The organism is Pseudovibrio sp. SCP20, from assembly GCF_057774105.1.
In genome coordinates this window covers 1-57418 of the sequence record NZ_JBYMDH010000006.1, presented here as the reverse complement: position 1 = coordinate 57418, position 57418 = coordinate 1, and the positions used below count along the sequence as shown (strand labels likewise).

Here is a 57418-nt window from a genome sequence, read left to right as displayed (position 1 = left end):
AAAGACAAAGAAAAACTGGCTGAGATTATCGGTCAGTATGATGGTTTAGCGATCCGTTCTGCAACCAAAGCCACCGAGAAGATTATCAAAGCAGCGACCAACCTGAAGGTGATCGGTCGCGCTGGTATCGGTGTCGACAACGTTGATATTCCGGCAGCGACTGCCAAGGGCATCGTTGTCATGAACACTCCGTTCGGCAACGCGATTACGACTGCTGAACACGCTATTGCAATGATGTTTGCTGTGACCCGTCAGATCCCTGCTGCGGATGTTTCCACACAAGCTGGCAAGTGGGAGAAGTCCCGCTTTATGGGTAACGAAGTCACCTCCAAGACGCTTGGTCTGGTTGGCTGCGGTAACATCGGCTCTATCGTTGCAGACCGTGCTATCGGTTTGAAAATGAAGGTGATTGCGTTCGATCCATTCCTCTCTCATGAGCGTGCGATTGATCTGGGTGTTGAGAAAGTTGAGCTGGAAGATCTCTTTAAGCGTGCAGACTTCATCACACTGCATACGCCTCTGACTGACCGTACTCGCAACATCATCGATGCGGATGCAATCGACATGATGAAAGAGGGTGTTTACCTCATCAACTGTGCTCGTGGTGGTCTGGTTGATGAAGTGGCTCTGCGTGCTGCACTGGATAGCGGCAAAGTTGCTGGTGCTGCGGTGGATGTGTTCACGGAAGAGCCAGCAAAAGAGAACGTTCTGTTTGGTGCGCCAAATCTGGTTTGTACACCTCACCTTGGTGCATCCACTTCTGAAGCTCAGGAAAATGTTGCGCTTCAGGTGGCTGAGCAGATGTCTGACTATCTGGTCAACGGTGCTGTTTCCAACGCACTGAATATGCCATCCATCACTGCTGAAGAAGCTCCGCGTCTGGCGCCATTTGTTAAGCTTGCAGAACAGCTTGGCTCCTTTGCAGGTCAGGCAACCGAGACAGGTATCAAGGCTGTTCGTATTGAGTACGAAGGTGATGTTGCCGAGATGAACGTGAAGGCGATGACCGCTGCAGCGCTCACCGGTGTTCTTCGCCCACTGCTGCAGACCGTGAACATGGTTTCTGCGCCAGAAGTTGCAAAAGAGCGCGGCATCGTGATTGAAGATGTTCGCCGTGAGCAGCATGGTGCTTATGAGAACTACATCCGCCTGACTGTTATTACAGAGCGTCAGGAGCGTTCTGTTGCTGGGACTGTCTTTGGTGATCAGAAGCCGCGTATCATCCAGATCAAAGGCATCAACATGGAAGCAGAGCTTGGTGAGAACATGCTCTACGTGACCAACCAGGATAAGCCGGGCTTCATCGGTCAGCTGGGTTCCATCCTTGGTGATGCGAAGATCAACATCGCAACGTTTAACCTTGGCCGTAAGGTTGAGGGTGAGGAAGCGATCTGTCTTGTTGAGATTGATGGTGAAATCGCTGAAGCGACTGTGAATGAGATTGCTGCGATTGAGCAGGTGAACCAAGCGAAGCTGTTGCACTTCCCTCAACAGGGCTAAGCAATTCAGCTGGAATAGATTAGCAAAAGGCGGTCTTCGGGCCGCCTTTTCTTTTTCCGGTGGTCAGAGGCTCCGTGGAATTGCTTATCTGAGCACTTAGGCTCATGATGCGGGCTGGTTCCATTGTTGAGTTGAAAGTTACCATGAATATTGATCTGCTGCGCCGCCTCTGCGAAACCCCAGGTGTTCCTGGGCATGAGCATCGAGTGCGCGACCTTATCCTGAAGGAAATTGAGGGCCTGTTTGATGATGTTCAAACGGATGCAATGGGCTCTCTGATCTGCCGACGTGATGCGCGCAAACCTGCGAAGAAAGGCGAGAAGCCGAAAAAGGTTATGCTGCTCTGTCATATGGATGAGATCGGTTTCCTTGTCTCTCATATCACCGATAAAGGCTTCATTTATGTGCATCCGGTTGGCGGCTTTGATGCGCGTAACTTGTTCTCGCGCCGCGTGCTGGTTTCAACGGATGAGGGCGATCTGAAAGGGGTTATGAATGCGGCTGGCCGGCCTATTCATATTGCCTCTCCTGAAGAGCGCAAAAAGACACCGGAAGTAACTGACTTCGTTATTGATCTTGGTCTTGGAGAGAAGACCAAAGAGGTGGTCAAAGTGGGTGACATGGTGACCCTCGATGAGCCGCTGATTGAGATCGGTGAGAAGGTGGTTTCCAAGGCGCTGGATAACCGTGTGGCGTGCTGGCTTGGTATTGAGGCTTTGCGTGCGCTCGGTGATGCGAAGCATGCCTGTGAAATCTATGTTGCGTTCACCTGTCAGGAGGAAGTTGGTCTGCGTGGTGCGAAGACAGCTGCTTATGCGATCCAGCCTGATATTGGGCTTGGTGTTGATATTACGCTGGCTTGTGACACGCCGGGTGTTTCTGAACAGGATCGGACGACTGTACAGGGCGCGGGGTTTGGTCTTCATGTGAAAGACAGCTCCTTCATTGCTGATTTGCAGCTTGTGAAGGACATTGAGGAGCTGGCTAAAGAAGAAGAGATCCCATATCAGCGCACTATGTTGAGGATTGGTGGTCAGGATGGTGCCGCTGCTCAGCAGGCTGCAGCTGGTGCGAAAGCTGTCGGTATCGTGGTTGGAACGCGGTATGTGCACACTGTTACGGAGATGATCCATAAGAGTGATTTGCTGGCCGCGCGAGATATTCTGGCGGCTTATCTGAAGTGCAACTGATCTATCTCGCTTCGCTATAGAGAAACATCGCCTCCGGTTCGTCAGAGCCGGAGGCTTTTTGTTAGGCGGTGGCTTGTTGTTTGTTGGTCCAGCGGCTGGTGAGGCGACCGTCGATGAGCAGGAGCGCGATGAAAATTGCGGCCATACCGAGCCAGTGGTTTGGTTCCAGACGTTCATTCAGGAAGATTGCACCGAGGATGATCGCACTGACCGGGATCAGAAGCGTGACGGATGCTGCGTTGGTGGCGCCTGCTAATTTGAAGAGCTGGAAGTACAGGATGTAGGCGAAGGCTGTGCATGCCAGAGCGAGAACCAGAACGCTTGACCATGTGAGAGCGGAAGCTGCCATAAGCTGCTGTGTTGGGGCCATATAGATGAGGGCCGGGATAAGCAGAATGGTTGAGGCGGTTAACTGGCCTGTTGCCAGGGCTGCCGGGGGTAGCTTTTTGAGGCGCATGATTATAAAGGCGCCGAAGGCATAAGAGAGCGCGGCTCCCAACACTGCGAGCTGCGGCAGGACCTGATTGCTGGCTCCGCTCAATGCGTCGCTGCCTACCATGATTGCCACACCAATGATGCCAATGATTGCAGCGATCAGCTTGGTGACGGTCAGCTTCTCCTCATTGCTGAGTATCTGCATGATGATCATCGTGAAGATGGGGGTGAATGCATTGAGGACAGAGGCCAGTCCAGAGGCAATGTATTGCTGGCCCCAGAAGATGAGAGAGAAGGGGACCACGTTGTTCATGAAACCGAGCAGCAGGAAACTGCCGATCCACTTTGCCGTGAGTGGAATGGATTGACGGGTCACAAGAAGAAAGCACCACATGGCGGTCGCTGCGATGGCTACTCTCAGGAAAACCAATGTGACGGGATCCAGCTCAGCCACTGCGATCTTGGCGAAAAAGAAAGCGCCGCCCCACAAGGTGCCCAATAAGAGAAGAATAGACCAGGCGAGCCAGTCAAGTTTTTGTGCGTTCATAAAGCGTATTCAACTTGGTGAAATTTCTTGCAGGAATTGCAAAAAATGTGGAATTGGAATTAGGACTAGTAATATCACTCGGTCTTACGGCTGTACCACCCGATTTGCGAGTAAAACAATCAACAGAGGTTCACTCTGATCGCAAAAATTACAGTCTTCAGCCTCATTTTGAAGGAAAAGGGCTCGTATTTAAGTGAGTGACAGATTATAAGGCGCTGTAACTGCGCCCCGGCTTTTACGCCGGGGTTTCTTATGTTGTCTCTCATGATTTGCATTCTGAGGTGACAAACCACTTTATACAGACAAGCAAATCATATGACGGCGTCTTTGAGACAAGACGCTGGCAGCCGCAGGAGGGCTGAAAAACCATGGCCAACGTTGTCGTAGTTGGGTCACAATGGGGTGACGAAGGTAAGGGTAAACTTGTCGACTGGCTCTCTGAGCAAGCCGATGTTGTTGTACGCTTCCAAGGCGGACACAATGCAGGTCATACGCTTGTTATTGACGGCACGAGCTACAAGCTGGCACTGCTGCCATCTGGTGTTGTTCGTGGCAAACTTTCCGTCATCGGCAATGGCGTTGTGATTGACCCTCATGCACTGGTCGCTGAAATCGAGCGCCTTGAAGCTCAGGGTGTGAAAATCTCTCCGGAAATCCTGCGTGTTGCTGACAATGCTACTCTTATTCTGAGCCTGCACCGCGAGCTTGATGCTCTGCGTGAAGATGCAAGCCCAGCAGGCACCAAAATCGGCACCACCAAACGTGGTATCGGCCCTGCTTATGAAGATAAAGTCGGTCGTCGCGCAATCCGCGTGATGGATCTGGCAAACATGAGCACGCTGCCAGCGAAGATTGACCGTCTGCTGACACACCACAACGCAATTCTGCGTGGTCTGGGTCGCGATGAAATCTCTCCTGAAACCATCTATCAGGAGCTGGAAAGTGTTGCAGACAAGATCCTGCCTTACATGGATAAAGCATGGTACATGCTGGATAAAGCGCGCCGTGAAGGTAAGCGTTTGTTGTTTGAAGGTGCGCAAGGCGCGCTGCTGGACAACGACCACGGCACTTATCCGTTTGTAACTTCATCCAATACAGTTGCAGGTCAGGCTGCTGCTGGTAGTGGTCTTGGTCCAAACTCCATCGATTACGTGCTTGGCATCACCAAAGCTTACACCACCCGTGTTGGTGAAGGCCCGTTCCCGACAGAACAGCAGAACGAAGTTGGTGAGTTCCTCGGTACCCGTGGTCATGAGTTCGGAACAAACACCGGTCGTCGTCGTCGCTGTGGCTGGTTTGATGCAGTGATTGTCCGTCAAACCGTTTGCACCAGCGGAATCAATGGGATTGCATTGACAAAGCTTGACGTTTTGGACGGACTGGATGAAATTAAGATTTGTGTTGGTTATGAGCTAGATGGTGAGCGAATCGATTACCTTCCGGCATCTCAAGGTGCTCAGGCGCGGGTTGTTCCCATTTATGAGACCCTGCCTGGTTGGAAGGAATCAACCAAAGGCGCGCGCACCTGGGCTGAATTACCTGCACAAGCTGTGAAATACGTTCGGCATGTTGAAGAGCTGATTGGTGCTCCGGTCGCTCTGTTATCAACAAGCCCAGAACGTGATGACACAATCCTGGTTCAGAATCCATTCCAGGATTAAGTCGTGAAGTGAAGCTCTGGGGGCAATGGGCAGTTAAATGGCGGACTATAATTCCGTTCTGAAAAAAGCGGTAGCTGGTTTACAAGAGAACACTGGTTCGGCACGGCGGGCAGTTTATCAACGCGCGCGAAATGCAATTGTAAAGCAACTTAAAAGTTACGACCCACCACTGTCTCCCTCCCAGATCACTGAGGAGCAGCTGAAGCTTGAAGAGGCCATTCGTAAGGTCGAAGCGGAAGCTGCTCGCGAGTCTCTCGGGTTGGGGCGGTCCAAAACCACCCCAGCTCCAAGTGCTCCACAGCCGACAGCTCCTCCTGTTTCTGCGGCACCAACTCCTCCACCAGCTGACGACAAGCCAAAGGTTGAGGCAAAGCCTGAAGAGCCTGCACGCGAAGAGCCAAAAGCACCTGCTGCCAAAGCGGATGTGTTTAAAGAAGCTGTTCGTGCGGCACAGGATCTTGGCAATGCTGCACACCAAGCCAATCAGATGGCGCGTGACCAGCTGCCTGAAGCTTCTAAAGAGCGCAAAGAGCCTGATCTTGGTTCTATGGGCGAGAGCGAGCCGAAAGAGCCTGCTGCCTCCCTGCCAACCAAAGGGGCTGTTGAGACCAGCGCTGAAGAGCGCGCCTGGGTTCCTGGCGAAGCTCGTCGCTCCAAGCTGGAGACCAAAGACAAGACCGCTCGCCGCGAGATTGACGAGCCTGCAAAGGTTAAGCCAAAGACAAGCCGTAAACCTGCTTCCTCCCGCAAGCCTGTGGTTGCACAGCGCGTAGGGGACGCGATTGAGCAGGAGGAAGGTCTGAAGCCTTCCAATACATCCGGCATTGTCGGCATGATTGTTATCATCCTGATCATTCTGGGTGTGACTGCAGGCGTTTACAGCCAGCGCGAGGCCATTCTCTCTCTGATCCTGCCAGCTGAAACCAGCGAGACCGGAGAGCCAGAGAGCGCACCAACGGGTGAAGATGAACCACTTCGGGTTCAGCCAGAGCGTGCACCTAAGAAGAACACTGACCGTCTGTTGCCATCTGATGAAGGAGCTAAAGTTTCTCCAGATGCAACACCGGTGACGACAACACGGATTACCCGGAACTCTTCCAGCGCGGCACCAGCAGAAATTGCACCTGCACCAACTGTTGTTCGCAGTGTTGATCCGGCTCCTTCCGCATCCACTGATGATAGTGCTGCACCTCAGGTGCTGCCGGCTAAGGAGCCTGAGCCGCAGACAGCAGGCGTCGAGACAAACTCAGTTCCACCTGCAGAGACTATCGGCACCGAGTCCGAGATTTCTCCAGTGGCACAGCAGAGCATTCTTTACGAAGAAGCTTTGACACCGGGTGCAGCTGGTTCTGCGTCTCGCGGTAACGTGGTTTGGACGCTGGATGAGGTCAATGGCATTTCTGTCATCAAGGCTGTTGCGACACTTCCATCCCGCAATCTCTCTGTTGAGATGACGTTGAAGCCGAACAGCGACCAGTCCCTGCCTGCGAGCCATCTGTTGGAGCTGAACTTCATCTTCCCGGAAGGGTTTGACGGTAAGGGCGTTGAGAAAGTGCCTGGTCTGATCCTGAAGAAGACTGAGTCTGAAGCTGGTGATCCGCTTGATGGGGCTGCTGTGAAGGTTTCTGACACGCTCTTCTGGATTGCTCTTTCTGACAGCAATGAAGAGAAGGCGAAGAACTTGCAGCGTCTTGCTGAGCGCGAATGGATTGATGTTCCGCTGCTGTACAACAGCGGTCGCCGTGCAATGCTGACCTTTGAAAAAGGGACAACTGGCAATAAGGTTGTCGCACAGGCAATCAAGAGCTGGAAGTAATCTGATTTCAGCAAGTTAGATTGATTTTAGAAGGCCTTGGCTCTGTTCGAGCTGAGGCCTTTTTTCATGGCGTTGTCCCCCGGCCTTGGAAAATCTGCTTGCAAACTCCCGTAGAAACGCGCATGGTCCATGCCATTCCGAGGGGTGCTTTTCTTGACGAAAAGCTGAGATTGCCACGAGCTAAACCCTTTGAACCTGATCCGGGTAATGCCGGCGAAGGGACGGGACCTGAGCCATTCTTCCCGGATCTCCATATCTGCAGTTTGTAGTTGGAGGTCCTGTGTCGAAAATTCCTAGAGAGCCAATCTGAGCTCCGTTCTTCCGCCTGTTTGTGATGCCCAATACCATTGTTGGGAAATGACATGCTGAAGCGAGCTTTAATACGAATTCTGCGAAGTCTTTTCGGGATTTTGCTGTTTGTCGCCATTTGGGAAATTGTGGTTCGGATTGGAGAGTTTCCTCCGTTTCTATTGCCAGGTCCGGCGGCGGTGCTTACCGCTTTTCTCAATCAGGGTGCTTTCCTGCTGCATCATGCAGGCATTACCGCCTATGAGACCGTTCTCGGCTTTCTCTTTGGCGTGAGTGCCGGGGCTTCGCTTGCTATCTTGCTGTCGATGTCTCGCCGGGTGCGCCTGTTTTTGCTGCCTCCGATTGCAGCAACTCAATCTCTTCCTGTGTTTGCGATTGCGCCGCTTCTGGTGCTCTGGTTCGGCTTTGGGCTTGCTTCCAAGGTGGTGATGGCGGTGATTGTGATCTTCTTTTCCGTGACCTCAACGTTTTTTGACGGGTTGCGGAGGACGGATCAGTCCTTGCTTGACCTTGGTAAGCTGCACGGTCTCAACCGCTGGCAAATGCTCCGTTACATCCGTATTCCTGCTGCGATGCCGTCTCTGGCGTCAGGCATGCGGATTGCGGCGGTGTTCGCGCCGATTGGTGCAGTGGTTGGAGAATGGGTTGGTGCAAAAGGAGGGCTGGCTTTCATCATGTTGCAATCCAACGCACGCATGCAAACAGCGACCATGTTTGCAGCGCTGATCTTGCTTGCGGTGATGGTGTTGAGCCTGAGGGCAGTTGTTGAGTTCGCCACTTCTCGGATGATCTATTGGCAGAAAGAGATCTAGATCTCAGAGTATGAGGACGTAACCTTATGAAAAAATTAGGTATGCTGTTTGGCGCAGCGATGCTTGCGAGCACACTTCAGGTGCAGGCTGCGGACAAGCTGACGGTGCTGCTCGATTGGTTTGCGAACCCGGACCATGCTCCGATTGTGGTTGCGAAGGCACGGGGCTTCTTTGAGAAGGAAGGGCTTGATGTTGAGCTGATTGAACCAGCTGATCCTTCCATGCCACCAAAGTTGGTTGCTGCCGGGCAGGGGGATATTGCAATCTCCTATCAGCAAACGCTGCATCCGCAGATCGATGAAGGCATGCCGCTGATGCGCATCGGCACGCTGGTTTCCACGCCGCTGAACACGCTGATCGTGTTGGAAGATGGACCGATCAAGGAGATTGCAGACCTGAAGGGCAAGCGTATCGGCTACTCCACGTCCGGCTTTGAAAGCGCGATGCTGGGTAAGATGCTCTCCAATGCTGGCTTGAGTTCTGATGACGTTGAGCTGATCAACGTGAACTTTTCGCTCTCTCCTTCCTTGATTGCGGGACAGGTTGATGCGGTGATTGGTGGTTACCGTAACTTTGAGCTGAACCAGATGGAAATTGAAGGCGCGAAAGGTCGTGCGTTCTATCCGGAAGAGAATGGTGTGCCGGTTTATGATGAGCTGATCTATGTTGCTCACAAGGACAAGCTGGATGATCCACGCCTGAAGAAGTTCATCAGTGCGATTGAGGCGGCAACTGTTTATCTGCTGAACAACCCTCAGGACTCCTGGAAGAGCTTTCTTGAGGTCTACCCAAACCTTGATGATGAGCTGAATAAACGCGCCTGGGCAGACACCCTGCCACGCTTTGCGAGCCGTCCAGCTGCTTTGGATATTGGCCGCTACGAGCGCTTTGCGAACTTCCTGATTGAGCAGGGGCTCATTAAAACAGCGCCTCCAGTGGAAACCTACGCGGTTGAACTGCGCTAACCGTTATAGGTCTAAACCAATTATTGAGCCTCCGAGTTTCGGGGGCTCTTTTTATTTGTAGGCCAAATGCTGTTATTGCGCTGCATCCTTCACCGCTTCGTGCTGCGCCAGATCGCTGAGGATGTACTTCTCGAAAGCCGCATAGATGGCGTTGTACTCGCCGTCAGAGAGGGCCTTGCATTCGTCCAGCAGAGTGAGTGCTTTTTTCTTGTCGTTCTCCTCAAAGAGCGCGAAGACCATGTTGCAGTGGGTGTTCTTGAGTTTGAGGAAGTTTTCCGAAAAAGCGAGGGATGGATCACCGAGTAACGCAAACGAACGCATTAAATAACGGCTGGTTTTGACAGGGATCGTCTCCAGCGTCGCGAGCTCTTGCATCTGGCCGCGGGTGGTTTCGCAGATGAGGAGACTGTGGCCTGCCTCCTTACAATGACGGGCTAAATCATCAGCTAAATCAACGGGTTTGCCCAGTGGGGCATATCTGAAGTGGCGTCTAGTGCCGGTTTCTCCCAGTGTTGCCAGACCTGTTGAGATGCCGATATCCAGCGTGACTGCGTGATCCGTCATGTTTTTCTGATTGAAGTTGAAGCGATCTTTGACATTAAAACGCTTCATCTGCTTCTGCATTTCAATCGCCGTCCGACACGCATGTGCTGCATGGAACGGATCATCCAAAGGGGCGTTCCAGTAGGCGCTTAGGCCCGATGTATTCAGCGTATTCAGTGTTCCATCGTGGATATGGACTTCATCCAAATGTGCGGTTTGGAAGCTGTTAGAAAAGCTTGCGAGATCCTGAGGGGAGAGACCCTCATAATATCGATGAAAATGCCTCAGGCGGGTTGAGAGGCTCGTGATCTCACGTTGTTGACCTTCCAATGGCAGTTGCTCTGATTTTGTAAGCAACTTCTGCATCTGTTTGGGTGCAAGGATACCTGCAAATCGCTCAGTCGTTTTGCTGCGGTGGCTTTTGAAGGTCACTCTTCTGATGGTGCAGGAGATAGCGAATATCAGCAGAATGATGAGCGATGGAAAGAATGGCTCCAGTGCTATGTTGTTAAGAGCAAACTGGTGAAATGCGACGCCATTCATCGCTAGTACGGCGATGACCGCTATGGTCAGGCTAAGCCAGAAGCCTTGTGTTGCTGAAGCGAGCACGACAGCGCCACCGAAAATGATTAGTGCAGCAATCTCAGTGTATTGGCTCCACGTGGGAATGGTGATGAAATTATTAGATTGCAGCGTTTGGAGGGCCTGTGCATGCCGTTCTGACACTCTCGACTGTGTGCCCAGAACAAAAGTGCTGTTTGGTGCTGGCGGCCAAAGTTTAGAGGAGACTTTATCTCGCAGGACGTCGTTTGCCGCAAAAATATAGGCACTGGCTGAACCACTGTTGTAAATCAGCATCTCACCCTTTGAGGTGACGGGAACTTGAAGTTCTGCACTTTCTAACGAGGAGCCTTGCTCTGTTTGAATCAACTGAAAATCATCGGCTTTAGCTGAATTTAAGAGCTTCCAGGCTTGCAGTGTGAGTGAGGGTGCCGGGTTGGCTTTGCTCTCATATTGGAGCTCGTAGAGCAGGGCAGACGCCCCCTTTGCATAGTGTTCATCGCCTTGGAAGCCGACAGCTTCTGAGAACCTTATGTAATTGGAAAGTGGAGGTTTTTCTGCTGTTGCCTGGGTCAAAGGACTGTTGAGCAACACAGGGTAATGGGAGATGATGGTTTGCAGCAGAAGGTCGTGGTTTGGGTATGTCGCTCGTAAGGATGGCTGCAAGGTATCATAGGTTCTGCTTCTCAGTGTTGGTGAAGCAGGATCAGCCTTTCGGAAGTCTGCGTCGATGACCAGTAACTCAGGATTATACTCCCCCAGCTTTTGAAGGATTTGCGCCAGCTCGAGACGCTGATACACCGGCTCCTGCGTTTGCTGGGATGATTCTGGTGTCAAATGGATCGTGTAAACCGGCGGCGCCGATGCTGTGTTTGGCCAAGCCAATTGCAGCGCGTTTTGGCTGAGGTATCCGACGTTTTCCAATACCTGCGGGTATAGGATGCGGAGCAGTATAGCTATAGCTATGATTAAGCAGGATACGACCGCAGCGAGTGCGCGGTTGGTTTGCGACAGCCAGCCAGAGCCGAACATTGTATTTCCCTCCAAGAGGGGAAGCGACCCAACTCACATAAAATCCCCTCATCATTAACCTTAGGAGAGCACCTGAGGGACGACAAGTTTGGCTGTTTATTTAAAAGGATGTTCCTACAGATGATTTGTATTTTAAGTTAATTCAGCTCAAATTGTGTGCATGTAAGCGTTACAATGCAGACAGCATCCATCGTGGCTGTGCAATCAGCGTCCATTTTCATCTGGCTGGGAAACGTACCCCCTGAGCGGGAGTACGTGTTATGCACTTGCGTGTTGGGCAGCCATTGCCATTGCGCTTTCTTGAACGGCCTTCTGGACCTTTTCAAAAGCACGCACTTCAATCTGGCGAACACGTTCGCGGCTGACACCAAACTCGGTGGAAAGCTCTTCCAGAGTGATTGGGTTCTCTGACAGACGACGGGCTTCAAAAATGCGGGTTTCACGTTCGTTGAGAACGCTCATCGCATTTTTCAGCATGTCACGGCGCACGTCATACTCTTCCTGCTCAGCAAGCACAGCTTCCTGACTTTCGGAGTCGTCGACGAGCCAATCCTGCCATTCGCTGGATTCACCTTCGCTGGAGCGCAGTGGAGCGTTCAGAGAAGAGTCGCCACCCAAACGGCGGTTCATGGAAACAACTTCGTTTTCCGTTACGCCGAGCGTTGTTGCAATCTGCTGGACCTGTTCCGGACGCAGATCACCGTCTTCAAATGCCTGAATTTTGCCTTTGACGCGGCGCAGGTTGAAGAATAGGCGTTTCTGGTTTGCGGTGGTGCCCATTTTAACCAGCGACCAAGTGCGCAGGATATACTCCTGAATGGACGCTTTAATCCACCACATCGCATAGGTTGCCAGTCGGAAGCCTTTGTCCGGCTCAAATCGTTTTACAGCCTGCATCAGGCCTACGTTACCTTCGGAGATGACTTCGCCCAGAGGCAAGCCATAGCCACGGTAACCCATTGCGATCTTTGCAACGAGGCGCAGGTGAGAATTTACAAGTTTTTCGGCAGCTTTAGGTTCGTCGTGTTCCCGGTAGCGCTTGGCGAGCATGTACTCTTCCTGCGGCTGAAGCATCGGGAATTTTCTAATCTCATCTAAATAGCGGCTTAAGCCGCCTTCGCCACCCGTGAGGGCTGGTAGGTTACGGGCCATAAAGCACCCCTCCTTGCTTAGTGTTCCCGCCTGATCGAGGGATCAGGCTTTTCGGCAAACACACATTGGTGCCTCCAGATGAAGCGCACCTGAAGTTTCTATATGGGAACATTGTGGCCAAAACGCTACCAGATCGGCAATTTTTTTGGCCTAAATTTTTCGTAATGATTGAAGAATACCAGCAAAATCAGCGGGTAACTCCGATTCAAACTTCATGAATTCCTGAGTTCTTGGGTGCGCAAACGCCAAAAGTCCTGCATGAAGAGCTTGTCGTTTGAATTCCGCCAACTGGGTTTTCAGTGGTTCGTGGAATTTATTGTATTTAGTTCTAAAGCCAGAACCGTAATCCATATCACCTATTAGCGGATTTCCGATGTGGGACATGTGTACGCGGATTTGGTGGGTACGGCCTGTTTCCAGACGACATTCAATGAGGCTTGCTACGGCAGCTTCATCCTGCGGGCCAAAACGCTCCTGAACCTGCCAATGGGTAATTGCATGGCGACCACCAGTTTTTAGCACTGAGATCTTCTGGCGGTTGGCGGTTGAGCGAGCGAGGTTGGCGTCTACGGTTCCCTTAGCAGCTGTGGGAGCGCCCCAGACAAGAGCTTTATAGGCACGTTCGAGTGGGCCGGTTCTGCCGTGGTCGGCAAACTGAGCTGCGAGGCCTTGGTGTGCCATGTCATTTTTAGCGATGACGAGCAGGCCTGTGGTGTCTTTATCAATGCGATGAACGATGCCAGGGCGCTTGACGCCGCCGATGCCGGAAAGGGAAGAGCCGCAATGGTGGATCAGTGCGTTGACTAGTGTGCCAGTAGGATTGCCGGCACCAGGATGCACGACAAGGCCTGCTGGTTTATCGATGACGATCAGATCTTCGTCCTCATAAACAATCGTCAGAGGGATGTCTTCTGGCTGAGGTTCAGCTGCTTCTGGCTCAGGGACAATAAGAGTGATTGTATCTCCGGCACAGACTCTATATTTAGGCTCCAACACCGTGCGCTGGCCAATTTGAACCTGACCAGCCCGGATCAAGGCTTGAAGTCGGTTGCGACTGAAGTCATCTATATGCGCAGCGAGCACAGCATCCAGACGGCGACCGGTGTCTTCCGGCTCTGGCGTGATGACTGTTGGTTGCTGCTCATTGGCAATTACAGAGTTTGTGAGTGGCTGGGTGCCCTCAGGAGATTTATCGTTCATGCGTGATCCTAATACTGACAGCGACGAGACTGTACAGGACGAACTTGATCCAGCAGCTTTGAGGCTTCAAGCGAAGCTCCGCCGCCTCTTGATGGGGTCAAGCCTTGTCATGGTGCTCGGCTTATTAGCTGTCTTTGCGGCCATCTTCTATAAGATTAACGCCAATAATTCCAATGTTAGCGCAGATAATATTGCTGCAACAATTGCGATTGGCGCTGAAGCACAGGTTATCTCCGTGACCCAGATGGACGGAAATCTGGTTGTGCTGGTGAAAGAAGGTGCGTCACAAGCACTTGTCTATATCGACCCTGTGACGGGCCGAAAAATCGCACGCACTGATTTTGTTGCGAGATAGGTGGATAAACCCCCTTTTCTTTTGAGGAGGGGGCTTGCCAAGCGGGGAATTAGCCAATATACCCCCGTCCATCGCGAGAGCGAAGCTTAGGCGCCCATCGTCTAGCGGTTAGGACGCCGCCCTTTCACGGCGGAAACAGGGGTTCGATTCCCCTTGGGCGTACCAAAAGCTTCATCAGCGATACCAAGCAGTTATCTGCTTGAAGACAGGACTTTGTAAAAGTCTTCTCACTATGTGAGCGCCCATCGTCTAGCGGTTAGGACGCCGCCCTTTCACGGCGGAAACAGGGGTTCGATTCCCCTTGGGCGTACCATAGTTGTCTTCGAATTACCGGGTAGTTATCTGCTCGAAGACAGAGCTTTTTAAAAGTTCTCTCACTCACGTGAGCGCCCATCGTCTAGCGGTTAGGACGCCGCCCTTTCACGGCGGAAACAGGGGTTCGATTCCCCTTGGGCGTGCCACTACTTTTCTTCCCAATACATCGTTACTGAGCCAGTAAGCAGTATTGAGCTTGCGTGCATCTTTTGCTTAAGGCAAGGCGCAAGTTAGCAATGGTATGTGGTGTTTGCTTGGATGTTGGTTGAGGATGGTTCCCCTAGATGGGGGGATGCAGCACTTCAAGGATAGACGTGTTTGCAGCAGGAAAGCCCAAAGGTGCGGTTTAGAACCAGCGACCGTTTAATCCTGCGCCGAGGTGGTGGTCTTCTTTATCGCCGTCAACTTCATTCCAGAGCTTTTCGTCACTCTGAGTTTCGTTGCTGACGGTCTTTGCCAGACTTTCACTGAGCTGAGCATTCATTTCTTTCAAGTCATCGATGTTGTCGAGAACTTCGATGCGGGCCTCAGCAGTCTGGAGTTTGCTTTTCAGTGCAGCTGGTTTCTTTGCAGAATACCGATTGGCACTGTATTGCCGTTCCATTACGCGGGTCACAGTTCGTCCCTCTTAGATTTTCTAGCTGAACTTTGATAAGACAGTGTATTGATCCGCGTGAGCTTTAACGGACTTCTTTGGGCGGTATCATGACAAAGATGGAAAAAGTTGCAGCTTGTCCCCTTTTTGTGACGTATTAATACTAAGAGTAGGGGAGCAGAGGCAAGAGGACTTTTGTTTTGAACTCATCTAATAGTCGTCTGGATGCTTCTGTGCTTTTGGCTATAGTACTGTGAAACATCGCAGATTATAGACTGGTGGCAATGTACAAAAAAATTATCGGACTTGATTCATGATGCTGGTTTCGCGCCACAACTCTATTCTTGATATTGCCCGAGAGACCGGGAAGGTGGAAGTTGATGAACTTGCCACGCGCTTTTCTGTGTCTCCTCAGACAATCCGCAAAGACCTGAAAGAGTTGAGCGACCAAGGGCTGCTGACCCGCGTACATGGTGGGGCGCTGCTGGCGTTTGGCGTTGAGAACCTGGGCTATTCCGCACGTAAAGATCTGGCAGGCAAAGAGAAGGAAGCCATCGGGCAAGCCGCTGCTGACCTGATCCCGGATCGTGCATCGCTCTTTGTGAACATCGGGACGACCACTGAGGCGGTGGCGCGGGCTTTGATCCAGCGTACCGGCCTTATGATCATCACCAACAACCTCAATGTGGCAAGCACATTGCGCCCATTCTCAGAGAATGAAGTGATCATCTCTGGCGGGTTGGTGCGTGCAACAGATGGCGGCATTGTGGGTGAGGCTGCTGCGGACTTCATCAGGCAGTTCAAGGTGGATTACGCTGTGATTGGTGTGTCTGCGCTGGATCGCGATGGAGCGCTGCTGGACTACGATTACCGCGAAGTGCGGGTTGCGCAGGCGATTATCGAGAATGCACGGCATGTTATACTGGTCGCTGACCAGACCAAGTTTGAGCGTTCTGCTCCGGTACGGATTGGCCATATTGCACAAGTGGATACGTTTGTGACGGATACGCTGGTTTCGCAGGATTACCGGCAGTTGCTGGCGGACAATGAAGTGCGGCTGGTGGAAGTAGCTGGTAAGTCGCAACAGGATGCGAGTGGAGGCTCCAAGAGCCCGACAGACGCCTGAGCCGGCTAACGCAGCAATCCGATAGAAGATACGAAAAAGGCGCCGTTTAAGGCGCCTTTTGTTTGAAATGTATGAAGCCGAAGGTTAGCCGCGGGAGCTGCTGGTCTTTCTTGCGTCTGCTATGCGTTCAGCAAGGTTCTTGTCTGGCTCTGGTGCAGGTGTCGCTTTGTCAGCTTTTGCCGCTGGAGCACTCTTTGCTGCTGCTGGCTTACGGGTGCGCGGCTTTGTGGTTTTCGCCGGAGCACGCCGGGTGCGCGTGGTTTTGGGCTTTGCTGCCTCAGCCTTCGGTGTGCTTGAGGCGATTGTGCTGAGGTCTTTCAGGACTTCATCGTACTTTTCTGCGAGCGGAGGATTTTCTGCAATTGCCTTTGCTGTGATCTGGGCAGCAAGATCTTTCAGCTCATTGCGCAGATCAATGGCTTCCTCGATTTTGGAGGTGCTGTTGGCGCGTTCCTCGAGTTGCTTGGTCAGCTTCTCGATTGTTTTCTTTGCTTCTTCCAGATCGGTTTCGAGAGTTTTCATATGCTCAGGCGTTTTAATATTCGGATTTCTGGTTGTGCGCTTGGCAGCTTTTTCTTTGGCTGCCTTCTCTTGCTGGAGGGCGTGTTTCAAGTCATCACGCTCGCGCTCCAGTGAGCTGTAGCGGCTTTTAAGTTTAGTAAAAGACTGTGAGGCCAGTTCCGCCGCCTCTGCCGGAGAGGTTGGCTGATGCTTGGTTTCAGCTTCTGCTGTCATCTCTGAAACCTGCTGAGAGATCTGAGTTGCGAGCTCTGCAAGCGGGTTGTCCATATCCTGAAGTTCTGACGTGTCGATTGGCCCAACTGGTTTGGTCGCACCTTCTTCGTCCTTCAGTTCAGCATCAAGCTCGCGGGTCTTTTCTGCGGCGGCCTGTTTGTTGAGCTGGATAATCTCAGCGGATGCCTTCTGGTCGGCTGTCTGTTCAGCACCTGCAGTTTCCAACTCTGCTTCAGGCTCGGTCGTGATGCGGTCATCAGCGGAGAAGGGAATCGGTTCAGATGGATTTCTGCGGCGCAGGAAGCGTGTGGCCTTCTGAGCCATGTTTTTGCGCTCTCGGGCGGACTTGAGTTGCACGACGCTCAGCTCTTCCTTTAGCTCAGCGAGTTGTGCCTCGGCAGTTGCGCGGGCAGATGCATTTTCAGCAAGCTTTTCCGTCATGCCTTCCAGGCGAACTTCCATCTGACGGATCGCGATGGCGTGCTGCGCGCGCAGCGCATCTTTTGCCATGGTGGCACGGGCATAGCTTATCGGGTTGGACGTCTCAATCGCTTTGCGCGTGAGGCGTACAGCACGGCCCCAAATAAAGGGGAGGGCAGCGAGCGCTAGAATGCTCGCGAGGAAGAAACCCAGTGCAATGTATAGTGCAATTTCAATCACAAACTATGCCTGATCTGTTTAACGGGTGTGAGGGTCTGCAGCAGACTTAAGCGCATTCTCTCACACACTAACTTGCCAAAATATAACTAACGCAGGGTTAGTTATATCAGAAAGGATTCCATGTTGGCTTCCTAGTAAATTTCAAATAGCCCATGTTGAGGCCAAGGCGAGCACCAACGCCTGCACGAACCGGTACAACGAAGATGTCGTTGTTGGACAGAACCTGCATGCCGAAGCCGCCTACGAGGTAAGCAGAACCCTTTGCACCAACATAGCGGCGATAGATGGCATCGACACTTGGCAGATCGTAGACCAGCATCATCACGCGTGCGCCGTCACCGCCAACGTCAAAGCCCAGAGATGGACCCTGCCAGAAAATCTGGTGGTTGCCTGCGTTGCGGGTGTAGAGCGTGCCTTCACCATAAGCAGCGCCTGCGAAGAAAGCAGCGGAGCCTTCCTGGCCCAGAATATAGCCGTTTGGCTCACCGTATTGCTGAACTGCACGTTCCACGACCTGTGCCAGACCGGTGGAGATTGAACCAAAGAAGTCATGACCTGCGGAGAGGATGTCTTGCTCGTGGTAGCGTGACTGATCAACAGCCGCTTGTGCATATGAATGTGTGTTGAGCGCCAGCAGAGCGAAAATGGCGCAAAGGACGATTGCAGCTTTGTTGCGCAGATTGGCGAACAGGCTCGTCATCATGCCAACGTCTCCTTCCAAGAAACCCGAGAATTTGGATTGTTCAGAGCAAATCCAATGTTAAGGGCATAGTGCAACTTTTAGGTACAACAAGTTATAGTGCCTTACATCTACCTAGTGGTTAATCACGGTATAGCTGGGTAAATGATGTGCATCCCGTTGGCCAGGCGTCGCGAATTTTGTATCTCTGTCAAACTTGCTGGTTTAGTTAATGCAGGTGATTCGGACTCTGGATGGACATTCTCATGATTTCTGATGTTTTCTACAGAAAATTTATGCGTACAGGCCGAATTGCGTGGTGTTCTCTCCTTTTTTTGTGTGCTGCCTCAGCATTCGCCTATGCGCAGGAACGGTTCACCTACACGCTGTCCATGTGCGATCCAGTGTCCTATCAAGTCTCGGAAACTCCGGAAAAGGGGCGTGAAGACCTGTCGCTCTCATGGGGCGGTCGGGTTTGGGCGTTTGCCAATGAAGGTAACCGGGAAGCGTTCAAGCACGATCCAGAGGTCTATGCCCCATTATTTCAGGGATGCGATGCCCTCTCACTTGCGCAAGGCTACCGAGCTGAGGGATTGGCGAAAATCTACCTTGTCTATAACCAGCGGTTATTGCTGTTTCAGAGCCGTGAACACCGGGCTTTGTTTCTGACGGCGCCGGACATTTTGCTCGCAAAGGCACAAAGTCGTGCACGCGATGTAAAATGCGGTCCATATCAATGATGTCCAGCTTGGAATTAAACCAGCAGGCTTGTACCTTTTTCGCCACATCACGAATCAATCATAGGGCCAGTTGGCCAAAGTTCTGGAGCGGTTATGTCAGTATTTAAGGAATTGTCTTCTCTTGATCTTGCCGCACTCGTCGCAAGCCGTGTGTGCCACGACATTATCTCACCTGTCGGGGCAATCACAAACGGTCTGGAAGTGCTGGATGAAGAAGGCAATGAGGACATGGCAGACTTTGCGATGGACCTTATTCGTAAATCAGCCCGCCAAGCTTCTGCGAAACTTCAGTTTGCGCGCCTCGCATTTGGTGCTGCCGGATCTGCCGGTGCTTCCATTGATCTGGGTGATGCGCAGGAAGTTGCTGTTGGATACATGAGCAATGAGAAGGCAAATCTTGAGTGGACTATGCCGCGTCTGCTGTTGCCTAAGAATCAGGTGAAGCTGATCCTGAACCTACTTTTGCTCATGAATCAGTGTGTTCCACGGGGTGGTACCATTACTATCAGTATGGAAGGGGATGAGAGCGCTCCGAACTTTCTCCTTAAAGCTGAAGGAACGAATGCGCGAATCCCTCAGGTTGTAAGTGAGATTCTTTCCGGTCAGGAGCCAGAACGGGTAGATGCCCACACTGTTCAACCGATCTATGCGGTTTTGTTGGCAGGTGAAGCTGGCTTAAATATTGAGCTGGAGAAAGACGGTGACGCCGTCATATGCAAGGCAAATACTCAGGTTTCTGAGTCTGCCTGATCAACTGTCAAAAACAACCATTTATTGTAGGTTGGATGAATCTTACAATCTTTCAACCTATGTTAACCGTTTGGCTTAACACTCAACCTTAGTGAAATTTAGGAGTCTCGTTTTGAGGCTCCCCTAAGCATTGAGTGGGTGCGGGCCATGGACGATCTTCTCAGAGAGTTTCTCACTGAGACCAATGAAAGCCTGGATGTTGTAGACGTTGAGTTGGTGAAGTTTGAGCAAGAGCCAAACAACGCCACCATTCTGGATAACATTTTCAGGTTAGTGCATACAATCAAAGGCACTTGTGGGTTCTTGGGCCTGCCGCGTCTGGAAGCGATTGCTCATGCTGCTGAAACTCTTATGGGCAAGTTCCGCGATGGTGTTCCAGTAACACACGAAGCGGTTACGCTTGTTCTTGCTTCAATCGATCGCATTAAAGATATTCTTGCTGATCTTGAAGCTGCAAACGGTACTGAGCCAGAAGGCGCGGACCGTGATCTCATTGATGAGTTGGAACGACTTTCCCTAAGCGCTGACAACGATGACATGGCTGACGAAATGGCGGCAGCTATGGCAGAGGAAAAAGCTGCTGAGGAAGAAGTTGGCACCGATATCTATCAGGTTCTGGAGCGGCCATTGCGCCCTGGCGAAGTATCGCTGGATGAGTTGGAGCGCGCCTTCCAGGAAGCTGAAGTCGAAATCGAAATGCCTGATCCTGCGGAAGATGCAGAGGACGAAGCGGAAGCAATGGATGCCGCTCCTGAAGCTGCGCCTCAGGCAGAAGCTCCGGTTGCGAAGAAGGCTGAAGCTAAGCCGAAAAACCCAAGTGCTAAGGGTAAGGCCTCCAGTCAGGGTGTTTCCAATCAGTCCATTCGTGTGAATGTTGAGACACTTGAACACCTGATGACCATGGTGTCCGAGCTGGTGCTGACACGTAACCAGCTGCTGGAGATCGTTCGTCGTCATGAAGACAGCGAGTTCAAGGTTCCTCTGCAGCGTCTGTCCAATGTAACCGGTGAGTTGCAGGAAGGGGTCATGAAGACCCGCATGCAGCCAATCGGCAACGCATGGCAGAAGCTTCCGCGTATTGTTCGCGATCTTTCTCAGGAACTTGATAAGCCAATCGGCCTTGAGATGATTGGTGCGGAGACAGAACTTGATCGTCAGGTTCTGGAGCTCATCAAAGATCCGCTGACCCACATGATCCGCAACTCTGCAGACCACGGTCTGGAAGAGCCTGCTGACCGTGTTGCTGCTGGTAAGCCAGAGAAGGGTAACATCACCCTTTCCGCTTATCACGAAGGCGGTCATATCATCATCGAAGTGAAGGATGATGGTCGTGGTCTGAACCTTGAGAAGATCAAGGAAAAAGCGCTTAAGAACGGTGTGACCACCGAAGCCGAACTGGAAAAGATGGCAGATCAGCAGATCTACAAGTTCATCTTTGCAGCAGGCTTCTCGACAGCGACCAACGTGACCAGTGTTTCTGGTCGTGGTGTTGGCATGGACGTTGTGCGCAACAACGTTGAGCTGATTGGTGGTTCTATCGACCTTCGCTCCACTCCGGGCAAGGGTTCCAGCTTCATCATCAAGATCCCGCTGACGCTGGCGATTGTGTCTACACTGATCGTTGAAGCTGGTGGTGATCGCTACGCTATTCCGCAGCTCTCTGTTGTTGAGCTGGTGCGTGTTCAGTCCAACTCCGAGCACCGCATCGAGCGCCTGAAGGATCGTCCGGTTCTGCGTCTGCGTAACAAGTTGCTGCCTCTGGTTCACATGTCTCAGTTGCTTGGTCAGACTGAGGAAGCTGATCTGGATGAAGATAACGGCTTCATTGTTGTTATGCAGGTTGGCAGCCAGACCTTCGGTGTTGTGGTGGACGGCGTGTTCCATACCGAAGAGATTGTTGTGAAACCGATGTCTTCCATGCTGCGCAACATCAACATGTTCTCAGGCAACACCATCTTGGGTGATGGCTCTGTGATCATGATTATCGATCCGAACGGTGTCGCAAGCGCGATGGCAAGCCATGCTTCCGGTACGCTGACTGATACCTTCGAAGATGAGCAGGATAACGAGGAAGCTCGTGTGATTGATGCGGATGCTCCAATTTCACTGCTGCTGTTCCGTGCCGGTTCTGAAGAGCCTAAGGCTGTTCCGCTGTCACTGGTGACACGCCTTGAAGAGTTTGATGTCTCCAAGATCGAGCACTCCAATGGCCGTGATCTGGTTCAGTACCGTGGCTCTCTGATGCCGCTGGTTTACGTGAACGAAGGTGATCGTCATAAGCCTGAGGGTACTCAGCCAATGCTGGTGTTCTCCGACAATGGTCGTTCCATGGGTCTGGTTGTAGATCAGATTGTCGACATTGTTGAAGACCGGATGACCATTGAGGTGGTGTCTGAGCGTCAGGGCGTGCTTGGTTCCGCGATTATTCGCGAGCGTGCAACTGAAGTTATCGACCTTGGTTATTATCTGCCGCTGGCATTTGATGACTGGTTCATGCGCAAAGAGATCGACACAACCACCAAGGTGAGAAAGCTTCTCTTCCTCGATGACAGTGCGTTCTTCCGCAACATGCTGACACCGGTTCTGAAAGCGGCTGGTTATGATGTCACCGTTTGCTCCAGTGCTCAGAGCGCATACGAGCTGATGGAAAAAGGCACCGACTTTGCTGCGATCGTAACCGACATCGAAATGCCAGATATCAGCGGCTACGAGTTCTGTGAGAGCCTGCGTCGTGATACGCGCTTCCGCCATCTGCCGATCATCGCACTGTCTGCTGTTGTGACACCAGCTTCTATCGAAAAAGGCCGTCAGGCTGGCTTTGATGACTATGTCGCCAAGTTTGACCGTCCTGGTCTGCTGGCAGCGCTCAAAGATGTTTTGACCAGTGAAATGGGAGTTGCAGCATGACAACTCATAAACTCTCCGCCGTTGAAGACGAAGACAACCGTCAGGGAAGTGCCGATCACATCCAGTATGTGACTGTGGTGATTGGCAGCCAGCTGTTCGGTCTGCCTATCTCTCAGGTTCATGACGTGTTTGTTCCTGAAAAAGTTACACAGGTTCCGCTGGCACCGCCTGAAGTGGAAGGCGTGCTGAACCTGCGCGGACGCATCGTGACTGCCATCAATATGCGTCGCAAGCTTCATCTCAAGCCAAATGATGCTGATCAGGGCATGATGGCTGTTGGTATTGAGTACAAAGGGGAGTCCTATGGCCTTGTTATTGATGCCGTAGGAGAGGTACTCAACTTGCCGAGAAATGAGATGGAAGCAAACCCATCCAACCTTGATTTCCGTTGGGCTGAGATTTCCGGCGGGGTTCATCGTCTGGACGGGCGACTGATGGTGGTACTGGATGTAGACCGTCTGTTGAGCTCCCTTATTGAACCTAAAGCTGCGTAAGCGCACCTTCGAAGCGAGAGAGCCGATTTAATGAAAAAGTGTCTGGTTGTTGATGATTCCAGCGTAATCCGCAAAGTGGCCCGCCGCATTCTGGAGGACATTGGATTTGAGATCACCGAGGCTGAGGACGGACAGAAGGCACTGGATGCTTGTAAAGCTTCAATGCCGGATGCGGTTCTGTTGGACTGGAATATGCCTGTAATGGACGGGCTGGAGTTTTTGGCCAAGCTGCGTGAGGAAGATGGCGGTGAGGAGCCGGTTGTTGTGTTCTGTACGACAGAAAACGACGTTGCTCACATTACCAAAGCGATCCGCGCTGGTGCGAACGAATACATCATGAAACCGTTTGATCGGGAGATTCTTTCAGCGAAATTTCAGGAAGTTGGATTGGTCTAAGTAATGGATATGGGCCGGCTGGGCATGTATGCAAAAGTTGAGGAGCCAAAGACGGAGAGATCCGGTCATGCGGCACCTATCCGGGTCATGGTCGTAGACGATTCCGTTGTCATTCGTGGGTTGTTCAGTAGATGGATTGAGGCAGATCCTGAACTGGAAGTTGTTGCAACTCACAGAAATGGTGAGCTGGCAGTAAAAGACATTGAACGCAGCAACCCGGACGTTGTTGTGCTCGACGTTGAAATGCCTGTGATGGATGGCCTGACAGCTCTTCCGAAGCTTCTAGAAAAGAAACGCGATCTCATCATCGTGATGGCTTCCACGCTGACGCGCCGGAACGCCGAAGTAAGTTTGAAGGCTCTTTCTCTTGGTGCCACTGATTATGTCGCCAAGCCGGAAACAACTGGTCAGACGGCCAGTGCTACCGAGTTTCAGAGAGAGCTGCTGGAGAAACTGCGCTTGCTTGGACGTGGGGGAAAACGTCTTAAGCGCACGACCATTAAGCCAGCAGCTGAGCCTGTACGCAGAATGCGTGCGGAGATTGTCAATGATCCGCACAAACGACGGACTGAAACCTCTGTTGACCGGGCAGAGACGCGTGCAGCATTGCGCCGTCCACGGACAATGGGGCTTCAATCAGCTGCAAAGCAAGAGATTACGCTACGGCCATATTCTTCGGTCGTGCCGAGGGCTCTTGTGATTGGTAGCTCCACGGGAGGGCCGCAAGCGCTTCAGCGTGTGCTGACTGATGCACGCGATGGTTTGCTTAAGGTTCCCGTTGTGATCACGCAGCATATGCCGCGGACGTTCACGACAATTCTTGCGGAGCATTTGCATAAGCAACTTCAGCTTCCTTCAAAAGAAGCTGAGCACATGGATGTATTGAAACCTGGGCACGTGTACATCGCGCCAGGCGGAATTCATTTGAAAATCGGTAAGCAGAACGGGCAGGCGGTTTCGCTGCTTGAAGACGGAGCTCCCGTCAACTTCTGTAAGCCATCTGTGGATCCACTTTTTGAAAGTGCAGCCGAAGTATTCGGTACCGCGTGTTTGGCACTCGTTTTGACCGGCATGGGCAGTGATGGCGCAAATGGCGTCAATGTAATTGCCGGTAAAGGCGGAAGCGTCATCGCGCAGGATGAGGCCTCCAGTGTTGTCTGGGGAATGCCAGGAGCTGCTGCCCGTACTGGGAACTGCAGCGGCATCGTGCCTCTTGATCAGATTGGTGCACAAGTCAAGCGTATCTTAAAAGGAGCCGCGCGATGATGACTTCTGAATATGATTTCTTGAAGAAATTTTTGAAATCCCGTAGCGGCCTCGTTCTTTCCGATGAAAAGCAGTATCTGGTCGAAAGCCGACTGATGCCTGTAGCTCGTCGTCATAATCTCAATGGATTGAGTGAGCTTATTCTTGCGATCAGCAAGCCGGGCTCCATGTCCCTGCAGAATGACGTTGTTGAAGCGATGACGACGAACGAGTCATTCTTCTTCCGTGACAAGAGCCCTTTCGAGAACTTCCGGAATGTGATGCTTCCTCATTTGCTTGAGGCACGTAAGTCACGCCGGAGTGCGCGCATCTGGTGTGCGGCTGCTTCGACTGGTCAGGAGCCTTATTCCCTCAGCATGTATCTGAAGGAAGACAAGGCGAAGGTTGGCTCATTCCGCTTTGAGATTCTGGGTACCGACATTTCGACCGAAGTGCTGGAGAAAGCTCGCACTGGCATTTACAGCCAGTTCGAAGTTCAGCGTGGCCTGCCTATTCAGATGCTGCTGAAGTACTTCTCTCAGCAGGGTGAACTTTGGCAGATGGCTCCAGAAATCCGGGCAATGGTGCAGTGGCGCAAGCTGAACCTGCTGGAGAACTTCAGCCATCTGGGTGAGTTTGACATCATCTTCTGTCGTAACGTGCTGATCTACTTCGACCAGCAGACCAAGATCGATGTGCTGAACCGCATCTATCGTCAGTTGCCGGATGATGGCTTCCTGGTGCTTGGTGCTGCAGAAACTGTTGTTGGTTTGACTGATGGCTTTGAGCCTTATCCGAACCTTCGCGGTGTTTACCGCAAGAAGCAGGCTGCAAGTCGCCCGGCTGGTTCGACAAGCTTTACGCGGTCTACGGCAACTTCGCCTAGTACACCGGGTACGACCCGGCCAACTATTCAGGCTTTGGCGGGCGGGTCTCGCTTCTCAGCTTAAGATCAAGAAATGGGCCAGCGTTCAGCTGGCCTTTTTTATTGCGCATCGCTTCATTCGCTCGCAATTCAAATTCAATATGAGCGAATTCCTCCAAAAGATCCTCAGAGTTTCCCGCTAGTTTGACGCCGCTGAATGCCTGCTATCCCGGCATCGGGCTGATGGAGTTTGAGTGATGAGTTCTCGTGATTTCTTTAAGCTGAGCAGACGGTCTGCCCTTGCTTTAGGCGCTGGCGGTTTGCTTGCGACAGGGATGAGGAGTACTGAGGTGGCCGCGGAAATTCCGATTGAAAGATCCAATCAACACGCCCCAGCCACCGAGTTTCAGCTGGGTGAGTTCAAAGTCTACGCGCTTTTGGATGGCACCTTTGTTGCAGAGCATCCGCAGGATACGTTTGGTATGGACCAGACGAGTGAGGTGTTTGACAAGGCCAGTCACGACCACTTCATCTCCTCTACCAAGTTCAGAGGCTTTTTCACTCCAGTTCTGGTGAATACTGGCAATGGGCTGGTACTGTTTGATACGGGAAGAGGTGTTCTTTCTCAGCCACAAAGCGGGAACTTGCTGAAAGCGCTTGCGACGGCGGGGATACGCTCCGGTGATATCGATGTTGTGGTGCTGACGCACATGCATGCGGATCATACGGGCGGCCTGATGCAAAACGGCATTCCTACTTTTGCCAACGCGACGTATGTGACGAACCCGATTGAGTTCAACTACTGGGAAAAGCTTGGTCCTGCAGCGAACCAGAGTGCGCGGGTGTTTGCGGAGAATGTTCTGCCGCTCAAAGACAAGTTTGACTTCATCAATCCGGGTGATCAGGTGGTGCCTGGTATTACGGCAATTGAGGCATACGGCCATACGCCGGGGCATACGGTGTATTCGGTGGAAGCCAATGGGCGAAAGCTCATGCTGACGGCTGACACTGCGAACCACTTTGTGTGGTCCTTAGCCTATCCGGATTGGCGCGTTGTGTTTGATATCGACAAAGCACGGGCTGCAGAGACGCGTCGACGTATCTTTGGGATGATTGCTGAAGAGCGCATTCCTTTCATCGGCTATCACATGCCATTCCCTGCCTTGGGGTTTGTTGAGGCTGTCGGAGATGGGTTCCGGTTCGTCCCCGGAACTTATCAGTTGCAGCTTGGCAATGAGGATGAGCAGGACCGGCCTGAGTAACCTACCGAGGTTTCCTTTGATAGGCTGAAACGGCGACACCGCAGAGCACCATGGCGGTCGCTATGATGAAGCGCAGGTCGATGGCTTCAGCGAGGAACACAATCCCACCAGCAGTGGCTATGATTGGCACAGTGAGCTGAGCAACGGCAGCCGTGCTTGTTTGAAGCTGCGGAATAATTGCATACCAGAGGGCGTAGCCAAGACCTGAGGTGATTGCGCCGGAGATGACGGCTAAGACCACGCCTGCCGAGGTGATTTCACTGTTATCGGGAAACAACAGAAGTGCCAAAGCAACCAATGGGATGGCATAGAGGAAGTTCATTCCCGTGTCTTTTAGCGGGTTTGCTGCGCCTCTGCCGATGATGGAGTAAATGCCCCAGCCGACAGCAGCAAAGGTCATGAGACCTGCTCCGAGTGGATTTATGCCTGCATTTGCCGGGGAGAGCAGGTACACGAGGCCTGAGAAGGCTAGGCCTGCACCGATCCATTTCTGCAAACCCAGTTTTTCACGCTGAAGGAATGCGCCAGCGAACATGGTGATTTGCACCGCCCCAAAGAGCAGGAGTGCTCCAAAGCCGGCATCCAGAGAGATGTATGCGTGTGAGAAGCCGAGAATATATGCGCAGAGTGCGAGCACTGCAGGATAGTTTGGCTTTGAGAACTGAAGCTTCTGGCTTCTGACGAAGATGAGGGCGAGGAGCATAACGGCTCCGGCAATGACCCTGATGGTTGCGAACGTGGATGGTCCAATCTCACCATCTGCGAGTGCTAAGCGGTTCAAAACGGAGTTGGCAGCAAAAGCGACCATGACAATAGATGTAAGAATAAAAAGCCTCATGGGTGCACAATGGCAATAAAGCCTTATGATTGGCAAAACACTTAGGCGTTATTGGAGGTGTTTTCTCGATTAGCCTCCACGAGAAACGCAGAGGTTAACCGGTCTCTTATTTATGCGAATTCAGCTGTCCAGTCGAAATCAGCTGATGCTTCATAGGATTGAGGCCAATGTTTGCACCATTCTGGTCCATGGCACTGCTCTACCCGATCTGAGGCCGGGAAGTAGGGTTTGATGTCCAGCATGGGGGTGCCGGGTTCTGCATCAATGTAAGGGACGGTGATGAGGCCGTGCTCTACATCGACATTCAGCAATGACACCGTTGAAAGGCCGATTGGGTTCGGACGGGCAGGGGACCTTGACGCGAACGTGCCGATCTCATGATCTGCCTTGGCGTATGGAGCTGGGAACTGTAGCGTATTCCGGTCCTGCTCTGTTGCTACCTGATCTGCCCACCACAGGATAAGGGCGTGGCTGAAGTCTGATAGGTGCAGCAGAGCTGGTCTGTAATCTGACTGGATGTTGAGCTGGAACAGCCCATCGGTTGCTGTGATGGTCCCGATGAATCTCAGGTCTGCAAAGGATTGCATCTTCGTTTCCTCATATGTGTTTCGGAAGTCATCAAGCTTGATGCAGCTACCCTCCGCTTACTTTCACCAAAGTGCAAGCTTTAGCAGTTTTGAGGATGAAATGCTTTTGATTACCGGTAGTTAGGCGAGAATCAGAAAAGCCCTGCGTGGTGTTGACCATGCAGGGCTTCTACTGAAACTCTTTGAAAGTTTGCTTTGGAAGAGCGGTGGGCTCTTAAGCTGCTTTCTCTTCTGGTTCGCGCAGCACGTAGCCGCGGCCCCATACTGTTTCGATGTAGTTTTTGCCAGCAGTTGCAGAAGCGAGCTTCTTGCGGAGCTTACAAATGAACACATCGATGATCTTCAGCTCAGGCTCGTCCATGCCACCATAGAGGTGGTTGAGGAACATTTCCTTGGTGAGGGTGGTGCCCTTACGAAGGGAGAGTAGCTCGAGCATCTGGTATTCTTTACCAGTCAGATGTACGCGTTGACCTGCAACTTCAACAGTCTTGGTGTCGAGGTTTACAGTGAGGTCACCGGTAACAATCACGGACTGAGCATGACCTTTAGAACGACGTACAATTGCATGAATACGTGCAATCAGCTCATCCTTGTGGAATGGCTTTGTCATGTAATCGTCAGCGCCGAAACCAAGGCCACGGACCTTGTCTTCAATGCCAGCCAGACCGGACAGAATAAGAATAGGTGTCTTCACCTTGGATACGCGCAGTGTACGCAGTACCTCATAACCGGACATGTCCGGCAGGTTCAGATCCAGCATGATAATATCATAATCATACAGTTTGCCGAGGTCGATGCCTTCTTCGCCGAGATCTGTCGTGTAGACATTAAAGTTCTCGGATTTGAGCATCAGTTCAATGCTTTGTGCAGTAGCACTATCGTCCTCGATCAACAATACACGCATGTTAATCCCCTCGTGTTGCCTTTCCTGGGCAGTCGCGCCGGCCCAAAAACACAAACCGTTGCGAAGGAATACTATAAACCCGACTCAATTGAATGAGTTTATGGTTAACAGAACTCGAATCGCTACCGCAAGCGTTTTACTCTGACGTGGAACAGTTCTCTGGGTACAACCTAGAATTCAGGGGTGTAACCTTTCCTGTTCAACATTTTGAGACCGGTTGGCTTTCAATCGAATCAAGTGCTACTGAAAGCCATGTTTAGACGCTTCGTTTCCTTGAAAGGGCTATACGCCATTCAAAGTCTCCCCAATAACATTAAGCAGAAGCGTAAACGATCGGTTACCATCGACGAAAATGATTAATAGGGAATCTGTTTTGGACTCGCTTTTTGCAGAAATCGAATCATGCCTCCCAACCGAAATTTACGGGAGAGTAGAAGCAGTTAAGGGACTTCTGATCGAGGTCGCAGGCCCTGTTTACGCCATGAGCGTCGGGGCGCGTCTACTAATAGAAATAGGGGAGAACGCGGCGTCAATTCAAGCTGAAGTCGTCGGATTTCGAGACGGAAGAGCACTTTGTATGCCGTTTGGCGAGCTCGATGGTGTGCGTCATGGTAGCAAGGCGAAGCTGATTTCTCGCGAGAGTATCGTGCATCCATCGAGTGGTTGGCTGGGGCGTGTTGTTAACGCTTTGGGTGAGCCAATTGATGGAAAAGGACCGCTTCCATTCGGATCAATTCCGAGAAAGTTGCGTGATTCACCACCTCCGGCTGCAGAAAGAGCGCGTGTTGGAGGCCCGATTGACTTGGGTGTGAGATCTCTTAACAGTTTTGTAACGTGTTGTCAGGGACAGCGCCTCGGTATTTTTGCCGGGTCTGGCGTGGGTAAATCCGTCCTTATGTCTATGCTTGCGCGCAACGCGGAAACTGAGGTGTCTGTCATTGGCCTGATTGGTGAACGTGGACGCGAGGTTCAGGAGTTCATTGAGGACGATCTGGGCGAAGAAGGTTTGGCGAAGTCTGTTGTGGTGGTTGCAACCTCTGACGAGAGCGTTCTCATGCGCCGGGAAGCTGCCTACCTTACACTGACGCTCTCTGAGTACTTTCGTGACGAAGGCAAGAACGTTCTTTGTATGATGGACTCGGTGACACGCTTTGCCATGGCGCAGCGTGAGATTGGCCTTTCTGTTGGTGAGCCGCCGACATCTAAAGGTTATACGCCGACTGTCTTTACTGAACTGCCGAAGTTGCTGGAGCGTGCAGGGCCAGGTGCGGTGGGCAAAGGCTCAGTGACTGCACTCTTTACTGTGCTGGTTGAAGGTGACAACCATAATGAGCCTGTAGCGGATGCGGTGCGCGGTATCCTTGATGGGCACATTGTTATGGAGCGGCAAATTGCCGAACGTGGTCGCTACCCAGCTATTAACGTGCTAAAATCTGTCAGTCGAACTATGCCGCGTTGCGTGCCTGAAGAAGCCTTGCCGATTCTCCGGCGTGCCAAGCAGTTGATGTCTGCTTATGCGGATATGGAGGAACTGATCCGTCTGGGTGCATATAAAGAAGGTGCTGACCCCCTCGTAGATGAAGCTATTGCTAAATATGACGCCCTCGAAGCGTATCTTGGGCAAATGAAGGGGGAAAAAACTACAATTGAAGAGGGATATTTCCAACTTGCTCACCTTTTGGAAATGACTCAGGCGTAAGCTCACTCTCCGGTAAAGGGAGTATTGCGTATGAAGAATCGTGAAGGCCTTTTGAAGCTGAAGAAGTTCAATGTTGATGAGAAGCGCCGTCAGGTGACTCAGATTGAAACGATGTTGAGCGATTTTGATCGAATGGCTGAAGATCTGGAGAACCAGATTGTTCAGGAGCAAAAACGTGTTGGCATTGATGATGTCACTCATTTTGCTTATCCGACTTTCGCTCGTGCAGCTGCACAGCGCCGAGATAACCTGAAGCACTCAACGGAAGAGCTTAAAGCTCAGCTTGAGAAAGCTCAGGATGAATTGACGGAAGCTGTTTCCGAGTTGAAGAAGATCGAGTTGATGGACGAACGCGACCAGATGCGCCAGCGTGCGGCTATGGAAGCGATTGAACAAGACGGAATGGACGACATCGCCGGGCGGATGGCTCGTCGCTAATCTTCCCCGGGGCTGAGAGTTCGTGGTCATTCCGTATGAATGACCTGACACTCTTGCGACCCCAGACTGGTCTTACCTCTTCAATATCCTTTATTGATCGCACTGCGCCCGTTCGCGGTGCGATACCTCGTGATTGCTTTCATTTCACCAATGTTTATCTATAGGCTGTTGCGCCGTGATCCGGTTGCCGGGTCAAAGCACTATCCATTTTTCGGGAAGACGCTTCTGGAGCCTATATGCCTGTTTTACTTGGTTTCTTAATTCCAATTGCTGCGTTTTCGTTCGGCCTCGGCCTTACGCTTCCCTTATTGAGCATGGAACGTCTCTACTTTTTGCAGGATACGCCAAGTCTGCTGCAGGTGATTGGCGGGCTTTATGAGGATGGTGAGGTTTCCATCGCTGGTCTTGTGTTTGTGTTCTCCGTCTTCCTGCCTGCTCTTAAAATTCTCGTTCTTGGTATCTCTGCTTTGCATCGGTCTTCCAGCAAATGGCTCGCTACGCTGAGCTATCTCGGGAAGTGGTCCATGATGGATGTGATGCTGGTGGCGCTGGTGATTTTTGCGGCCAAGACCAGTGGGCTTGCCAGTGCTCAGGTTTTGCCGGGTTTGTGGTTCTATGCCGGTGCTACGCTTTCAACCGCGGTTGCTGCATTTATGGTTGGGCGACGCGCCAAATAACCTCTGCATGCTTTGATCTGTCAAAAACCCTGTTTGCGCAGGGTTATTTTGTCGGTTTGTCTTCACCGGATCTTCTCGTTTATGGTGTAAAGCGGTAATGTTCGCTTGATTTTTGCACGCTTCCATTCTGGGTGATCCATGCTTTTCCGGTTTATTCTTGCAGCGTTTGCTGCAATCTTTCTTAGTTTTGCCAGTGTCGCGCAGGCTCAAGATTCCTCAGCTTCGGCAGAGGGAGGGGCAGATGTTCAGCAGGCCAAGCAAGCTCTGATCAAGGTGCTTGAAGACCCGAAAGGTCGTGAAGCGCTCATCAAGATATTGCAGGAAGAGCAGGCGAAAAGTGCTTCCGGATCCGAGGCGTCTGGCACCCCGGTGAATCCGGAAGCGAAAGCAACGATTGCTGCGCAGATCGGGTCTTATGTTCAGGAAGGCGTTACGAGCTTCTATGATTTTGGCGCGCTCATTATCTCAGGTCTTTCCGGTTATGAAGACCTGATTGATGGGCAGTCGCAGGTGGATCATTCGCGGCTGTGGGATGGCATTTTCAGTATTATTCGCGTGTTGCTGCCAGCCTATCTGGTGCTGATTATTTTACACCGTGCTTCAACGACTTACATGCGTCGTCATGAGAAAGGGCCGGATCGTCATTCGCTGTTCTTCCGCGTTGGCTTGCTGGCGATTACCTCGGTGTTTGATGCTGCGTTTGTGGGCATTGCATCGGGTGTCGGCTATCTGTCTGCTTATATCTTCTCATCTGATCCGACGGTGCAGAGCATCAACAACGTTGAGCTGTTCGCGATCAATGCCTTCTTCCTGATTGAGATGTCGCGTGTTGTGATCCGCTTTGTGTTTGCGCCGCACCGCTCTGCTTTCCGACTTCTGCCATTCTCAGATAGTGAGGCGGTTTACTGGGCGCGTCATCTGATCCTGATCGTCGGTATTCTTGGTTTCGGTGTGCGTTTGGCTGTGCCTATGGTGGGCGTGAACTTCTCAGCTCAGTTGGCTGGCAGTGTTCGTGTCACAGTGGTGCTGCTCTGTATTGTCTATCTGACGACTATTATCCTGCGGTCCCGGTTGCGGGTGCGGGATGCTATTCGTGTTTATGCGGATAGCTTCAAAGGTTCCAATTTCTCGGTTCAGCTGTTTAAGGGGCTGGGTTTCGTCTGGCATCTGCTGGCGCTGCTATATGTGTTTGCGATCATGGTCGCGTGGTTGCGTACGCCGCTCGATGCGATCAACTATATTGCCCAAACCAGTGCGACTTCCTTGCTCGTTATCTTTATCGGGTTGGGTATCATGATCTTGCTGACGCGGGTTATCCGTAAAGGTGTCGATCTTCATGATGCGCTGGACCATGTTCTGCCGACTTTTGAAGACAGGCTGAACTCGTTCCTTCCTGCCGTTTGTGCCGTGCTGCGCGTGATCGTTGGTATCTGCGTGGTTATTGGTGTTCTGGAAGTCTGGGGTGTTGGCAGTTTCTGGCAGTGGATCTGGACAGGTGATGGCATTGCTTTTGCGAACGCCGTGATGTCCGCGGTCATTGTTATTCTTATCGGCTTTGCTCTGTGGCTGACGATCATGTCCTGGATCGACCTGCGTATTCTGGAGCGGGAAGGCAAGACTGTTTCCAGCCGTACCAAGACGCTGTTCCAGTTGTTCAGCAACGCACTTTCAATCCTGATGATTGTGATGTTTACGCTTCTGGCTCTGTCGGAACTTGGCATTCAGATTGCGCCACTGATTGCAGGTGCTGGTGTTGTTGGTCTGGCGGTTTCGTTTGGTTCGCAGAAGCTGGTGCAGGATGTGATCACCGGTGCTTTCATTCAGCTGGAAAACGCTATGAACGAAGGGGACTTCGTGGAGGTTGGCGGTATCAGTGGTACGGTTGAGCGCTTGAGCATTCGCAGTGTGAGACTGCGCGATCTGAATGGTACCTCTCACATTATTCCATTCTCCTCTGTGACCAGTGTTTCCAACTCCACGCGTGACTTTGCCTATGCTGTTTCCGTGATGGGTGTTGGGTATGACACCGACATTGAAGTGGCCAAGGAAGCCATGCACGAAGCGTTCCGCCGGTTGGAGGAAACGCCGCACAATGTTGCGATCCTTGGTGAGTTGGAGATGCATGGTGTGACCGCGTTTGGTGACTCTGCCATCAACATCCGCGCTCGTATCAAAACCCTGCCGGGCAGCCAGTGGGCGATTGGCCGTGCTTATAATGAGTATCTGAAGGTCGTGTTTGATGAGCGCGGCATCGATATTCCGTTCCCACAAGTTACCTACCATGTGGCCAGTGACAGCAGTCCGGAGGAGGTTCCTCAGGTTGAGCAGAAAAAGCCTGCTCCGGCCAAGGGACGTAGCTCCAAAGCTGGAGGGAATGAAGGTGATAACACCTCTGAGGAGGATGGTCAGAGCTGATGTAACCCTAGGTGAATCAGTTTCCTGAAACCTGCCAGTTTCAGTTTCGTATGAAAAAAGCGCGCTCGTGTTCGAAACGAGCGCGCTTTTTTATTGTTGCCCAGTGTTAAACAAATTGACGAGAGAAATCGGGCAATCGAGCGATTTTTTCTCTTGCTTGTGGGAGTTTCGTTTTAATACATATATATGATAATAGGTTTCGTTGACTTTCGAAAATATTCGAATAGGTTCGGCGTAACGAATATGCGTGCTATCACGGATTCATTGGCTAGAACCGTGGAATTGAGGGGCCAACCATGAGTAAGAGCTATGATCTATTTGTCATAGGGGGCGGGATTAACGGCTGCGGTATTGCACGTGATGCCTCTGGTCGCGGACTTTCAGTTTTTCTGGCGGAGAAAACTGACTTTGCAAGCGCGACCTCTTCGGCCTCGACCAAGCTGATCCACGGTGGATTGCGTTATCTGGAATACTATGAGTTCCGTTTGGTTCGTGAAGCGCTGAAGGAACGTGAAGTTCTGCTGAACATGGCGCCGCATATTATCTGGCCTCTGCGCTTTATTCTTCCACACCACAAGGGCCTGCGTCCGGCATGGTTCCTGCGTCTTGGCCTGTTTATGTATGACCATCTGGGTGGTCGCAAGCTGTTGCCAGCCACGAAGACTGTGCCGCTTGATCGCGCTCCGTTCAATGATGGGCTGAAGTCTCTGTTCACACGCGGTTTTGAATACTCCGACTGCTGGGTGGATGACGCGCGCATGGTGGTGCTGAACGCGCGTGATGCTGCGGCACGTGGTGCTGAGATCCGCCGTAATACGGAAGTTGTTCGCGCTTCCCGTACTGACAGCGGTTGGGAAGTTGAAATTCGTGACAGCGTGAGTGGCAAGAGCGAGCTGGTTCAGGCGAAGGCGCTGGTGAACGCGGCTGGTCCTTGGGTGTCCAACGTTCTAAAGGGTGCGATCGGGCTCAACAGTCAGGCGAATGTGCGTCTGGTGAAGGGCAGCCACATCATCGTGCCGAAGATGTTTGAGCATGATCGCAGCTTCATCTTCCAGAACGCGGACGGTCGTATTGTCTTTGCGATCCCTTATGAGAATGATTTCACGTTGATCGGCACCACGGATGTTGATTATCAGGATGATCCTGCTGGCGTTTCCTGCTCTGACGATGAGATTGCCTATCTGTGCAGCGCTGTGAGCGAGTACTTCTCCAAAGAAGTAACGCCGGACATGGTTGTGCGCACGTACTCAGGTGTTCGTCCACTTTATGATGATGGCGCGAGTGAAGCACGTGCTGCGACACGTGACTACGTTCTGGAGATGGACGAAGGTGAGAACAAGGCTCCGCTGCTGAGCGTGTTTGGTGGGAAGATCACCACCTACCGTCGTTTGGCAGAGCATGCGCTTGAGAAACTGGCGGTTTATCTGCCGCAAGCTGCGAAGAAGAATGCATGGACGAAGGACAGCGTTCTGCCGGGTGGTGATTTCGAGCCGGGTGACTTTGGGGCCAAGGTTGCTGCGCTGAAATCAGCTTATCCGTTCCTTGAGCATGACCACGCTTATCGTCTGGTGCGCTCCTATGGTTCTGATGCCATGAGGATCCTCGGGTATGCGAAGACCACAGCTGAGCTTGGTGCGCATATTGGTGGTGACCTTTATGCCTGTGAAGTGAACTGGCTGGTTGAGCAGGAGTGGGCTGTGACTGCGGAAGACATTCTGTGGCGGCGCTCCAAGCTGGGTCTGCATCTGCCGAAAGAGGCTGCTGGTGTGCTGGAGCATTATCTGGCGAGCTACTTCGAAGCGAACCGCATGGCGGGTTAAGTTACAAGGCTCTGTTTTTCTTTTTGTGCGTATTCTTATCCGAAAACCGGAACCACTTTTCGGGAATACGCTTTGTCAGAAAGGCAGAGCCTGTTTTATGTCATGGCGCCTTGTATGGGATGGTATACACAAAGGTTGGCCTTTATCTTGGTGTTTTGACCTTGGTATTTTGGTAAGTGACATTCTAGGTTCATCATCAGATTGTTTCGGCGTCTCAGAAAAGATACTGGCGCCAAATTGGATTTTCGAAGAGGGAAAACCTCTTCCGGGGAGGAATATATGACTGGGTGGGTGCTCTCCATTGATCAGGGGACGACGTCAACGCGTGCGATCGTTTTTAATGACAGCTTCGAAAGTGTGGGTGTTGGGCAGCGTGAGTTTCCGCAGCACTTTCCGCATGAAGGTTGGGTAGAGCACGATCCTGAAGACCTCTGGAATACGACTGTCGAGACATGCCGCGAAGCGCTGTCTGAAGCAGGTCTTGCCGCTGAAAAGATCATCGGCGTAGGCATCACCAACCAGCGTGAGACGACGCTGATCTGGGATCGCAAAACTGGTGAGCCGGTTTACAACGCGATTGTCTGGCAGGACCGCCGCACCTCAGCTTTCTGCAGCACGCTGAAGGCTGCTGGTCATGAGGAAATGTTCACCCGCAAGACTGGGCTGTTGCTTGATCCATATTTTTCCGGCACCAAAGTGGCCTGGATTTTGGACAACGTGGATGGTGTACGCGAGCGGGCGGAAGCTGGTGAGCTGGCATTTGGTACCGTTGATACCTGGCTGATCTGGCGTTTGACTGGCGGGAAGTCTCATGTGACTGACGCGACCAATGCATCCCGTACGCTTCTTTACAATATTGGCGAGAACCGCTGGGATGAAGAGCTGCTGGCGCTGCTGAACATTCCGATGAGCCTTCTGCCAGAAGTGAAAGATTGTGCTGATGATTTCGGCACGATCACTGCGGATCTTCTGGGTGCTGAGCTGCCGATTTATGGTGTGGCGGGTGACCAGCAGGCCGCAACCGTTGGGCAGGCTTGCTTTAAGCAGGGCATGGTGAAGTCCACATATGGCACCGGCTGTTTTGCATTGCTGAACACTGGTGAAGAGCTGGTTTACTCCAAGAACCGTCTGCTCTCCACGATTGCCTATCGTCTGAATGGCAAGACCACTTATGCGCTGGAAGGCTCCATCTTTATTGCGGGTGCTGCTGTGCAGTGGCTGCGGGATGGGCTGAAGATCATCGACAATGCTGCGCAGACCCAGCTGATGGCTGAAAATGCCGATCCGGAAAGCCATGTTTATCTGGTTCCGGCGTTTGTTGGTCTGGGGGCTCCTTATTGGGATCCTGAAGCACGTGCTGCGATTTTCGGTATGACCCGTTCCACCGGTCAGGATGAAATTGCGCGGGCGGCACTGGAAAGCGTTGGCTACCAGACTGTTGATCTGATCAACTCCAAGTCTTCCGACATGGGCTCACCGCTGAATGGTGACACCGTGCTGCGCGTTGACGGCGGTATGGTTGCGTCTGACTGGACCATGCAGTTCCTTGCGGACATTCTTGGCCGTCCGGTGGATCGTCCTGTTGTTCAGGAAACCACTGCACTTGGCGTTGCATGGCTTGCGGGCATGAAGGCTGGTGTGTGGCCAACCATGGAAGAGTTCTCCGAGCGGTGGAATCTGGATCGCCGCTTTGAGCCGAACATGGAAGCGGCAGAGCGTGAGAAGCGACTCTCCGGTTGGCACGATGCGGTCTCCCGCACACGATCTCAGGCGTCCTAAGTCTGTGTGAAATTGGCTGCGGAAGGTGCCGGATTGCCGGTTACACACTTTCCGCAGCGTCATTAACTCACTGAATTTATTGCTTTTCCACTGTGGTTCTGGATTAATTTGCTTTCAGATATATCACAGTATTGACCTTTGAGGGTTTGGGGGTCATATTGCCTGTAATATATCACAGGTGAGGATGATCAAAATGTGGACTGGTGTTTACCCGGCTGTCACAACTAAATTTACAGAGAACGATGAGCTTGATTTTGTAGAGATGGAGCGTTGCTTCCAGCTGCAGATGGATGCGGGCTGCGACGGCATCATTGTATGCGGTTCTCTTGGTGAAGCGATGGCGCTGGAGCCAGAAGAGAAAATCGAAATTCTCAAGATTGCCAAGAAGGTATGTGGTTCCAAGCACGTCATCATGACTGTGTGCGAAAGCTCCACCCGCCGCGCGGAAAAAGCTGCAGCAGATGCAGCCGCTGCTGGGGCCAATGGCCTGATGGTTCTGCCGGGCGTTCCATACCGTTCTGCACCGCATGAGACTGTGGCTCACATTAAAGCTGTTGCCAAAGCTGGCGGCATTCCGGTCATGGTCTACAACAACCCAGTTGCTTACGGCGTTGATGTTACTCTGGACATGTTTGCTGAGCTGGCAGATGAGCCGCTTATCGTTGCGATGAAAGAATCCACCGACGACATTCGCCGCGCGACTGAAGTGATCAACCGCTTTGGTGACCGCTTCAAGGTGCTGACTGGTGTAGACAACCTTGCGCTTGAAAGCCTGATGATGGGCGTTGATGGCTGGGTTGCTGGCCTTGTTGTGGCGTTCCCGCGCGAAACTGTTGCGATTTATCAGCTGACGAAGGCTGGTCGCTATCAGGAAGCGCTTGAGATTTACCGCTGGTTCCGTCCGCTTCTCGATCTGGATGTCTCCACCAATCTAGTCCAAAATATCAAGTTGGCAGAGATGGTTGCGATCGGTTCTAATGACCGTGTCCGTGCGCCGCGTCTGGCATTGTCCGGTGCTGAGCGTGCACGCGTCATCAAGGTGGTGGAAGATGCTATTGCATGCCGCCCGGAACTGCCGGAGCTTAAAGAGCTATGCGACACATCCATGTAATCGGAGCCGGGGTTGTTGGATTGGCAACAGCCCTGCGCCTTCAGCAAGAAGGCCATAAGGTTGCTCTGATTGACCGCAATGGTCCGGGTGAAATGGCCAGCCGTGGGAACGCGGCTGGCATTGCATGGACTGATGTTGCGCCTTTGGCTTCTAAAGGAATTTGGCGGAAGATACCCGGTTGGTTGCTTGACCCACTGGGACCGCTGGCTGTGCGCCCGGCATATGCACTTAAAATTCTGCCATGGATGCTGCGGTTCTCGCGGGCGTCTTTTCCTGACAAACTGAAAAACAGCGTTCTTGGCAAAGCGGCCATCAACAAAGCGTCTCTTCCGGCGTGGGAGCGGCTGTGGCAGGCGTCTGGCACGCGGCATCATGTGTTCCTGAAGGGCTGTCTTGAGGTTTATACCGAGCAGAGCCAGATTGAGGGCGTCCGCAGTGAATGGCAGGAGCAACGGGAACACGGCATTGAAGTGCAGGAACTTAACGGGGATGAGATCCGGGAACTTGAGCCTGACTTTGCCGGTAGCGTTGTTGGTGGCGCGTTAGTTCCTGGATGGATGACTGTTGATGATCCGCATGCTCTATGCCTGAGCCTTGCGGAAGCGTTTGAGCGCAACGGTGGCAAGATCCTGAAGAACTCTGTCTCTCATATTCAGCCGCAAGGAGATCATATCGTTCTGCATGTGGAGGGTGAGGAGCAGATCCTCAGCGATCATGTGGTGATTGCTTGTGGTGCGTGGTCCAAGACGCTGGTGGCTCAGTTGGGAGACAAGGTGCCGCTTGAGACAGAGCGCGGTTACAACACCACGTTCTCTGATCCCAATGTGTCTCTGAAACATGCGGTTATGGTGCCGGGGCTTGGCTTTGCGGTAACGCAGCTTTCTCACGGTTTGCGCGTTGGCGGTGCGGTTGAGTTTGGCGGCCTTGAGCTGGATGCCAACTGGAAGCGTGCGGATGCGATGGCTGAAAAGGCGTCTCGTCTTCTACCGGGATTGAACCGTGACAATGGCATTCGCTGGATGGGGCATCGGCCTTCCATGCCGGATACTCTGCCGGTTATTGGACATTCGAAACACAGCGAACGCGTGACATATGCGTTTGGACATGGTCACCATGGCCTTACTCAGGCAGCAATTACGGCTGAACTGGTCAGTGACTTGATTTGCGGTGAAACACCAAAAATAGATTGCACACTTTACAGTGCTCAACGATTTTAAACTGGTCCTTCCGGGGAGATTAGAGGGCTCCATCGGTTGGCCGTTGGCATCTTGCTGAGATGCCATGGAATGAGGGGAGGGGATCTTGGTCTCCAAGAGTTTTTTCTGTGTTGATGGGCATACCTGCGGCAACCCTGTGCGACTGGTTGCGGGCGGTGCTCCGGCTTTGCGCGGCAATGATATGCTGGAGCGGCGGGCGGACTTTCTCAAACGTTATGACTGGATCCGTACAGGCTTGATGTTTGAGCCGCGTGGGCATGACATGATGTCCGGTTCCATGCTTTTTCCTCCGACACGGCCTGACTGTGATGTGGCTGTGCTGTTTATTGAGACATCCGGTTGCTTGCCCATGTGCGGGCACGGCACCATCGGCACCATCACCATGGCTTTGGAAGAAGGGCTGATTGAGCCTCGCGAGCCGGGAAAGGTATACTTGGATACGCCAGCCGGATTGGTGGTTGCTGAGTATTTTGAGAAGGACGGGTACGTTGAGAGTGTTCGCCTGACCAACGTGCCGAGCTATCTGGCAGAGACGGGGATGACCGTTGATCTGCCGGGGGTGGGGGAGATCAGCGTGGATGTGGCCTATGGCGGAAACTTCTACGCCATTGTTGAGGAACAGCAGAACTTCCCTGGCCTTGAGAATGTGAGCGTTTCACAACTGCTGGACTGGAGCCCGCGTCTGCGTGCTGCGTTGAATGAGAAGTACTCTGTGACCCATGCAGAGGACGAGCGTATTCACGGTATCAGCCATATTCAGTGGACGGGTAAGCCAACCTCTGATGCTGCTGATCGGCGCAATGCGGTGTTTTATGGCGACAAAGCTTTGGACCGCAGCCCGTGTGGCACTGGCACTTCTGCCCGCCTTGCACACCTTTACGCCAAGGGGGAGCTGAAGGTTGGCGACACCATGCGCCATGAATCCATCATCGGTTCTGTGTTCGTTGGTGGTGTGAAGGAAGCTGCGAACGTGGGTGGGCATGATGGCATCATCCCAACCATCGAAGGCTGGGCCCGCAAGACCGGTTACAACACCCTCTTCCTCGACGACCGCGACCCCTACATGACTGGCTTCCAGCTGGCTGCCGAAGGTGTGAAGCACTTTCCGGATAAAGGCAGTTACGAAGGATAGCGTAGTAGAGCAGGCCACTTGTGAGATAGCAATGCGGCATGCCCGCTGCTATCTTGCTGTGAGCGAGTGGGGGAGCTGGTAGATTGAAACAGAGGGTTGCTGAAGTTACCGGTCAAATGGCTCGAAGGATCAGTGTAGTATCCTTTCCGACTTTATTTTGACGATCGGGCTCACAATCTTTTTGGGTGGTGAAGCTTTTAATGGCGTCGTATGCAACGGGAAATACTTCTTAGCCAGTTTTGACGACTATATTGAAGTCTCTAAGTTCACCTATGACGTTTCATGGTACGCATGCTTCTTCACTTTGGTGACCTTCATTCCCAGTTTTTTGCTCCAGGTTCTCTCCGATATTCTCAAAGTCATTATCAAGTTATCGCACAAGGCTAATTAGCATTGCGGGCGCAGCCTCTTGCGGTGAAAGGCTGCGCTTTTGTTTTTTGGGTGGCTAGACGTGCCACTCGGCGAGGCCGATGCGTTCTGAGCTGTCCACTCGCAATGTGATCGGCTGACTGTCTTTGTCATGCATTAAGACAGTATCTGCGCCCACACATTCCGTGAGCATGATGACGATGTTACCTCGAGACAGGCTGTCTGTGTGGATCGTGTCTCCTGGCAGCATGATGGCTTTGCCTTCGGGGACCTTGATGTTTGCCATGGCGAACTGGTTTTCAGAGACCTGCTTGCCGACAGTAATGATGATCTCGTCCTGATCTGAAGACGGCATAAAGATATGAGGGAACTCATGTCTTTCCACGAAGAAACCATTGGCCTCCTGCAAGGAGTATTGATGGTTTGCGGGCGTGATTTTGTATTCGACGACGTTCAGATCACATTTGTCGAACTTGACCGGGGCGGTTTCACCTTCTCCGAACACTTTTACGCCGAATGCGCGGGTCACATCCTCAAATGCCGGTGACAGCTCCGTAACCATCGGAATTTCAAGCAAAACCTCCGAGCAGGAAAGACAACCTGATGCACCGAAAACATTGCCGGGGGCGACAATGTTAATTGTATGGGCATCATGCCAGGCTCCGTCGATGACAGAAAATGCGCTCTGCGGGATGCTGGACAATGGCACATCGGATTTCGCTACACTGCGATGGGTTCCCTCGGTGGTTTGGGAGGGAGAGGCCGGAGAAATATGGGGCGCGGTGCGCGTGATAACCACATCGCTGCCGGGCGGTACAATGTTGTGAAGCGCATTCGTTGTTACAGCGACTTCGTTGTTGACCACGCGGTGTATAGAGACCGCCTTTAAGGCGTTTTCTGACTTTTGATTTGCAAGGTCGCTGTTGTACTTGACGGTGATGCCAAGGTTGTTGAGATGCCTTTCGCTGTAAGAAGGAAGCTTGGCATCTGCCTTTGCAGCTGCTGGCGTTGTTGTGGTCGGATGAAGGCTTTCCGGCACCTGAGGTGTCGAAGTTGCGGATGTTACTGGCATTTAGGTTCCCTCCTGAAAAATGCACAATAAATCAGCTCAGTAGCGGGTAGGCGCTATTGAGTATTCTGGCTTGATTGAGAGCTGGACTAGCTGCGTGGTGCTCTATGAGGCAGGCAGCGGCTGGATCAACTTCGGTTGGTTGTCCGAAGTTGATCCAACATCAGGTCAGGCTGAGAGGGCCTGCAGCTGGGCTTCGAAGTCTGCGCGTTCTTCCGGAGTGAAGCCACGCAGGTGGTTGCCATCGGTACGCTGGGCGATCACCTGAGCGACGAAGTCGTTGGCCTTGTCTGCCGGGATATCCGGATAGTTCTGTGCAACGTAGAGCGCGATGGTCTGCTGGTCTTCGTTGAAGTTGATACCACCCGGTGTGGTGATCTGCTGTGGTTTGAAGCTCTCAGTCTGCGCTGCAATGTTCAGCTGGGCACCGCCGATCAGACGAGGATCAGCCACGGTTGCTGGCTGTGTGCGGCTCAGGCCCTGAGCCAGCAGTTCAGATACGCGAACCGGTTTTGCACCGGCGGTCAGATCGTTTGCTGCCTTGGTGCGCAGGTCGAAGGTGTGCAGCAGCTCGTTGACGTCGCTTAAGGACTGGTTGGCGTCATTGGCTTTGAGCGCGGACAGCAAGGCAGCCTTCTGGCTGTCATAGTCGCCCGGTTGTTGCAGGCCGGAGTTTGGCTTCAGCAGTTGCTCGAAAGGTTTGTTGTCCAGCAGGGCCGGGAAGTGCTGTGTTGCCAACTCGCGGAACTGAGGGGTGCTTTCCAGAGTGTTGCTCAGCTGCTCGGTGAGGTCGGCATCGAGGTAGTTGTGCTGCACGCCGCGGCTGGACTGCATGGCGGCTGCGCCCACCACTTCCAGACCTTCTGTTTTCGTGGTGCCTGCTACTTCCAGACCAACCACGTGCTGCCATGCACCGCCGGAGGACAGGTCACTGAAGCGCTGGTTGACGTCGTAGACTGGCTGCAGCTGGGAGGCCAGTTCTTTTTCCAGAATAGGTACTTGCTTGGCCGCCCCATCAACCACTTCCGCTCTGCTGGTGCCACCGCCGCGCTGGCCGACGGCGTAGACGAGGAAATCGGCCTCAAAGTTTCCGCCATCGGTGCTGATGGTCAGTGGGCGGTTTTCACCTGCGGAGACACTGTTGATGTTCTGATAGCGGAACACGGTGCCGCCGTCTGAGCGGTCCTTGCCAGCTTCCGGTGCAGTGAAGGTGGAGTCGATGCCAACGGAACGTACATCCCATGTCAAGGCGACGCCTGGCTTCTGGCTTGGCTTCATCATCCAGAAGATGTTTTCTTTATCAACGCCGCGGGTTGCCAGTTCCATGATGGCATCGGTGCCCGCGTTCGGGCCCATAACGGCGACGACTTTTCCGGTCAGGTCACGGGTGCCAGCCTCAAAGCGCTGGAACTGGTCCAGATCCAGACAGTTGGCCGCATTCGGGTGGCCTGATTTTCTGAAGTCAGAGACTTCCTGCGGCACGTGGTGGTATTCGTAGTCAGAGCGCTCAATACCAGCACCGGTCGCGAGGACGACCTTTTTGGCCAGAAGAGGTTCGCTGTTTGCGTCGGTCTTGACTTTGTAAAGGCCGGTTTCGCTGTCGCGGCTGATCTGGCGCACTTCCGCATCAAGGATGTTGCCGCCGGACACCTGATTGATGCGCTGGGCGTTGAGCTCGGACCATGCTTTGCGATCTACCGGATCAAGGCAGGAGGAAGCGATCGGATCATCGCCCGGGTTTACCAGCTGCTGCGCCTGGTTGATGCACTGGGTGTAGTGGCCTTTTTCATAACCGCGCGCACCTGCCCAAGGATCATCCTTGCCCACGACCAGCACGTTTTGCTGGTTGGCGCTGTCGGCCACGATGGAGCAATCACAGCGCTTGAGGCTGGTGAGGTAAGCGGCGGCGGAGGTTCCTCGGCCCACGCAGATGAGGTCATACAGCGCTTTGTCCGCACCGGAGTTGCCCTGAGTGGTCGCGAGTTGATCTTTCACCACGCTCTGGGTTTCAACTGTCTTTTGCTGGTGTGCCTGCAGGGTTGGATTGGTGGAGGAGGATGCCTGGGTACCTGTCGTCTCTGCCTGAGAAGGAATGCTGGCTGGCGTGATGACTGGTGCAGTGGATGTGGTGTCTGTGATGGTCATGGGGAGCTCTCTGTGTATGTGGGGGTCAAACTTTCAGGGAGTTTTCAGGCAGTTCTGTCGGCAGGTCCTGCATGGTGATCTGGCCGGATTTCAGAAGCTCACTCCAGCCTTGTGCGCGCTGGGCGAACTCGGTGAGGGCGGTGAAGAGATCACGGCGATCCAGCCCATTGACTGGGATGTCCCAGAGCAGGGTGAGGGTTTTGTCGGTGTCTGCCAGCATGGCAAAGCGCAGGCTGCCAGTGCCAGCCCATGACTGATTGACCTTGAGAAGATATGCCAGCAGCTCGGCTGGATTGGCTTCTGGGAGTGGCGCGAGTTCTGCGCTGATGGCAAGGGCGTGTCTGTCTTCTTCAAGGGTGGCGATCACATCCAGACCCGTTGTGAACTGGAAGAGCCAGCTGTCTCGGTTTGGATCTGCAAAGGTTGACGCGTCCACGAGCAGATCGCTGACTTCCGTGATGAGCTTTGAGACTTCGTTGTGACTGACCATTGTTTCCGCCCTGTGTTTTCCTGAGGGTGTTTGCTCAGGAGCATTGATTGCCGCCGTCCACGGCGTTGTTCCTGCAAAAACAATAGGGGGAGGTGAGCTACGCAATTGTGCTGATCAGCATAGCTCACGGATGTTTGAACCAATGTATGTTGGTTCTTCGGTTTTAGAGGTGTTGCCCGAGGGCTTAGTGCAAGGCGTTTGTGAGTGCCTGCTGAACTGAGCTGATGGTTTCCTGAACGGACTTGGGGGGCAGGTTGTCGTAGGTGTGCACCGCATAGATTGGGGTTGGTGCGGGATCCGCCAGACCCGCAAGTGGCATCAGGCAGCCGGACTTGAGATCCTTCGCAATGCCGATGTCCGGTAGAAGTGCGATGCCAAGGCCGTTACGGGCAAAGGCTGCGATGGCCTCAATGGTGTTGGCTTTGACCGTGGAGCGGAAGCTGAGGTCAACAGGCTTACCATTCTGCTGGGTTGGTAGTTGGTGTTTCACCACCGCTGGCTCTCTTGTATGGGCGATGTAGGGCAGAGACTGCACCCACTCCCAATAAGCAGGGGTGTCTGCTTCCGGTGCTTTCGCCAGCAGATCCGGCGCAGCGCACAGGATATCGTGCAGTGTGCCAATGCGGCGAGCCTGAAGGGTGCTGTCGGGCAACTGGCCTACGCTGATGGCAACATCGATGCCTTCAGAGATCAGGTTCAACCGCTTGTCCTCCGCAATCACGGAGGGCTGTAGTGTTGGGAACTTTTGCGTCACGCTGGCAAGTGCAGGCGCAACAACAGGTGCGATGAGCGCGTGCGGGGCTGTGAGGGTGAGCGGGCCGGATGGTGTGGCGCCGAAGCTTTCCATCTCTGTTTCCGCCTGTTGGGAGAGTGCCAGAATTTCCTTACAGCGCTGGTAGTATCGCTCTCCAGCTGGTGTCAGCGACAGATGGCGTGTGGTGCGGATGGCGAGTTTCACATCCAGTTGCTCTTCCAGTCGTTTCAGGTTTTGGCTGACTGCCGATTTGGCGATGTTCAGCTCCTCCGATGCCCGGGTGATGGAGCCGGTTTCGACAACGGTGACGAATGAGAGCGGAAGGGCCGAGAGCATTACTGTTCTCCAAATGTGAATAGTGATTTCCAGATTAGTCTGTTTTTCAAACAATGAAAATGAACCAAAAGAAGTTCATCAACATCGCATCGACATGGAGACCACGTGATGACCTTCCTTAAATCTATCGCTCTTGCTGCAACCGTCGCAGTTGGATTGAGCGGACAGGCTCTGGCTGATGAAGCTGGTAAACTGGCAGAAGGGGAATACAAGCTCAGCACTGCTGTCGCCACTGCAAGCCGTGCCTGGCGTGATGCGTTCAATGCTGGTGACGCAAAAGCTGCTGCTGCTCTTTATGAAGAAGATGCTGTGATGGTGGTGAAGCCATTTGGCACCTTTAAAGGCCGCGCACAGATTGAAGCATTCTGGACCGATATCATCTCAAAGGGTTTTGATGATGTGGTTTACAGCGATACTGTCACCACTGTTCTAGACCAGAGTTCTGCGCGTGTGGCAGCAAACTGGAAGATGAACAACGCCCATGGCATCATCACCAATGAGCATTGGGTTCTGCAGCCGGATGGCCGTGCGCTTCTGCGTGAGGACCACTTCGAAATCGCGCAATAAAGAAACAGAAGCCCAACACCCTGAAACAAGGACACTTCCCATGGCAAAGCTTGATACTCTTCGTTTGCGTGTTCGTGATGCGGCAGCGCTGAAGCGGTTTTACTGCGATGTTCTGGGCATGTCTGATCAGGGTGATGGGCGCATTGGCTATACGCCAGAGCAAGTTGCGCTCCGGTTTGAGGAGGTGGGCGGAGTATACCGTCCTCAGCCCACCGATCTTTACTGGAAGATTGCAATCTCAGTGCCCAACATCGAGCTGGCTTGCGCCCAGTTGCGGGCACAAGGCGTGCCGGTGACAGAGCCACAGCAGTTTCGGGATGTGGGGTACCTTGCCAAGTTCACCGACCCGGAAGGGTTCACCATCGAGCTGATTGATCATCACTTCCAAGGCGAGCGCCCTGAGAAAGAGCATGATCAGACCTTGCTGGGCGGCGGCCCACACATCTCACTGGTGACCTTACGCTGTGCAGATATCTCCGCAGTTGAACCAGACCTCCTCAACGGAGGCATGACACCGCTTTCCGTCCAGCCCGTCGAGCTGTATGGCTTTACGCTCTACTTCTACGCCTTCACTTCTGAGCAGTCTCCTAGCGCTAATCTCACCGCTGTTGAGAACCGCTGCTGGACCTATCAGCGCCCCTACACAGTACTGGAAATCCAGCATGTCCCAGCGATGCAGGAAGAGACACAGACAGACGCAGATGCCTCCGGTTATGACGGCCTGACGGTTTCTGGCGCTTCCTTGGCATTAAACCGTCTGCAGATCAGCTCTGAGTAATCTGGCTGACCTTCAACCAGCGGAATGCGCGGTTTAGATAGGCGGCACCATCTGAAGTTACTGGATTGCCATGGGCGATCACGACAGCTTTTGAAGGCCAGTTGAGCACTTTTCTAAGTGCTTCGCGGGCGGTTGCCTTATCCCGAAAGGCAACGCGGAATTTGCGGGGGACGCTTGGGGTGGGTTCTGTCATCAGGTCCAGCCGCGCGATGAGGGCGCGCCAACCTTTGAACCATCCTTTTGGAAACTGCTGCAGAAGGTCCGTGAACAGAGTGGTTCCACTGGCTTTGTGAAAGAACACCACCTCAGTGGTGATGGAGTTGCCTCCGACCATGGACTGCTCAATCTCCCTCTGCCAACCTGCCGGGGCTTCATCGCTTAAGGTTGAAGCAAAAGAGAGGTCTGGTCGCTTTTCTGCCAGGCCGGGAGCTGCATGGAGTTTGGCTTCTGGATAGGCCTGCGCCCATTCCGTGAGGAAGCTGTCGTGCAGGTGATTGGGGGCGATGATGTGGCGAACGGAGCCGAGGGCATCAATCTCGCCTTTCAAATCTTCCGTCAAAGCGATGGGAGACCAGATGAATAGCTCGCCATCCTGCAAGCGGATGACCGCCATGCGGGTTGAATAATGAAATCCAAGAGCAGCTGTGATGACCGGCCCATTTGCCAGCCATAATTCCGGAGCGAATGAGAGCAGTGATGACATGACATTCCCCAATGTGGATGTCTGGCGTCTGGAGCAAGACGCCGTATGGTCACTACACTAGGGTATCTGGCTGATGTGTGAAACATTCAATTTCCGCCAAATTTGCGGCTGTTTCGGTCAGGCTGGCAGCTTACCAAGCGCGTTTCTGGCTCTTTAGCAAAATTGAATAAAGTATAGGTGTAATGCCCTATAATATATCCACAGTCACAAATACGCGGTTTGGCAGCAAAACGTTTACTTATATCTCACGATAAACTAAGCGAGGCTTTGTAAGGCTTCCTGTCTTATTAGGAATTGTCGCGTATGCCTCTTATACATCGCATGACAATTGCCAGTAGACCACACTGATTTACTTCTTGAAGGACGCTAAGACTATGTCTTGGGAAATGCTCTTCACCTTCTTCGTACTTTTTGCAGCTGTCATTCTGTTTGTCACCGACAAGCTGAGGCTGGATCTTGTTGCGATCATGGTCATGCTGGCCCTTGGGCTTTCCGGTATTCTGACGCCTTCTGAGATGCTCTCAGGATTTGGGTCGACGGTGGTTATTCTGATTGCTGGGCTGTTTATCGTGGGTGAAGCGCTGGCGCAGACGGGGATCTCCTACGCAGTTGGCGACAAGATTGTGCAGGTCGCTGGCGATCAGGAATGGAAGCTGATCGTGCTGCTGATGCTGACGGTTGCGGCGCTTGCTTCTGTCATGAGTGTGACCGGGGCAGGGGCGATCTTTATTCCCGTGGCGATCCGGCTTGCGAGCCGCTCCAACCTTTCTCCCTCCCGATTGCTGATGCCGCTGGCTTATGGCGCGTTGATTGGCGGGATGCTGACCCTGATTGGTACGCCGCCAAACCTGATTGCCAATGCGCAGCTGCAAAATGCCGGGATGGAGCCGTTCAACTTCTTCATCTTTACGCCGATCGGGCTGGTGATCCTGATTGTGGCGGTGATCTATATGCTGGTGTATGGGCGGCTGTTCTTGCGCGGTCAGCAGCGGCCTCAAAGCGCGACGGAGCAGGGGCGGCGGACGCTGCAGGGGTTTCTGGAAGCCTATGATATTGAAGACAAGATCGTTCGCCTGCGGGTGAGTGAGGAATCTGAGCTGGTTGGCCAGACTGTTGTGAGTGCGAAGCTGCGCCGCCGGATTGGGCTGACGCTGTTCGGGCTGGAATATACCTCCTCCACGACCAAGCGACTGAAGGTAACCTCCACGCAGACAAACCGGGCCTTCAAGGCAGGAGACATTGTGTTTGGCGTGATGCAGGAGCCGATTAGTGCGGATGTGTTTGCCTGCATTGGGCTGCAGCTGTTGCCGATGGGAGAGGAGGGGCATCACCTTTCCGCTCGTGAGCTGGGCATGGCTGATTTGATTGTTGCGCCGGATTCCAAGCTGATTGGCCGCAAGATCAGCGGTGCGGGGTTCCGGACCAACCACAGCCTGAGTGTTGTGGGGCTTATCCGCAAAGGAGAGGCGCTGCATGGGAACTTCGGGAATATCGAGCTGAAGTTTGGAGATCAGTTGCTTGTGGTTGGGGATTGGGAAAACATCGGCAAGCTGCAGACTGCGCGTGAGAACTTTTTGTTATTGGCGTTTCCTGAAGAGATCAAGAACTACCTGCCGCGTCGCCGGTTGGCGCCGGTTGCGCTGGGCATTTTGATGCTGATGCTTGTGCTCATCATCTTCCGCGTGGTGCCGAGTGTGACGGCGGTGGTTCTGGCGGCGACTGCCATGGTGTGTGCTGGCTGTGTGTCCGTCAACCGGGCGTACTCTTCCATAAACTGGCCCAGTCTGGTGCTGATTGCGGGGATGATCCCCATGGCGACGGCGCTGGAGAAGACGGGCGGGCTGCTGCTGATCGTGGATCAGATCATCGCGCTTTATGGGGACAGCTCGCCTTACATCATGCTGATGTCGCTGTTTTTGCTGACCTCTGTTTTCAGCCAGTTTACGTCGAACACGGCGACAGCGGTGCTGATTGCGCCGGTGGCGTTTGAGGTGGCCTCGATCATGGGTGTGCAGCCGGAGCCGTTTTTGATGAGTGTGGCGATTGCGGCGTCTACTGCGTTCTGTACGCCGGTGGCCTCGCCGATCAACACGCTGGTCATGGGGCCGGGGAACTATCGCTTCAAGGATTACGTAGTGATTGGGGTGCCGTTGCAGATCATGGCACTGGCGATTGCGACTTTGCTTATTCCGGTGTTCCTGCCGTTTTACTGATTAGCTCAGGTTCAGGATCCAGTCTTCGTATTGGCGGCCCTGCTGGCTCTGAGCGCGTGTGGCGGCGGCGATGTCGTTCAGGCGGGTGCGGACGTCGCGGGGGGAGAAGCCGAAGTTGTGTTTGAACATGCGGCTGAAGCTGCTCTCATTGGTAAAGCCGAAATCCAAAGCCACCTGATAGGTTGCTCTGTGGGTGTTGCGCGGGTCCATCAAGGCGCGCAGCACGGCTTTCATGCGTCTGTCGCGGATGTACTTGCTGACACCGCCATAAGGCAAAAACAGCTCGTAGAGTTTGCTGCGCGAGACGTTGACCGCGCCGGTGAGAAGGTCCGGCGAGAGGCTGGGGTTGGTGAGGTTGGCTTCTATGATGCGGCGGGCTCTGGTCATCAGGGCCAGATTGACGCCATCGCGGCCAGCCTCGCTGTCATGGGGGACGCCGTTCAGGCAGGCAGCGATCAGGCCCATGGTTGCGGGCACCACTTGCTGAGCTTGCTGCATATCCAGTTTGTTGCTTTGGGCGCTGATGGACGAGATGTGCTCGCGCAGGATCTGGTTCAGCGGATGGGCTGCGGGCAGGGTTTTCAGGTTACAGTCGTCCGGGCCTTGCAGCAGAGGGGCGAGCTGTTCGCGGGCGATGAGGATGGAGCGGTTGCTGTAGCTGCGTGAGAAAGAGCCGCCTTCCTGCGAGAAATCCAGAAAGATGGTGTCGCCCTTGCCCAGAGTGACGCTTCTGTCGCCTGCATAGAACTCGGCCTCGCCTTCATCATGAACCATCAGCAGGTAGTGATCCACGCCGTCTTTGGCCATGGCGGCGTTGGTGCGGTTGGCGATGTGGGCCTGTGCGGTGACTTGCGAGAGCATGATGGAGCCGAACAGGACGGATTTGACTTCGCCGAAGAAGTCGAGCTGATCATCGCCGCTGTGAAGCTCTGCCTCGCACAGGCAGGCCAGACTTTCCCGCCAGACAGCGAACCTGTCTTTTTGCCTGATGGACTCCAGAGAAAACGAGTTCCTCGGAAGACGAGAAATAGTTTCTCCCTGAATGACCTCGCTCACCGGCCCCACCCCTGTCTCCTGAATGTCTCTACCCTACATCTTATGTGATATATTTAACAGTAATACAACTGAGGGATGAGCTGATGTCGCGGTCGTATTTCTCAGTGTTGGGCTTGGTGTACTGGCGCTTCACAGCAGTTGCTGGCGGTTGGGTTTTACCACTTGCGATCGGTGTTGTGTGGGGAGCAGGTTTGCTATCTGCACGCTCGATATTTTGGAATAGTGCGATGGGTTGGGGAACTCTAGAGTTGCAATGTCAACTCAAACGCACATGAGCAATGCGGTGGTGGGATGTTTTATCTTGGGTTTAAAGGCAGGTTGGGCAGAGCGAAGTTCTGGTTGCTGAGTTTGTCATGGACTGGTTTGCTTTTGTCTACTCTGTTGTATGTGGTCCATCCGCTCGAAGTTGGTTCTGACGCTGTTAAGTTTTCGCTCGTGGCTCTGTTGTTTGCGGCCTTCTACTACGTCCAGCTCTCGTTGTTGGTCAGGCGCTTACACGATATTGGCAAGTCTGGCTGGTGGTATGTTCCTTACTTCTTCATTCCTACAACCTACCTCCGCTTTTTCAATCAAAACCCAGAGTATGAAGCCCCACTCATTGTCAGTATTCTGATTGTTTTATTGGCTATCTTTGGCATGCTGAACGCCGGTTTTGCAGCGGGGACCAAGGGGGCGAACAGGTATGATGTGGAGACGGCCCCGGTAGCTGCATGAGCTGGGATGTGAAAGACTATAAGACGGATCAAGTGATTTCGCTCGGAAATGAAACCTCGAATAGTCTAACTGCGCAAGTTATTAATGGGCTTTGCAGTTCCTAGAGCTTGAACTTTTTGAGATGCAAATAGCCATTACCGGTGGTGACCAGAACTTGTGAAAAGTCGCGTTTAGCTAAATCTTGCGGCCGGATCCAAAAGATTAAGTTTCGATCTCCAATGTTCAAATCCATACCTGTGTCATTACAAAACTCTATTAGCAAAACATAACCTTCTGGTGGTGGCTCATTGTTGACGCTAATTGTTGTAGGCGCTCCCATGAGACGGTGGGGAATGGCAAAGTAATCGAACGTATCTTGTGGTTCGTCGAGATTATCGTTGTATGCCGAAAGACGAGAGAATGGCCTGTGCCACAAGCTTTCATAGGCCATTGCTATTGGATCAAACCCATCAGGACCACAGTCGGGATGCCATATCTGCTCTCTCACAGATGTATGTATAGAGTTGTTTAGTCTACGGGCTAGTGAGATTTGCCTTAGATCCCAAACTTGATCACTCGCATCGTCCATTGATTGCAGAGTCATTAAAAAATCATCGCGACGATCTTCTGTCATAACTCCCAGGGTTGGGTGGTTGTCAGCTTCCGCAAGCCAAAATGAGAGAATCTTAATGGCTCTGCCTATAGCGGTGGCCATATCAGCCGTTGTCTCTTCGCGGTACAGTTGAACATGCAGTTCTCGCCGCAGTATTACGCAAAACCTTCGAAGGGCGAGCCAAGTAAGAGGGCCCTCTGCGCGACCTTGCCACGGACGTGAGCGATGCCAAGGATTTGTTTTTGCCTCGTTAATTCCAAATGCTTCAATCCAAGCTTCTCCAAGCAGTTGGCCATAACTGTGAGCTAAAGGTCTCCACTCACCGCTTGTAAAGGTTATACGTTTCAATTTTGGTAGATTGGATTGGCTCGATAAATCAGGTTTTTTTGTTTCAGCACTATCATAAATGGAAGCACTATGGTTCCAGTCATTCCGATAGCTCTTGATGAGAGCGAACTCCAAAGGCCATCGGCTACGTACTGTTGGAAAGAGTTCTTCTGATTTACTGCGTTCTAAAAGGCCGAAATGAGGGTAACCTTTTGTTTCTCCCCACGGTCCCTCCCACCATGGCGGGCCGTTTGGGGGCTGGCGTTCAGCAAGGGAGCTGGCGTCAATATCACGGTAGATTACGTGGCTTTCACTAGTGTCCTTCACCCCCTCGAAATAGTCGAAATAAACGTCCAGCTCGGGACCCGCGAATATCCAAATTGTTCCACTTTCTGGTAACCAAGGTTTAAACTGTGAGCGGGGCAAAGATGCACAATCGATCTGCGCAAGAAAGGCACGAGGCTTGTTTGTCTCTGGAGCTACTGGCCAAGGTACATCTTCCGGAAGTTTAGGTAGCCCGCCCATAAAAGAGGTTGCTGGTTTGGCTGGGGCTGGTGGAAACATCCGCGCCATCCCGATCGCAGGTTCCTCAGTCTCAGCAATAATTTCTCGTAATTCAGCATCCGAGAAACGAGGCTGTGGGGTTGGAGGCATATCCTCGAGAATGAACTTTCTCACGGCCACACCCAGCGGCAAATCTGGATCAAACTCGACAGGAATAGATGTTGGACGTGAAGGAAACGCTTTTTTGCCTTTGATTATCCGATTTAGAATTTTGCGGAGCATCTTTCGTCCTAAGGCTTGCGGAGCGCGCTCTAGATAATCAAAAATCTTGCGACATACTCCTGCTATGCGATTGAATTAGTGCACTAAACGGGGGGACTGAGAAACCTGTCGATTTCAGGAGTGACTTTTTGGGAATGTGAAATCATGAGAAAAATCACATTTGTGGTGAGTGCACGCCAGAGGGCTGAAGCTTGCGGTACTTATGCATCCAAAGAGAAAAAGTAGCCTCCCCCAAACCCCGCCTTTTAATGGTCTGTCTCACTCTCATGTAATGTCTTCCTGTTAGACGTGGGCGCGATTGCTCCTGTGTCGTCTAAAAGGAACCCCTGCTGATGATCGATATGATTATCGTGGCTGGCTATTTGGTTGGCATACTTGTGGTGGGGCTTTGGGGTGGCCGGATACAGCGGGGGCTGAAGGATTATGCGACGGCGGGGCGGGAGTTTGGGTCTCTTGTTATCTTCGCCACCATGTCTGCCTCCTTTATTGGTGGGGGCTTTTCTACCGGCAATGCAGAGAAGGTGTTTCTTTATGGCGTTGCCAACATTGTGGCGCTGTGGGGCTTCAGCTGCAAAGAAATCGCCGTTGCCACGCTGATTGCGCCCAAGATGAAGGCTTTTCCCGATGCGGTTTCGGTTGGTGATGTTATGGGCCAGGCCTATGGCAAGCTGGCCAGAATAACCACGGGCGTTTGCGGTTTGATGCTGTGTTGCGGCATCGTGGGTGCGCAGGTTGGCGCGATTGGCGTCATCTTCAATGTGTTTTTTGGGCTGGACCGGTTCTGGGGGATCGGGATCGGCTGCGGTATCGTTATTCTTTATACGACGCTGGGCGGTATGCGGGCGGTGGTTTACACCGATGTGGTGCAGTTCGTTATTCTGGCGATTGGGATGCCGCTGGTTCTGGGCTTTGGCATTTATCAGATTGGCGGTGTTGATGCGCTGTTTGCAGCGGTGCCGCCGGATCATCTTGCTCTGCCCGGGCCGGACTTTGGCTGGATGGGGCTGATCGGGCTTATTCTTGTCTTCATGTTTGGGGAGACACTTGTGCCTCCTTATATGCAGCGGTTGCTGGCAGGGAAGACGGCGAGCGCTGCGGCGCGGGGTACGCTTTATTCCGGGTTGTTCTCTTTTCTGTTTTTCGCGATCACCGGTGCCATTGGGTTGGTGGCGCTGGCGCTGGACCCGGATCTGAACCCTAACAATGCCATGTCCTTTGTGATTGTGAGTGTTATGCCACCGGTGCTGAAGGGCCTGGTGTTTTCTGGTGTGATTGCGATTGTGATGTCTTCTGCCGACTCCTATCTCAACTCGGCCAGTATTGCGTTTGTGAATGATGTTTGGCGGCCTTTGCAGCGTAAAGAGATGCGCGAAGAGAACCTGCTGTTTGTTGCCAAGCTGGTGACGCTGGTTGTGGGGCTGCTTTCTATTGTGTTTGCCGTCTCTATAGAGAGCATTCTGGATATTCTGATTTACGCCTACAATTATTGGGCGCCGATTGTGCTGGTTCCGCTGGTTGCGGCGATCTACGGCATTCGCCGTGGGACGGCTGCGTTTCTGGCCGGAGCGCTCACCGGTGTTGTGGCCACTGTGGTTTGGCAGAGCGGTCTGAATTCACCGTTTGATCTGCCCGGACTGGTGATTGGCGTGCTTGCCAATCTGGTGGTGTTCCTCTGCGTGCCGCGCTCGCCCATCTATATACATGACTGATTATGGGCTTGCCGGGTGCGGTGGCGCTCAAGACTTTTTGAAGTTTCGTGGCTTGCAGTGTGGCAGGGGGGCGATAGCCTCACCTTCACTTATAAGCGGCCTGCTGTTCTGCCGGGCCGGTTTCATTTTTGGTAGGCGTCGTTCTGGCCGGTTACGGCTTTGGGAGATGCTGAACAGATGGAGATTTTGATGCGTGCTTTACTCTCAGGTGTTTTTGTCGCGATGCTGGCCACTCAAGCTATGGCGGGTGATGCCAGTGTGGTTGCCGCAAAGGTGACGCCGCAGGCTGACGGCACCTATCGGTTTGATGTCACCGTGCGCCACGGGGATGAAGGGTGGGATCACTACGCCGATGCTTGGGAAGTGCTTTCTGAAGATGGCAAAGTGCTGGCGGTGCGCACGCTGGCCCATCCGCATGTGAATGAGCAGCCGTTTACGCGCTCGCTGAGCGGGGTGCAGGTTCCGGCGGGGATGGACCGCGTTGTCATTCGCGCCAGAGACAGCGTTCATGGATATGGCGGTGAGACGCTGACGGTGGATCTGCCGGATCGGTGATTTCGGATTGCCGTTGCTGTTTGTGTTGCGGCGCTGGCTGGCTGCCGGATCTGGCGGGGCGGGGATAAGCGGTGTTTGCCGCTGCTTTGCCGCGCGGGGATAGCGGGGGGATGCCTTTGCTATATGCCAGAGTGGTGGTTTGGGGGTGAGGTGGCGTTGATGCGGGGTGGTGACGGTGTTGGTTTGGTGCCGGGGAGGTGCTGGATTGGCGGGCCGGGCCACATAGCAGCGCAGCTCACACCGAAATAACGGCGAAAAACGCAAAAGAACGCAGACTATGTTTATGGGCTGATGACTGCGGGTGCTGGTGGGCTCGTTTGTGGGCATGCTGTGTGGTTGTTGGTGGGCCTGATGGTGAGGCGGAAAACGACTCGCTGAAGTATCAGAGAGCGGAAATGGCGGTTCTGGTGCGGATCGGGCCGGAAATGGCCTCAGGCGGGGTGTGTGTAACCCTGAACAAGGTTGGATATCCCCCTCTGTGCAAATTTTGGTTTTGTTAATTTTTGAATTTGGTTTGTGTTGTTTTTGGCTTGTTTGTGGGGTTTTTGGGGTGTGTTGAGGGGTGTTTGGAATGATATATGAGGAGTTGTTTTTGTTCGAATTTTAGTTTTTCGCAGATAGTTTGGTTTTTTTGAGATTTGCGTGTTGACGGGTGGGGCTGGTACGCCTATAACCCGCTCCACGCCAACGGGGCGGGCCACTGAGGCGCCGGCTTGAAGGCACAGAAACAGAAGGATTTACGGGGTTTTAGATAAGCTTTGTAGGTCTGGATATTGAGGCGAAAGTCTCCG

48 protein-coding genes, 3 tRNA genes and 1 riboswitch (1 of these 52 cut by a window edge) are annotated in these 57418 nt (G+C 52.9%); of the genes, 34 read left to right on the top strand and 17 right to left on the bottom strand.

Translation table 11 applies throughout. From position 1 onward, the window contains the following. Both serA and AC3CB2_RS20640 read left to right on the top strand, forming a co-directional pair. On the top strand, nucleotides 1-1500 hold the 3' portion of the coding sequence (gene serA / locus AC3CB2_RS20645) for a phosphoglycerate dehydrogenase (RefSeq protein ID WP_014286934.1). The gene continues 99 nt to the left of window position 1, outside the view; the window shows 1500 of its 1599 coding nt (coding positions 100-1599); its start codon lies beyond the left edge, outside the window; its stop codon occupies nucleotides 1498-1500. A gap of 143 nt (nucleotides 1501-1643) precedes the next feature. Continuing rightward, nucleotides 1644-2690, top strand: coding sequence for a M42 family metallopeptidase (locus AC3CB2_RS20640; RefSeq protein ID WP_054783631.1), 1047 nt, complete (start codon nucleotides 1644-1646; stop codon nucleotides 2688-2690). Between the two features lie 61 nt (nucleotides 2691-2751). Here AC3CB2_RS20640 and AC3CB2_RS20635 read toward each other — a convergent pair whose 3' ends face one another. Beyond that, nucleotides 2752-3672, bottom strand: a complete 921-nt coding sequence (locus AC3CB2_RS20635) for a DMT family transporter (RefSeq protein ID WP_037037772.1) — start codon at nucleotides 3670-3672, stop codon at nucleotides 2752-2754. 368 nt (nucleotides 3673-4040) lie between these two features. On the opposite strand from AC3CB2_RS20635, the gene AC3CB2_RS20630 reads away from it, so the two are divergent. The 4 genes from AC3CB2_RS20630 (at nucleotide 4041) to AC3CB2_RS20615 (ending at nucleotide 9235) form a co-directional block, all read left to right on the top strand. Next, nucleotides 4041-5333: an adenylosuccinate synthase gene (locus AC3CB2_RS20630; RefSeq protein ID WP_008551258.1), complete on the top strand. Its 1293-nt coding sequence runs from the start codon at nucleotides 4041-4043 to the stop codon at nucleotides 5331-5333. Between the two features lie 37 nt (nucleotides 5334-5370). Continuing rightward, nucleotides 5371-7149 (top strand): hypothetical protein, encoded by a 1779-nt coding sequence (locus AC3CB2_RS20625; protein ID WP_352936100.1) that lies wholly within the window; start codon nucleotides 5371-5373, stop codon nucleotides 7147-7149. Nucleotides 7150-7279: 130 nt separating this feature from the next. Then, nucleotides 7280-7388, top strand: a riboswitch (TPP riboswitch). A 249-nt stretch (nucleotides 7389-7637) separates the two neighbouring features. After that, entirely contained in the window at nucleotides 7638-8270 is a 633-nt protein-coding gene (locus tag AC3CB2_RS20620) for an ABC transporter permease (protein WP_425328966.1), read from the top strand. A gap of 26 nt (nucleotides 8271-8296) precedes the next feature. After that, a complete protein-coding gene (locus AC3CB2_RS20615) occupies nucleotides 8297-9235 on the top strand; it encodes an ABC transporter substrate-binding protein (protein WP_352936098.1) in 939 nt (312 codons plus the stop codon). 72 nt (nucleotides 9236-9307) lie between these two features. On the opposite strand, the gene AC3CB2_RS20610 is transcribed toward AC3CB2_RS20615, so the two are convergent. The 3 genes from AC3CB2_RS20610 to AC3CB2_RS20600 all read right to left on the bottom strand — a co-directional run bounded on the left by AC3CB2_RS20610 (nucleotide 9308) and on the right by AC3CB2_RS20600 (nucleotide 13723). Continuing rightward, a complete protein-coding gene (locus AC3CB2_RS20610; RefSeq protein WP_352936096.1) occupies nucleotides 9308-11140 on the bottom strand; it encodes an adenylate/guanylate cyclase domain-containing protein in 1833 nt (610 codons plus the stop codon). A gap of 489 nt (nucleotides 11141-11629) precedes the next feature. Then, nucleotides 11630-12523: an RNA polymerase sigma factor RpoH gene (gene rpoH, locus AC3CB2_RS20605; RefSeq protein WP_008551469.1), complete on the bottom strand. Its 894-nt coding sequence runs from the start codon at nucleotides 12521-12523 to the stop codon at nucleotides 11630-11632. Between the two features lie 150 nt (nucleotides 12524-12673). Further along, nucleotides 12674-13723 (bottom strand): RluA family pseudouridine synthase, encoded by a 1050-nt coding sequence (locus AC3CB2_RS20600; RefSeq protein WP_008551481.1) that lies wholly within the window; start codon nucleotides 13721-13723, stop codon nucleotides 12674-12676. On the opposite strand from AC3CB2_RS20600, the gene AC3CB2_RS20595 reads away from it, so the two are divergent. The 4 genes from AC3CB2_RS20595 to AC3CB2_RS20580 all read left to right on the top strand — a co-directional run bounded on the left by AC3CB2_RS20595 (nucleotide 13722) and on the right by AC3CB2_RS20580 (nucleotide 14539). Continuing rightward, nucleotides 13722-14078 (top strand): DUF6476 family protein, encoded by a 357-nt coding sequence (locus tag AC3CB2_RS20595; RefSeq protein WP_008551336.1) that lies wholly within the window; start codon nucleotides 13722-13724, stop codon nucleotides 14076-14078. The genes AC3CB2_RS20600 and AC3CB2_RS20595 overlap by 2 nt on opposite strands. Before the next feature lie 90 nt (nucleotides 14079-14168). Continuing rightward, nucleotides 14169-14243: transfer RNA gene (locus AC3CB2_RS20590), tRNA-Glu, on the top strand. Nucleotides 14244-14316: 73 nt separating this feature from the next. Next, a tRNA-Glu gene (locus tag AC3CB2_RS20585) sits at nucleotides 14317-14391 on the top strand. A 73-nt stretch (nucleotides 14392-14464) separates the two neighbouring features. After that, nucleotides 14465-14539: transfer RNA gene (locus AC3CB2_RS20580), tRNA-Glu, on the top strand. Nucleotides 14540-14739: 200 nt separating this feature from the next. Here AC3CB2_RS20580 and AC3CB2_RS20575 read toward each other — a convergent pair. Further along, nucleotides 14740-15009 (bottom strand): hypothetical protein, encoded by a 270-nt coding sequence (locus AC3CB2_RS20575; RefSeq protein ID WP_488393240.1) that lies wholly within the window; start codon nucleotides 15007-15009, stop codon nucleotides 14740-14742. Between the two features lie 292 nt (nucleotides 15010-15301). Between AC3CB2_RS20575 and AC3CB2_RS20570 the strand changes: the two genes are divergently transcribed. After that, a complete protein-coding gene (locus AC3CB2_RS20570; protein ID WP_352936092.1) occupies nucleotides 15302-16114 on the top strand; it encodes a DeoR/GlpR family DNA-binding transcription regulator in 813 nt (270 codons plus the stop codon). Nucleotides 16115-16198: 84 nt separating this feature from the next. Here the strand turns inward: AC3CB2_RS20570 and AC3CB2_RS20565 are convergent, their stop codons facing one another. Together AC3CB2_RS20565 and AC3CB2_RS20560 are read right to left on the bottom strand one after the other, a co-directional pair. Continuing rightward, complete coding sequence (locus AC3CB2_RS20565; protein WP_352936090.1) at nucleotides 16199-17509, bottom strand: coiled-coil domain-containing protein; 1311 nt, start codon at nucleotides 17507-17509, stop codon at nucleotides 16199-16201. Nucleotides 17510-17615: 106 nt separating this feature from the next. Then, entirely contained in the window at nucleotides 17616-18209 is a 594-nt protein-coding gene (locus tag AC3CB2_RS20560) for a DUF1134 domain-containing protein (RefSeq protein ID WP_037037827.1), read from the bottom strand. Between the two features lie 245 nt (nucleotides 18210-18454). Here AC3CB2_RS20560 and AC3CB2_RS20555 point away from each other — a divergent pair, with 245 nt between their 5' ends. The 8 genes from AC3CB2_RS20555 (at nucleotide 18455) to AC3CB2_RS20520 (ending at nucleotide 26847) form a co-directional block, all read left to right on the top strand. After that, a complete protein-coding gene (locus tag AC3CB2_RS20555; RefSeq protein ID WP_352936088.1) occupies nucleotides 18455-18928 on the top strand; it encodes a hypothetical protein in 474 nt (157 codons plus the stop codon). A gap of 93 nt (nucleotides 18929-19021) precedes the next feature. Further along, nucleotides 19022-19678 (top strand): histidine phosphotransferase ChpT, encoded by a 657-nt coding sequence (gene chpT / locus AC3CB2_RS20550; protein WP_008551467.1) that lies wholly within the window; start codon nucleotides 19022-19024, stop codon nucleotides 19676-19678. Between the two features lie 147 nt (nucleotides 19679-19825). After that, nucleotides 19826-22585, top strand: coding sequence for a hybrid sensor histidine kinase/response regulator (locus AC3CB2_RS20545; RefSeq protein WP_008551308.1), 2760 nt, complete (start codon nucleotides 19826-19828; stop codon nucleotides 22583-22585). Further along, nucleotides 22582-23079 (top strand): chemotaxis protein CheW, encoded by a 498-nt coding sequence (locus AC3CB2_RS20540; protein ID WP_008551425.1) that lies wholly within the window; start codon nucleotides 22582-22584, stop codon nucleotides 23077-23079. Before AC3CB2_RS20545 ends, AC3CB2_RS20540 begins: the two co-directional genes overlap by 4 nt. A 30-nt stretch (nucleotides 23080-23109) precedes the next feature. After that, complete coding sequence (locus AC3CB2_RS20535) at nucleotides 23110-23475, top strand: response regulator (RefSeq protein WP_008551604.1); 366 nt, start codon at nucleotides 23110-23112, stop codon at nucleotides 23473-23475. 24 nt (nucleotides 23476-23499) lie between these two features. Beyond that, nucleotides 23500-24741 carry a protein-glutamate methylesterase/protein-glutamine glutaminase gene (locus AC3CB2_RS20530; protein ID WP_174519190.1) on the top strand — a complete coding sequence of 414 codons (1242 nt, stop codon included), beginning with the start codon at nucleotides 23500-23502 and terminating at the stop codon, nucleotides 24739-24741. Continuing rightward, nucleotides 24738-25670, top strand: coding sequence for a CheR family methyltransferase (locus AC3CB2_RS20525; RefSeq protein ID WP_008551369.1), 933 nt, complete (start codon nucleotides 24738-24740; stop codon nucleotides 25668-25670). The genes AC3CB2_RS20530 and AC3CB2_RS20525 overlap by 4 nt, the downstream gene beginning before the upstream one ends. 172 nt (nucleotides 25671-25842) lie before the next feature. Then, a complete protein-coding gene (locus AC3CB2_RS20520; protein ID WP_352936084.1) occupies nucleotides 25843-26847 on the top strand; it encodes an MBL fold metallo-hydrolase in 1005 nt (334 codons plus the stop codon). 1 nt (nucleotide 26848) lies between these two features. Here the strand turns inward: AC3CB2_RS20520 and AC3CB2_RS20515 are convergent, their stop codons facing one another. From AC3CB2_RS20515 to ctrA, 3 genes are all read right to left on the bottom strand, one after another. Then, nucleotides 26849-27685 carry a DMT family transporter gene (locus tag AC3CB2_RS20515; protein ID WP_352936082.1) on the bottom strand — a complete coding sequence of 279 codons (837 nt, stop codon included), beginning with the start codon at nucleotides 27683-27685 and terminating at the stop codon, nucleotides 26849-26851. A gap of 110 nt (nucleotides 27686-27795) precedes the next feature. Further along, the gene (locus AC3CB2_RS20510; protein ID WP_352936081.1) at nucleotides 27796-28272 is read right to left on the bottom strand and encodes a TrmO family methyltransferase domain-containing protein; all 477 of its coding nucleotides are present in this window, start codon (nucleotides 28270-28272) and stop codon (nucleotides 27796-27798) included. A 214-nt stretch (nucleotides 28273-28486) separates the two neighbouring features. Next, a complete protein-coding gene (ctrA, locus tag AC3CB2_RS20505) occupies nucleotides 28487-29176 on the bottom strand; it encodes a response regulator transcription factor CtrA (protein ID WP_008551652.1) in 690 nt (229 codons plus the stop codon). Between the two features lie 373 nt (nucleotides 29177-29549). On the opposite strand from ctrA, the gene fliI reads away from it, so the two are divergent. From fliI to AC3CB2_RS20460, 9 genes are all read left to right on the top strand, one after another. Then, nucleotides 29550-30875, top strand: coding sequence for a flagellar protein export ATPase FliI (gene fliI, locus AC3CB2_RS20500; RefSeq protein ID WP_050773963.1), 1326 nt, complete (start codon nucleotides 29550-29552; stop codon nucleotides 30873-30875). A gap of 30 nt (nucleotides 30876-30905) precedes the next feature. Next, nucleotides 30906-31313 (top strand): flagellar export protein FliJ, encoded by a 408-nt coding sequence (fliJ, locus tag AC3CB2_RS20495; RefSeq protein WP_008551685.1) that lies wholly within the window; start codon nucleotides 30906-30908, stop codon nucleotides 31311-31313. Between the two features lie 236 nt (nucleotides 31314-31549). Next, complete coding sequence (locus AC3CB2_RS20490; protein WP_352936078.1) at nucleotides 31550-31990, top strand: paraquat-inducible protein A; 441 nt, start codon at nucleotides 31550-31552, stop codon at nucleotides 31988-31990. A 138-nt stretch (nucleotides 31991-32128) separates the two neighbouring features. Next, nucleotides 32129-34405 carry a mechanosensitive ion channel domain-containing protein gene (locus AC3CB2_RS20485; protein ID WP_352936076.1) on the top strand — a complete coding sequence of 759 codons (2277 nt, stop codon included), beginning with the start codon at nucleotides 32129-32131 and terminating at the stop codon, nucleotides 34403-34405. Nucleotides 34406-34701: 296 nt separating this feature from the next. Further along, nucleotides 34702-36225: a glycerol-3-phosphate dehydrogenase gene (glpD, locus tag AC3CB2_RS20480; RefSeq protein WP_352936074.1), complete on the top strand. Its 1524-nt coding sequence runs from the start codon at nucleotides 34702-34704 to the stop codon at nucleotides 36223-36225. 279 nt (nucleotides 36226-36504) lie between these two features. Continuing rightward, the gene (gene glpK, locus AC3CB2_RS20475) at nucleotides 36505-38004 is read left to right on the top strand and encodes a glycerol kinase GlpK (RefSeq protein ID WP_352936072.1); all 1500 of its coding nucleotides are present in this window, start codon (nucleotides 36505-36507) and stop codon (nucleotides 38002-38004) included. Nucleotides 38005-38197: 193 nt separating this feature from the next. Then, the gene (locus AC3CB2_RS20470) at nucleotides 38198-39115 is read left to right on the top strand and encodes a dihydrodipicolinate synthase family protein (protein ID WP_352936070.1); all 918 of its coding nucleotides are present in this window, start codon (nucleotides 38198-38200) and stop codon (nucleotides 39113-39115) included. After that, nucleotides 39097-40332: an NAD(P)/FAD-dependent oxidoreductase gene (locus tag AC3CB2_RS20465; protein WP_352936068.1), complete on the top strand. Its 1236-nt coding sequence runs from the start codon at nucleotides 39097-39099 to the stop codon at nucleotides 40330-40332. Before AC3CB2_RS20470 ends, AC3CB2_RS20465 begins: the two co-directional genes overlap by 19 nt. Before the next feature lie 85 nt (nucleotides 40333-40417). Then, nucleotides 40418-41464 carry a 4-hydroxyproline epimerase gene (locus tag AC3CB2_RS20460; protein WP_352936066.1) on the top strand — a complete coding sequence of 349 codons (1047 nt, stop codon included), beginning with the start codon at nucleotides 40418-40420 and terminating at the stop codon, nucleotides 41462-41464. A gap of 445 nt (nucleotides 41465-41909) precedes the next feature. Here AC3CB2_RS20460 and AC3CB2_RS20455 read toward each other — a convergent pair whose 3' ends face one another. The 4 genes from AC3CB2_RS20455 to AC3CB2_RS20440 form a co-directional block, all read right to left on the bottom strand. After that, complete coding sequence (locus AC3CB2_RS20455) at nucleotides 41910-42905, bottom strand: hypothetical protein (protein ID WP_352936064.1); 996 nt, start codon at nucleotides 42903-42905, stop codon at nucleotides 41910-41912. A gap of 165 nt (nucleotides 42906-43070) precedes the next feature. After that, nucleotides 43071-45047: a type III effector gene (locus AC3CB2_RS20450; protein ID WP_352936062.1), complete on the bottom strand. Its 1977-nt coding sequence runs from the start codon at nucleotides 45045-45047 to the stop codon at nucleotides 43071-43073. 25 nt (nucleotides 45048-45072) lie between these two features. Then, nucleotides 45073-45537 (bottom strand): type III secretion system chaperone, encoded by a 465-nt coding sequence (locus tag AC3CB2_RS20445; protein ID WP_352936060.1) that lies wholly within the window; start codon nucleotides 45535-45537, stop codon nucleotides 45073-45075. Nucleotides 45538-45721: 184 nt separating this feature from the next. Then, nucleotides 45722-46627 (bottom strand): LysR family transcriptional regulator, encoded by a 906-nt coding sequence (locus tag AC3CB2_RS20440; protein WP_352936058.1) that lies wholly within the window; start codon nucleotides 46625-46627, stop codon nucleotides 45722-45724. Nucleotides 46628-46735: 108 nt separating this feature from the next. On the opposite strand from AC3CB2_RS20440, the gene AC3CB2_RS20435 reads away from it, so the two are divergent. Both AC3CB2_RS20435 and AC3CB2_RS20430 read left to right on the top strand, forming a co-directional pair. Then, the gene (locus tag AC3CB2_RS20435) at nucleotides 46736-47194 is read left to right on the top strand and encodes an SgcJ/EcaC family oxidoreductase (protein ID WP_193384380.1); all 459 of its coding nucleotides are present in this window, start codon (nucleotides 46736-46738) and stop codon (nucleotides 47192-47194) included. A 40-nt stretch (nucleotides 47195-47234) separates the two neighbouring features. Next, nucleotides 47235-47972 carry a VOC family protein gene (locus tag AC3CB2_RS20430; RefSeq protein ID WP_352936056.1) on the top strand — a complete coding sequence of 246 codons (738 nt, stop codon included), beginning with the start codon at nucleotides 47235-47237 and terminating at the stop codon, nucleotides 47970-47972. Here AC3CB2_RS20430 and AC3CB2_RS20425 read toward each other — a convergent pair. Further along, nucleotides 47959-48675: a DUF4336 domain-containing protein gene (locus AC3CB2_RS20425; protein ID WP_352936055.1), complete on the bottom strand. Its 717-nt coding sequence runs from the start codon at nucleotides 48673-48675 to the stop codon at nucleotides 47959-47961. The genes AC3CB2_RS20430 and AC3CB2_RS20425 overlap by 14 nt on opposite strands. 374 nt (nucleotides 48676-49049) lie before the next feature. Between AC3CB2_RS20425 and AC3CB2_RS20420 the strand changes: the two genes are divergently transcribed. Further along, the gene (locus AC3CB2_RS20420; protein ID WP_352936053.1) at nucleotides 49050-50888 is read left to right on the top strand and encodes an SLC13 family permease; all 1839 of its coding nucleotides are present in this window, start codon (nucleotides 49050-49052) and stop codon (nucleotides 50886-50888) included. On the opposite strand, the gene AC3CB2_RS20415 is transcribed toward AC3CB2_RS20420, so the two are convergent. Next, a complete protein-coding gene (locus tag AC3CB2_RS20415; protein ID WP_352936051.1) occupies nucleotides 50889-51944 on the bottom strand; it encodes a helix-turn-helix domain-containing protein in 1056 nt (351 codons plus the stop codon). A 291-nt stretch (nucleotides 51945-52235) separates the two neighbouring features. Between AC3CB2_RS20415 and AC3CB2_RS20410 the strand changes: the two genes are divergently transcribed. Further along, nucleotides 52236-52658: a DUF805 domain-containing protein gene (locus tag AC3CB2_RS20410; protein WP_352936049.1), complete on the top strand. Its 423-nt coding sequence runs from the start codon at nucleotides 52236-52238 to the stop codon at nucleotides 52656-52658. A gap of 100 nt (nucleotides 52659-52758) precedes the next feature. On the opposite strand, the gene AC3CB2_RS20405 is transcribed toward AC3CB2_RS20410, so the two are convergent. Beyond that, nucleotides 52759-54363: a DUF1963 domain-containing protein gene (locus AC3CB2_RS20405; protein ID WP_352936047.1), complete on the bottom strand. Its 1605-nt coding sequence runs from the start codon at nucleotides 54361-54363 to the stop codon at nucleotides 52759-52761. Nucleotides 54364-54695: 332 nt separating this feature from the next. On the opposite strand from AC3CB2_RS20405, the gene AC3CB2_RS20400 reads away from it, so the two are divergent. Continuing rightward, nucleotides 54696-56072: a sodium:solute symporter family protein gene (locus AC3CB2_RS20400; protein WP_352936045.1), complete on the top strand. Its 1377-nt coding sequence runs from the start codon at nucleotides 54696-54698 to the stop codon at nucleotides 56070-56072. 189 nt (nucleotides 56073-56261) lie between these two features. Next, entirely contained in the window at nucleotides 56262-56627 is a 366-nt protein-coding gene (locus AC3CB2_RS20395; RefSeq protein WP_086003626.1) for a hypothetical protein, read from the top strand. Nucleotides 56628-57418: the final 791 nt, after the last annotated feature.

Bases quoted from the DNA above. Each gene is read 5' to 3' on its own strand.
- AC3CB2_RS20640 (WP_054783631.1), top strand. From the start codon at position 1,644: ATGAATATTGATCTGCTGCGCCGCCTCTGCGAAACCCCAGGTGTTCCT.
- AC3CB2_RS20635 (WP_037037772.1), bottom strand. From the start codon at position 3,672: ATGAACGCACAAAAACTTGACTGGCTCGCCTGGTCTATTCTTCTCTTA.
- AC3CB2_RS20630 (WP_008551258.1), top strand. From the start codon at position 4,041: ATGGCCAACGTTGTCGTAGTTGGGTCACAATGGGGTGACGAAGGTAAG.
- AC3CB2_RS20625 (WP_352936100.1), top strand. From the start codon at position 5,371: ATGGCGGACTATAATTCCGTTCTGAAAAAAGCGGTAGCTGGTTTACAA.
- AC3CB2_RS20615 (WP_352936098.1), top strand. From the start codon at position 8,297: ATGAAAAAATTAGGTATGCTGTTTGGCGCAGCGATGCTTGCGAGCACA.
- rpoH (WP_008551469.1), bottom strand. From the start codon at position 12,523: ATGGCCCGTAACCTACCAGCCCTCACGGGTGGCGAAGGCGGCTTAAGC.
- AC3CB2_RS20595 (WP_008551336.1), top strand. From the start codon at position 13,722: ATGCGTGATCCTAATACTGACAGCGACGAGACTGTACAGGACGAACTT.
- AC3CB2_RS20600 (WP_008551481.1), bottom strand. From the start codon at position 13,723: ATGAACGATAAATCTCCTGAGGGCACCCAGCCACTCACAAACTCTGTA.
- AC3CB2_RS20570 (WP_352936092.1), top strand. From the start codon at position 15,302: ATGATGCTGGTTTCGCGCCACAACTCTATTCTTGATATTGCCCGAGAG.
- AC3CB2_RS20560 (WP_037037827.1), bottom strand. From the start codon at position 18,209: ATGACGAGCCTGTTCGCCAATCTGCGCAACAAAGCTGCAATCGTCCTT.
- AC3CB2_RS20555 (WP_352936088.1), top strand. From the start codon at position 18,455: ATGATTTCTGATGTTTTCTACAGAAAATTTATGCGTACAGGCCGAATT.
- chpT (WP_008551467.1), top strand. From the start codon at position 19,022: ATGTCAGTATTTAAGGAATTGTCTTCTCTTGATCTTGCCGCACTCGTC.
- AC3CB2_RS20545 (WP_008551308.1), top strand. From the start codon at position 19,826: ATGGACGATCTTCTCAGAGAGTTTCTCACTGAGACCAATGAAAGCCTG.
- AC3CB2_RS20540 (WP_008551425.1), top strand. From the start codon at position 22,582: ATGACAACTCATAAACTCTCCGCCGTTGAAGACGAAGACAACCGTCAG.
- AC3CB2_RS20535 (WP_008551604.1), top strand. From the start codon at position 23,110: ATGAAAAAGTGTCTGGTTGTTGATGATTCCAGCGTAATCCGCAAAGTG.
- AC3CB2_RS20530 (WP_174519190.1), top strand. From the start codon at position 23,500: ATGTATGCAAAAGTTGAGGAGCCAAAGACGGAGAGATCCGGTCATGCG.
- AC3CB2_RS20525 (WP_008551369.1), top strand. From the start codon at position 24,738: ATGATGACTTCTGAATATGATTTCTTGAAGAAATTTTTGAAATCCCGT.
- AC3CB2_RS20520 (WP_352936084.1), top strand. From the start codon at position 25,843: ATGAGTTCTCGTGATTTCTTTAAGCTGAGCAGACGGTCTGCCCTTGCT.
- AC3CB2_RS20515 (WP_352936082.1), bottom strand. From the start codon at position 27,685: ATGAGGCTTTTTATTCTTACATCTATTGTCATGGTCGCTTTTGCTGCC.
- AC3CB2_RS20510 (WP_352936081.1), bottom strand. From the start codon at position 28,272: ATGCAATCCTTTGCAGACCTGAGATTCATCGGGACCATCACAGCAACC.
- ctrA (WP_008551652.1), bottom strand. From the start codon at position 29,176: ATGCGTGTATTGTTGATCGAGGACGATAGTGCTACTGCACAAAGCATT.
- fliJ (WP_008551685.1), top strand. From the start codon at position 30,906: ATGAAGAATCGTGAAGGCCTTTTGAAGCTGAAGAAGTTCAATGTTGAT.
- AC3CB2_RS20490 (WP_352936078.1), top strand. From the start codon at position 31,550: ATGCCTGTTTTACTTGGTTTCTTAATTCCAATTGCTGCGTTTTCGTTC.
- AC3CB2_RS20485 (WP_352936076.1), top strand. From the start codon at position 32,129: ATGCTTTTCCGGTTTATTCTTGCAGCGTTTGCTGCAATCTTTCTTAGT.
- glpD (WP_352936074.1), top strand. From the start codon at position 34,702: ATGAGTAAGAGCTATGATCTATTTGTCATAGGGGGCGGGATTAACGGC.
- glpK (WP_352936072.1), top strand. From the start codon at position 36,505: ATGACTGGGTGGGTGCTCTCCATTGATCAGGGGACGACGTCAACGCGT.
- AC3CB2_RS20470 (WP_352936070.1), top strand. From the start codon at position 38,198: ATGTGGACTGGTGTTTACCCGGCTGTCACAACTAAATTTACAGAGAAC.
- AC3CB2_RS20465 (WP_352936068.1), top strand. From the start codon at position 39,097: ATGCGACACATCCATGTAATCGGAGCCGGGGTTGTTGGATTGGCAACA.
- AC3CB2_RS20455 (WP_352936064.1), bottom strand. From the start codon at position 42,905: ATGCCAGTAACATCCGCAACTTCGACACCTCAGGTGCCGGAAAGCCTT.
- AC3CB2_RS20450 (WP_352936062.1), bottom strand. From the start codon at position 45,047: ATGACCATCACAGACACCACATCCACTGCACCAGTCATCACGCCAGCC.
- AC3CB2_RS20445 (WP_352936060.1), bottom strand. From the start codon at position 45,537: ATGGTCAGTCACAACGAAGTCTCAAAGCTCATCACGGAAGTCAGCGAT.
- AC3CB2_RS20440 (WP_352936058.1), bottom strand. From the start codon at position 46,627: ATGCTCTCGGCCCTTCCGCTCTCATTCGTCACCGTTGTCGAAACCGGC.
- AC3CB2_RS20435 (WP_193384380.1), top strand. From the start codon at position 46,736: ATGACCTTCCTTAAATCTATCGCTCTTGCTGCAACCGTCGCAGTTGGA.
- AC3CB2_RS20430 (WP_352936056.1), top strand. From the start codon at position 47,235: ATGGCAAAGCTTGATACTCTTCGTTTGCGTGTTCGTGATGCGGCAGCG.
- AC3CB2_RS20425 (WP_352936055.1), bottom strand. From the start codon at position 48,675: ATGTCATCACTGCTCTCATTCGCTCCGGAATTATGGCTGGCAAATGGG.
- AC3CB2_RS20420 (WP_352936053.1), top strand. From the start codon at position 49,050: ATGTCTTGGGAAATGCTCTTCACCTTCTTCGTACTTTTTGCAGCTGTC.
- AC3CB2_RS20410 (WP_352936049.1), top strand. From the start codon at position 52,236: ATGTTTTATCTTGGGTTTAAAGGCAGGTTGGGCAGAGCGAAGTTCTGG.
- AC3CB2_RS20405 (WP_352936047.1), bottom strand. From the start codon at position 54,363: ATGCTCCGCAAAATTCTAAATCGGATAATCAAAGGCAAAAAAGCGTTT.
- AC3CB2_RS20400 (WP_352936045.1), top strand. From the start codon at position 54,696: ATGATCGATATGATTATCGTGGCTGGCTATTTGGTTGGCATACTTGTG.
- AC3CB2_RS20395 (WP_086003626.1), top strand. From the start codon at position 56,262: ATGCGTGCTTTACTCTCAGGTGTTTTTGTCGCGATGCTGGCCACTCAA.